At 62.6% G+C, this 56,093-nt stretch carries 55 protein-coding genes and 1 tRNA gene (1 of these 56 running past the window's edge); 26 read left to right on the forward strand and 30 right to left on the reverse strand.

Annotated features, from left to right (window positions below; all coding sequences use genetic code 11):
* Window positions 1-355: 355 nt before the first annotated feature.
* The 3 genes from PGB28_RS10405 to PGB28_RS10415 all read right to left on the reverse strand — a co-directional run bounded on the left by PGB28_RS10405 (window position 356) and on the right by PGB28_RS10415 (window position 5,544).
* Complete coding sequence (locus PGB28_RS10405) at window positions 356-2,155, reverse strand: NAD(P)/FAD-dependent oxidoreductase (RefSeq protein ID WP_271421455.1); 1,800 nt, start codon at window positions 2,153-2,155, stop codon at window positions 356-358.
* A 479-nt stretch (window positions 2,156-2,634) separates the two neighbouring features.
* Window positions 2,635-4,377 (reverse strand): sigma-54-dependent Fis family transcriptional regulator, encoded by a 1,743-nt coding sequence (locus tag PGB28_RS10410; protein ID WP_271421456.1) that lies wholly within the window; start codon window positions 4,375-4,377, stop codon window positions 2,635-2,637.
* Window positions 4,378-4,542: 165 nt separating this feature from the next.
* Entirely contained in the window at window positions 4,543-5,544 is a 1,002-nt protein-coding gene (locus PGB28_RS10415; RefSeq protein WP_271421457.1) for a GlxA family transcriptional regulator, read from the reverse strand.
* 181 nt (window positions 5,545-5,725) lie between these two features.
* Between PGB28_RS10415 and PGB28_RS10420 the strand changes: the two genes are divergently transcribed.
* Together PGB28_RS10420 and PGB28_RS10425 are read left to right on the forward strand one after the other, a co-directional pair.
* The gene (locus PGB28_RS10420) at window positions 5,726-7,096 is read left to right on the forward strand and encodes a class II 3-deoxy-7-phosphoheptulonate synthase (RefSeq protein WP_271421458.1); all 1,371 of its coding nucleotides are present in this window, start codon (window positions 5,726-5,728) and stop codon (window positions 7,094-7,096) included.
* Window positions 7,097-7,552: 456 nt separating this feature from the next.
* Window positions 7,553-8,611, forward strand: coding sequence for an alpha/beta hydrolase family protein (locus PGB28_RS10425; protein ID WP_271421459.1), 1,059 nt, complete (start codon window positions 7,553-7,555; stop codon window positions 8,609-8,611).
* 72 nt (window positions 8,612-8,683) lie between these two features.
* On the opposite strand, the gene PGB28_RS10430 is transcribed toward PGB28_RS10425, so the two are convergent.
* The 4 genes from PGB28_RS10430 to bcp form a co-directional block, all read right to left on the reverse strand.
* Window positions 8,684-9,193, reverse strand: coding sequence for a bactofilin family protein (locus tag PGB28_RS10430; protein WP_271421460.1), 510 nt, complete (start codon window positions 9,191-9,193; stop codon window positions 8,684-8,686).
* On the reverse strand, window positions 9,183-10,496 hold the full coding sequence (locus PGB28_RS10435) for a M23 family metallopeptidase (RefSeq protein WP_271421461.1): 1,314 nt from the start codon (window positions 10,494-10,496) through the stop codon (window positions 9,183-9,185). Before PGB28_RS10435 ends, PGB28_RS10430 begins: the two co-directional genes overlap by 11 nt.
* Window positions 10,497-10,712: 216 nt before the next feature.
* Window positions 10,713-11,528: a ferritin-like domain-containing protein gene (locus PGB28_RS10440; protein ID WP_271421462.1), complete on the reverse strand. Its 816-nt coding sequence runs from the start codon at window positions 11,526-11,528 to the stop codon at window positions 10,713-10,715.
* Between the two features lie 44 nt (window positions 11,529-11,572).
* On the reverse strand, window positions 11,573-12,046 hold the full coding sequence (bcp, locus tag PGB28_RS10445) for a thioredoxin-dependent thiol peroxidase (protein ID WP_271421463.1): 474 nt from the start codon (window positions 12,044-12,046) through the stop codon (window positions 11,573-11,575).
* 86 nt (window positions 12,047-12,132) lie between these two features.
* On the opposite strand from bcp, the gene PGB28_RS10450 reads away from it, so the two are divergent.
* The 5 genes from PGB28_RS10450 (at window position 12,133) to lpdA (ending at window position 19,980) form a co-directional block, all read left to right on the forward strand.
* Window positions 12,133-15,438, forward strand: a complete 3,306-nt coding sequence (locus tag PGB28_RS10450) for a YhdP family protein (RefSeq protein WP_271421464.1) — start codon at window positions 12,133-12,135, stop codon at window positions 15,436-15,438.
* A 3-nt stretch (window positions 15,439-15,441) separates the two neighbouring features.
* Window positions 15,442-16,491 (forward strand): tRNA preQ1(34) S-adenosylmethionine ribosyltransferase-isomerase QueA, encoded by a 1,050-nt coding sequence (gene queA / locus PGB28_RS10455; protein ID WP_271421465.1) that lies wholly within the window; start codon window positions 15,442-15,444, stop codon window positions 16,489-16,491.
* 104 nt (window positions 16,492-16,595) lie between these two features.
* Window positions 16,596-17,864: an MFS transporter gene (locus PGB28_RS10460; RefSeq protein ID WP_271421466.1), complete on the forward strand. Its 1,269-nt coding sequence runs from the start codon at window positions 16,596-16,598 to the stop codon at window positions 17,862-17,864.
* 87 nt (window positions 17,865-17,951) lie between these two features.
* On the forward strand, window positions 17,952-18,527 hold the full coding sequence (locus PGB28_RS10465) for a DUF924 family protein (RefSeq protein WP_271421467.1): 576 nt from the start codon (window positions 17,952-17,954) through the stop codon (window positions 18,525-18,527).
* Window positions 18,528-18,585: 58 nt separating this feature from the next.
* A complete protein-coding gene (gene lpdA / locus PGB28_RS10470; RefSeq protein WP_271421468.1) occupies window positions 18,586-19,980 on the forward strand; it encodes a dihydrolipoyl dehydrogenase in 1,395 nt (464 codons plus the stop codon).
* A 141-nt stretch (window positions 19,981-20,121) separates the two neighbouring features.
* Here lpdA and PGB28_RS10475 read toward each other — a convergent pair whose 3' ends face one another.
* The 13 genes from PGB28_RS10475 to PGB28_RS10535 all read right to left on the reverse strand — a co-directional run bounded on the left by PGB28_RS10475 (window position 20,122) and on the right by PGB28_RS10535 (window position 29,897).
* Window positions 20,122-20,853, reverse strand: a complete 732-nt coding sequence (locus PGB28_RS10475) for an amino acid ABC transporter ATP-binding protein (protein WP_271421469.1) — start codon at window positions 20,851-20,853, stop codon at window positions 20,122-20,124.
* The gene (locus tag PGB28_RS10480) at window positions 20,850-21,707 is read right to left on the reverse strand and encodes an amino acid ABC transporter permease (RefSeq protein ID WP_271421470.1); all 858 of its coding nucleotides are present in this window, start codon (window positions 21,705-21,707) and stop codon (window positions 20,850-20,852) included. The genes PGB28_RS10475 and PGB28_RS10480 overlap by 4 nt, the downstream gene beginning before the upstream one ends.
* Window positions 21,708-22,532, reverse strand: coding sequence for an ABC transporter substrate-binding protein (locus PGB28_RS10485; protein WP_271421471.1), 825 nt, complete (start codon window positions 22,530-22,532; stop codon window positions 21,708-21,710).
* A gap of 76 nt (window positions 22,533-22,608) precedes the next feature.
* A complete protein-coding gene (locus PGB28_RS10490) occupies window positions 22,609-23,292 on the reverse strand; it encodes a M48 family metalloprotease (RefSeq protein WP_271421472.1) in 684 nt (227 codons plus the stop codon).
* 47 nt (window positions 23,293-23,339) lie between these two features.
* Window positions 23,340-24,425, reverse strand: a complete 1,086-nt coding sequence (locus PGB28_RS10495; RefSeq protein WP_271421473.1) for a hypothetical protein — start codon at window positions 24,423-24,425, stop codon at window positions 23,340-23,342.
* Between the two features lie 74 nt (window positions 24,426-24,499).
* Window positions 24,500-24,865, reverse strand: coding sequence for a DedA family protein (locus tag PGB28_RS10500; RefSeq protein ID WP_271421474.1), 366 nt, complete (start codon window positions 24,863-24,865; stop codon window positions 24,500-24,502).
* Window positions 24,841-24,937, reverse strand: a tRNA-Asn gene (locus tag PGB28_RS10505). Before PGB28_RS10505 ends, PGB28_RS10500 begins: the two co-directional genes overlap by 25 nt.
* A 173-nt stretch (window positions 24,938-25,110) precedes the next feature.
* A complete protein-coding gene (locus PGB28_RS10510; protein WP_271421475.1) occupies window positions 25,111-25,470 on the reverse strand; it encodes a hypothetical protein in 360 nt (119 codons plus the stop codon).
* A complete protein-coding gene (locus PGB28_RS10515; protein WP_271421476.1) occupies window positions 25,467-26,651 on the reverse strand; it encodes a vWA domain-containing protein in 1,185 nt (394 codons plus the stop codon). The genes PGB28_RS10510 and PGB28_RS10515 overlap by 4 nt, the downstream gene beginning before the upstream one ends.
* A gap of 11 nt (window positions 26,652-26,662) precedes the next feature.
* The gene (locus tag PGB28_RS10520; RefSeq protein ID WP_271421477.1) at window positions 26,663-26,830 is read right to left on the reverse strand and encodes an apolipoprotein acyltransferase; all 168 of its coding nucleotides are present in this window, start codon (window positions 26,828-26,830) and stop codon (window positions 26,663-26,665) included.
* Between the two features lie 45 nt (window positions 26,831-26,875).
* Window positions 26,876-28,255: a DUF2927 domain-containing protein gene (locus tag PGB28_RS10525; RefSeq protein WP_271421478.1), complete on the reverse strand. Its 1,380-nt coding sequence runs from the start codon at window positions 28,253-28,255 to the stop codon at window positions 26,876-26,878.
* 3 nt (window positions 28,256-28,258) lie between these two features.
* Window positions 28,259-28,723: a GNAT family N-acetyltransferase gene (locus PGB28_RS10530; RefSeq protein ID WP_271421479.1), complete on the reverse strand. Its 465-nt coding sequence runs from the start codon at window positions 28,721-28,723 to the stop codon at window positions 28,259-28,261.
* Window positions 28,724-29,057: 334 nt separating this feature from the next.
* Complete coding sequence (locus PGB28_RS10535; RefSeq protein WP_271421480.1) at window positions 29,058-29,897, reverse strand: AAA family ATPase; 840 nt, start codon at window positions 29,895-29,897, stop codon at window positions 29,058-29,060.
* A gap of 179 nt (window positions 29,898-30,076) precedes the next feature.
* On the opposite strand from PGB28_RS10535, the gene dksA reads away from it, so the two are divergent.
* Together dksA and PGB28_RS10545 are read left to right on the forward strand one after the other, a co-directional pair.
* Complete coding sequence (gene dksA, locus PGB28_RS10540; RefSeq protein ID WP_271421481.1) at window positions 30,077-30,499, forward strand: RNA polymerase-binding protein DksA; 423 nt, start codon at window positions 30,077-30,079, stop codon at window positions 30,497-30,499.
* A gap of 88 nt (window positions 30,500-30,587) precedes the next feature.
* Window positions 30,588-31,763: an FAD-dependent oxidoreductase gene (locus tag PGB28_RS10545; protein WP_271421482.1), complete on the forward strand. Its 1,176-nt coding sequence runs from the start codon at window positions 30,588-30,590 to the stop codon at window positions 31,761-31,763.
* Here PGB28_RS10545 and PGB28_RS10550 read toward each other — a convergent pair.
* The gene (locus tag PGB28_RS10550; protein WP_271421483.1) at window positions 31,760-33,265 is read right to left on the reverse strand and encodes a class I adenylate-forming enzyme family protein; all 1,506 of its coding nucleotides are present in this window, start codon (window positions 33,263-33,265) and stop codon (window positions 31,760-31,762) included. The genes PGB28_RS10545 and PGB28_RS10550 overlap by 4 nt on opposite strands.
* A 91-nt stretch (window positions 33,266-33,356) precedes the next feature.
* Between PGB28_RS10550 and PGB28_RS10555 the strand changes: the two genes are divergently transcribed.
* Window positions 33,357-33,983 (forward strand): helix-turn-helix domain-containing protein, encoded by a 627-nt coding sequence (locus PGB28_RS10555; protein WP_271421484.1) that lies wholly within the window; start codon window positions 33,357-33,359, stop codon window positions 33,981-33,983.
* A 120-nt stretch (window positions 33,984-34,103) separates the two neighbouring features.
* Here the strand turns inward: PGB28_RS10555 and PGB28_RS10560 are convergent, their stop codons facing one another.
* From PGB28_RS10560 to PGB28_RS10570, 3 genes are all read right to left on the reverse strand, one after another.
* Entirely contained in the window at window positions 34,104-34,337 is a 234-nt protein-coding gene (locus PGB28_RS10560; RefSeq protein ID WP_271421485.1) for a hypothetical protein, read from the reverse strand.
* Window positions 34,338-34,631: 294 nt separating this feature from the next.
* Window positions 34,632-34,751 carry an entericidin EcnA/B family protein gene (locus tag PGB28_RS10565; RefSeq protein ID WP_271421486.1) on the reverse strand — a complete coding sequence of 40 codons (120 nt, stop codon included), beginning with the start codon at window positions 34,749-34,751 and terminating at the stop codon, window positions 34,632-34,634.
* Window positions 34,748-36,571 carry an extracellular solute-binding protein gene (locus PGB28_RS10570; RefSeq protein ID WP_271421487.1) on the reverse strand — a complete coding sequence of 608 codons (1,824 nt, stop codon included), beginning with the start codon at window positions 36,569-36,571 and terminating at the stop codon, window positions 34,748-34,750. The genes PGB28_RS10565 and PGB28_RS10570 overlap by 4 nt, the downstream gene beginning before the upstream one ends.
* A gap of 285 nt (window positions 36,572-36,856) precedes the next feature.
* On the opposite strand from PGB28_RS10570, the gene PGB28_RS10575 reads away from it, so the two are divergent.
* The gene (locus PGB28_RS10575) at window positions 36,857-37,630 is read left to right on the forward strand and encodes a 3-hydroxybutyrate dehydrogenase (protein ID WP_271421488.1); all 774 of its coding nucleotides are present in this window, start codon (window positions 36,857-36,859) and stop codon (window positions 37,628-37,630) included.
* A gap of 83 nt (window positions 37,631-37,713) precedes the next feature.
* Window positions 37,714-38,739: a patatin-like phospholipase family protein gene (locus tag PGB28_RS10580; protein WP_271421489.1), complete on the forward strand. Its 1,026-nt coding sequence runs from the start codon at window positions 37,714-37,716 to the stop codon at window positions 38,737-38,739.
* 83 nt (window positions 38,740-38,822) lie between these two features.
* Here the strand turns inward: PGB28_RS10580 and PGB28_RS10585 are convergent, their stop codons facing one another.
* The 3 genes from PGB28_RS10585 to PGB28_RS10595 all read right to left on the reverse strand — a co-directional run bounded on the left by PGB28_RS10585 (window position 38,823) and on the right by PGB28_RS10595 (window position 41,462).
* On the reverse strand, window positions 38,823-39,560 hold the full coding sequence (locus PGB28_RS10585) for a DUF502 domain-containing protein (RefSeq protein WP_271421490.1): 738 nt from the start codon (window positions 39,558-39,560) through the stop codon (window positions 38,823-38,825).
* An 86-nt stretch (window positions 39,561-39,646) separates the two neighbouring features.
* Window positions 39,647-40,561 (reverse strand): pseudouridine-5'-phosphate glycosidase, encoded by a 915-nt coding sequence (locus PGB28_RS10590; RefSeq protein ID WP_271421528.1) that lies wholly within the window; start codon window positions 40,559-40,561, stop codon window positions 39,647-39,649.
* A 1-nt stretch (window position 40,562) separates the two neighbouring features.
* Window positions 40,563-41,462 (reverse strand): PfkB family carbohydrate kinase, encoded by a 900-nt coding sequence (locus PGB28_RS10595; RefSeq protein ID WP_271421491.1) that lies wholly within the window; start codon window positions 41,460-41,462, stop codon window positions 40,563-40,565.
* Between the two features lie 104 nt (window positions 41,463-41,566).
* Here PGB28_RS10595 and PGB28_RS10600 point away from each other — a divergent pair, with 104 nt between their 5' ends.
* Window positions 41,567-42,673 carry a HupE/UreJ family protein gene (locus PGB28_RS10600; RefSeq protein ID WP_271421492.1) on the forward strand — a complete coding sequence of 369 codons (1,107 nt, stop codon included), beginning with the start codon at window positions 41,567-41,569 and terminating at the stop codon, window positions 42,671-42,673.
* 5 nt (window positions 42,674-42,678) lie between these two features.
* Here the strand turns inward: PGB28_RS10600 and xth are convergent, their stop codons facing one another.
* On the reverse strand, window positions 42,679-43,461 hold the full coding sequence (gene xth / locus PGB28_RS10605) for an exodeoxyribonuclease III (RefSeq protein WP_271421493.1): 783 nt from the start codon (window positions 43,459-43,461) through the stop codon (window positions 42,679-42,681).
* 314 nt (window positions 43,462-43,775) lie between these two features.
* Here xth and PGB28_RS10610 point away from each other — a divergent pair, with 314 nt between their 5' ends.
* From PGB28_RS10610 to PGB28_RS10620, 3 genes are read left to right on the forward strand one after another with little or no spacing between them, the layout of a single operon-like run.
* Window positions 43,776-43,949: a hypothetical protein gene (locus tag PGB28_RS10610; RefSeq protein WP_271421494.1), complete on the forward strand. Its 174-nt coding sequence runs from the start codon at window positions 43,776-43,778 to the stop codon at window positions 43,947-43,949.
* 60 nt (window positions 43,950-44,009) lie between these two features.
* Complete coding sequence (locus PGB28_RS10615; RefSeq protein ID WP_271421495.1) at window positions 44,010-45,116, forward strand: DUF6902 family protein; 1,107 nt, start codon at window positions 44,010-44,012, stop codon at window positions 45,114-45,116.
* Window position 45,117: 1 nt separating this feature from the next.
* Window positions 45,118-46,086 (forward strand): DMT family transporter, encoded by a 969-nt coding sequence (locus PGB28_RS10620; protein ID WP_271421496.1) that lies wholly within the window; start codon window positions 45,118-45,120, stop codon window positions 46,084-46,086.
* A 108-nt stretch (window positions 46,087-46,194) separates the two neighbouring features.
* Here PGB28_RS10620 and PGB28_RS10625 read toward each other — a convergent pair whose 3' ends face one another.
* On the reverse strand, window positions 46,195-46,518 hold the full coding sequence (locus tag PGB28_RS10625; RefSeq protein WP_271421529.1) for a HesB/IscA family protein: 324 nt from the start codon (window positions 46,516-46,518) through the stop codon (window positions 46,195-46,197).
* A gap of 104 nt (window positions 46,519-46,622) precedes the next feature.
* Between PGB28_RS10625 and PGB28_RS10630 the strand changes: the two genes are divergently transcribed.
* The 9 genes from PGB28_RS10630 (at window position 46,623) to PGB28_RS10670 (ending at window position 55,603) form a co-directional block, all read left to right on the forward strand.
* Entirely contained in the window at window positions 46,623-47,795 is a 1,173-nt protein-coding gene (locus PGB28_RS10630) for a deoxyguanosinetriphosphate triphosphohydrolase (RefSeq protein ID WP_271421497.1), read from the forward strand.
* An 84-nt stretch (window positions 47,796-47,879) separates the two neighbouring features.
* The gene (locus tag PGB28_RS10635; protein WP_271421498.1) at window positions 47,880-48,497 is read left to right on the forward strand and encodes an SDR family NAD(P)-dependent oxidoreductase; all 618 of its coding nucleotides are present in this window, start codon (window positions 47,880-47,882) and stop codon (window positions 48,495-48,497) included.
* Window positions 48,498-48,566: 69 nt separating this feature from the next.
* A complete protein-coding gene (gene argS / locus PGB28_RS10640; RefSeq protein WP_271421499.1) occupies window positions 48,567-50,312 on the forward strand; it encodes an arginine--tRNA ligase in 1,746 nt (581 codons plus the stop codon).
* Between the two features lie 79 nt (window positions 50,313-50,391).
* Entirely contained in the window at window positions 50,392-51,480 is a 1,089-nt protein-coding gene (locus tag PGB28_RS10645; protein ID WP_271421500.1) for an SPOR domain-containing protein, read from the forward strand.
* A complete protein-coding gene (locus tag PGB28_RS10650) occupies window positions 51,477-52,481 on the forward strand; it encodes a glycoside hydrolase family 3 N-terminal domain-containing protein (RefSeq protein ID WP_271421501.1) in 1,005 nt (334 codons plus the stop codon). The genes PGB28_RS10645 and PGB28_RS10650 overlap by 4 nt, the downstream gene beginning before the upstream one ends.
* On the forward strand, window positions 52,478-53,290 hold the full coding sequence (locus PGB28_RS10655; protein ID WP_271421502.1) for a segregation and condensation protein A: 813 nt from the start codon (window positions 52,478-52,480) through the stop codon (window positions 53,288-53,290). The genes PGB28_RS10650 and PGB28_RS10655 overlap by 4 nt, the downstream gene beginning before the upstream one ends.
* Window positions 53,287-53,952, forward strand: a complete 666-nt coding sequence (gene scpB / locus PGB28_RS10660; RefSeq protein WP_271421503.1) for an SMC-Scp complex subunit ScpB — start codon at window positions 53,287-53,289, stop codon at window positions 53,950-53,952. Before PGB28_RS10655 ends, scpB begins: the two co-directional genes overlap by 4 nt.
* A gap of 157 nt (window positions 53,953-54,109) precedes the next feature.
* On the forward strand, window positions 54,110-54,310 hold the full coding sequence (locus PGB28_RS10665; protein ID WP_271421504.1) for a hypothetical protein: 201 nt from the start codon (window positions 54,110-54,112) through the stop codon (window positions 54,308-54,310).
* 99 nt (window positions 54,311-54,409) lie between these two features.
* On the forward strand, window positions 54,410-55,603 hold the full coding sequence (locus PGB28_RS10670) for a hypothetical protein (RefSeq protein WP_271421505.1): 1,194 nt from the start codon (window positions 54,410-54,412) through the stop codon (window positions 55,601-55,603).
* A 7-nt stretch (window positions 55,604-55,610) separates the two neighbouring features.
* Here the strand turns inward: PGB28_RS10670 and PGB28_RS10675 are convergent, their stop codons facing one another.
* On the reverse strand, window positions 55,611-55,826 hold the full coding sequence (locus PGB28_RS10675; protein WP_271421506.1) for a hypothetical protein: 216 nt from the start codon (window positions 55,824-55,826) through the stop codon (window positions 55,611-55,613).
* Window positions 55,827-55,913: 87 nt separating this feature from the next.
* Here PGB28_RS10675 and PGB28_RS10680 point away from each other — a divergent pair, with 87 nt between their 5' ends.
* A protein-coding gene (locus PGB28_RS10680; RefSeq protein ID WP_271421507.1) for a LysR family transcriptional regulator crosses the window boundary here: on the forward strand, window positions 55,914-56,093 show its start. 690 nt of this gene lie beyond the right edge of the window; 180 of the gene's 870 nt are visible here — the first part of the coding sequence; it begins with the start codon at window positions 55,914-55,916; the stop codon falls past the right edge of the window.

Genomic DNA, 56,093 nt, shown 5'->3' on the forward strand with positions numbered 1-56,093 from the left:
TGTATTGCAGCTCTGACGGCGTACGTGGTCGTGGCGCTCCCGTGACGAACTTGTCCCATAATGCTTCCTTCAATTCCTGAGAAAAAATCACACCATCAAACCGTGGGATCAAACACCTAAAGACCAGTACAGGCGTGCAGTGTGATCGAGGCGCGCGGAGGCCTTGGATTGAGCCGGTTTTATGGGGTCTTCGGCCCTTGGCCTTTTGCTCGATCCGCGCAAAGTTGCGACCGCAATCCGCGCAGTGGCCATTCGAAGAGAACGGCAAAATGCGCATAGGACTGAAAACCCGCTCCGCGCAATACATTGTAATCTCATGTGCGTCCGCAACGGGCGCGGACGCACCAACCTGGTCTCAGGACAGGTGATGCACCTCCTGCAACCCGTAGACCGGTGTGTCGATGCCATGCATCCGCGCGGCGATCTGCAGGCTCAGGAACTGTGAATAATGCCGTGATTGGTGCAGGTTGCCGCCATGCATCCAGAGATTCGGCACCTGCGTGGGCTTCCACATGTTGCGCTGTTCGCCTTCCCAGGGGCCAGGGTCCTTGGTGGTGTCCGAGCCAAGCCCCCAGCACTTGCCTAGCTGGTCGGCCTTGTCCTGTCCCATCAGGTCCGCGACCCAACCGTTCATGGAATTGTACCCCGTGGCATAGACGATCACATCGGCGTCCAGATGGGTGCCGTCATCGAGGATCACGCCGGTTTCATCCACTTCGACCACCTGTCCGCGCTTGAGCTTGATCTCGCCGTCGATGATCAGCTGGCTGGCACCGATGTCGATGTAATATCCCGATCCGCGGCGCAGGTATTTCATGAACAGACCGCTCTCGTCGTCACCCCAGTCGAGCCAGAAGCCCGCCTTTTCGAGGCCCTCGTAAAACTCTGCATCACGTTTCTTCATCTCGGCATAGGCCGGGATCTGGAACTCGTGCAGGATCGCATAGGGCAGTGAGGCAAAGATCAGGTCGGCCTTTTCCGTCGTGACGCCGTTTGCCACGGCCTCTTCGGAATAAAGCGCCCCAAGCCCCACCTCCATCAGCGTGTCGGAGCGCACGATATGCGTCGAGGAGCGCTGCACCATGGTTACGTCCACGTCATTTTCCCAAAGCGCGGCACAGATGTCATGGGCCGAGTTGTTGGACCCAACCACCACCGCTTTCTTGCCCTTGTAGGCGTCCGGGCCGGGATGCTGGCTGGAATGATGCTGATCGCCCTTGAACTTCTCCATACCGGGGAAATCGGGCATCCGCGCTTTGCCGGACATGCCGGTGGCCATGACCAGTTGTTTGGGGCGCAGCACCACCTCTTCGCCGTCGCGATCCACAACCACCGTCCATTCGCCCGTCGTTTCGTCGAAGCTGGCGGATTTGGCCTCGGTCCGGGTCCAGTAGTTCAGCTCCATCACCTTGGTATACATCTCAAGCCAATCGCCGATCTTGTCCTTGGGGCTGAAGACCGGCCAGTTCTCCGGAAACTTGATGTAAGGCAGATGATCGTACCAGACCGGGTCATGCAGGCAGAGCGACTTGTAGCGCTTGCGCCAGCTGTCGCCGGGACGGTCGTTTTTCTCGACAATGATCGTCGGCACGCCCAGTTGCCGCAGCCGCGCCCCGAGCGCGATGCCGCCCTGTCCCCCGCCGATGATCACGCAATAGGGCTGGGTCGTGTAGCCCAGCTCCGCCTCTTCTTTCGCGCGCTCTTCGGCCCATGTGGTCCGGTTTTTGCCCGCGCCGTGTTTGGCACCGAGCGGGCGATTGAAGCCCTTGGGCTCTTCATGGCCCTTGAATTCGACCATGGTGGTCAGCAGGGTCCAGATCTTGCCCTCCTTCAACCGGATCAGGCCGTAGCCCCGCGCCACCTCGGTTTCAAAGCTGATCCAGGCCGTGGTCACCCCGTCCTCTTCGGTGGGCAATTCGCCCTCCGCCAGCGCCCAGCCGGTCGGTTTGGTTGTCGCAAGCTGGTGTTTGAGCATGTCCGCGACCTGGTCCTTGCCCTCCACCGTCTTGATGTTCCATGTGAAGGTCACGAGATCGCGCCAATAGCAATCGTCGTGGAACATTTCGGTCGCGGCGTCGATATCGCCGCGCTCCAGCGCCGCGCCGAATGTATCCAGAAACGCCTGGGTCTGGTCTGTCAAACTTGTGTCGAGCATTTGGTCCTCCCTTTGATCATTCTTCGGATCACTTGCGGAGCATGCGGGGCCAGCGTCCGTCCGCCTACAGGAAATCGCCTTTCCAGGGCAAAGGGAGGCAGATTTCACCCTCACTTGTTGCGCGCGCAACAAGGCGCAACACGGGGTTTGCGGGACCGGGACGACGTTTCGGGGATGGGGTGGAAAGGTGGACAAGGTCTGCAAAGAGCCCTTGCGAGACACTCAATTCTGTTTTGCCCGGGGGAACCCCGGGCAGCGCCCGACCCTCCCCCCGGGAGGGCGCATTGGCGATGTTTCGCAGCGAACCAATGGCATGAGTGCCGCGCCGGTGTGTATCCCACAAATCTTGCATGCGCCCAACCAGGGTCGGGCGCGGCCCCTAGCTCTTTGCAGTGAACGGCAGCTTCGTACCCCATAACCGACACTGGCAATATCATTCGAACGACACCCGCATTGCGTAAAAACACGGTAAACAGGCGTCAGCTCGGTGTGGTCAAACCGGCTTTGCGCACCCGCCGCAGCACGGTCGAGCGATTGACCCCAAGCCGCCGGGCCACCTGCGACATGTTCCACTCACAAGCTGCAAGCAGCGCTTCGAGATCGGGTTCCGCCCCCGCTTCGGCAGCGCAGGCCGACAGGCGCGGCGGAAGGTCCGTCAGGTCGATCACGCCGCCTTCGGCCAGCGCGACTGCAGCATCGAGCGCATGGGCCAGCTCGCGGATATTGCCGGGCCAGTCCCGCCCGGCCAGTTCGATCCGGGCGGCCGGGGTCAGGCGCATGTCCTCCGGCGCGCGCCGCCGGAATAACCGCTCCAGCAGCCAGTCGAAATCACGGCGCAGGCGCAGGGCAGGGACCGTCAGGACCGCTCCGGACAGTCGAAAGAACAGGTCGCTGCGGATCGGACTGCTGGCGGCATCAAATTGCGGACCGGCTGCGGCGATCACCCGCAAATCGTCCCGCGCGTCCAGCAGCCCAAGCAACGCGCCCTGCGCCTCGGCACTCAGGTCTTCGACGCCGCGCAGGAACAGGGTTCCGGGCACCGCCTCGGCCAGCGCCCGGACCGCATCGGCGGTGAGGCCGGCGCAGCGCAGGGCATGAAAGCTGCGCCCCGAAGCCCCGGACACGTGAATGGCCCGCGCCAGGTATTCCTTTCCGGTTCCGGTTTCGCCAAGGATCGTGACAGGCACCATTGTCCGCGCCAGACGACTGGCGCGCTCGGCCAGTTGCGCCATCGCCGGATCAGGCCCCGCAATACCAGACAGCGCCCCCAGCCCCGCCCGGGCCCGGTCGCGCGACGGCACCGGCGCGGATTGCGGCGCAATCGCGTGACCGAACAGGGCGCGCCCGTCCTTGAGCCGCAGCACGCGCTCTTCCGTGGGCCTGCCGCGCATCAGGTCGGGCAGGTCATCGACAGACACTTCGATCAGGTCTTCGATATGCCGCCCAATCAGGCTGCCGGAGTGATCCGGGGCAAGCTGTTCGGCACCCTTTGTCATGCCGATGATCCGCCCGGATCCATCCAGCGCCACAGCCGCTTCAGGATCGACATCCAGGAATTCCGGCGATGTCGAAAACCGCAGCACCCAGTCGCGGCGGCTGGACGCCATGAGATTTGCCATTTCGACCCGGCGCGCAGAGGCGGTGACCAGCGACAGGGCGAGGTTTTGGCTGGATTTCGGGCTGGGCGAGCGCAAGAGCGAAATGTCGAGCACCGCTGTCAACTGCCCACCCGTGTCATAGATCGGCGCGGCCGTGCAGGACAGCGGCGTATGGGCCAGCCCGAAATGATCGCTCTGGTGGATGGTGATCGCCTCGCCGGTCACGAGACAGGAGCCGACCCCGCATGTGCCCGCGAGGTCTTCGGACCAGTCCGAGCCCAGATAAAGCCCCGCCTGCCGCAACTCATCTTCGAACCTTGGGTCGCCGAAAAAGTCAACGCAGACCCCTTTGGCATCGGCGAGCAGCAACACATAGTTCTGCCCCGCCACCTGCCGGAACAGGGTCTGAAGCCCGGATCGGGCAATTGCAATCAGCCGTTCGGATTGTTCGCGGTGCTCCCGTAACCGGGTCTCGGAGACGATATAGGCCGGGTCGGGCCGGGTCGGGTCCATGCCGTAGCGCTCGACGCAACGCCGCCAGCTGTCGTTGACCAGCCGGTCGCGCCCGGTCTCCTCCCCGTTCAGGACGCGGTCGATCTCGGTGATATGATCCCTGTCCAGCATGCGGCCTCTCCTCCGCGCAACACGCTATACCAGCTCCGTTCAAACACCAAATCGCTCAGGCCGATTGCGCCACCCCCCGCAGTGCTGCGCGATCCCGCCTATGACCTGCATTCCCCGTGTCGGGACAGCATAACACGTAAAAACCGACCCGAGCTTATCCCATCCTCAGATCGACAGTCGTGCCGCCTGTGTTCCGCGTTCGCGATAGGGGGTCGTGTCGTAATGCGACCGGTAGCATTTGGAGAAATGCGACGGCGAGGCAAAGCCACAGGCCAGTGCCACGTTGATCACGCTCATATCGGTCTGCATCAGCAGGTTACGCGCCTTTTGCAGGCGCAGCTCCATGTAATAGCGCTTGGGCGAGCGGTTGAGGTAGCGCCGGAAAAGCCGTTCAAGCTGCCGCGTGGACATGCCCACCTCCTTGGCGAGGATCGACGGGCTGATCGGTTCCTCGATATTGCTTTCCATCATCTGGATCACCAGGCTCAGCTTGGGGTGTCGCACGCCGATGCGGGTGGGGACCGAGAGCCGCTGCGTGTCCTGATCGGTGCGGATCGAGGAATAGATCTGCTGGTCGGCCACCGCATTGGCCAGCTCTTCGCCATGGGCGTTGGCGATCACCTTGAGCATCAGGTCGATCGAGCTGGTGCCGCCGGCGGTGGTCATGCGGTTGCCGTCAATGACAAAGACCGATTTGGTCAGCGTGACCTCGTCGAACTCTTCGGAAAAGCTGTCATGGTTTTCCCAGTGGATCGTCGCCTTTTTCCCGTCCAGCAATCCGGCGCGCGCCAGCGTGTAAGACGCGGTGCACAGCCCCGCCATTTTCACGCCCTTGCGGGCCTCGCGGCGCAGCCAGTTGAGCAGCTTCTTGGTGGTGGCATGCTGGATATCGATCCCGCCGCACAGAATGACGATGTCATCGCGCATCAGCTCGCACAGATCGCTTTCCAGCCGGAACACCGTGCCCGCCGAGCAGGAGCATTCCTCGCCGCCTTCGCCGATGATCATCCATTCATAAAGTGTCTTGCCGGACATGCGATTGGCGATCCGCAGGCAGTCAATCGCCGCCGCGAAAGACAGCAGCGTGAATTTGTCCTGAAGCACGAAAATCGCCCGTTGCGGCTTGGCCGGGGCATCCACTTCGACTTGGGTGGTTTGGGGAAGCATAGTTCGGGCGAACCTTTCAGAAGGTCTCTTATCGACTCGTTGTGTCGTTTGCGACGTATTGGCACAGTTGGCCCGAGCCATCCGGCAAGGTCAAGCAATCTGGTGAAATTCGCGTATGGCCCCCCGGCTTTTCCGCTTGTATAAGCGCTAACACCAAAATCCAAACCACCGGAGTAGAGAGATGAGCGAGTGGCAAAAATCTGACTGGCGCAACAAGCCCCGGGTTCAGATGCCCGATTATACCGACGCGGAGGCCCTGAATGCCGTTGAGGCGCAGCTGGCCAAATATCCGCCGCTCGTCTTTGCGGGCGAGGCGCGCACGCTCAAATCCAAGCTTGCCGCCGCATCGCGGGGCGAGGCGTTCCTGTTGCAGGGCGGCGATTGCGCCGAAAGCTTCGAACAGTTCAGCGCTGATGGCATCCGCGACACGTTCAAGGTGATGCTGCAGATGGCGATGGTCCTGACCTTTGGCGCCAAGGTGCCGGTGGTCAAGGTGGGCCGCATGGCGGGGCAGTTCGCCAAGCCGCGCAGCGCGCCGACCGAGGTCAAGGATGGCGTGGAGCTGCCCAGCTACCGTGGCGACATCATCAATGAGCTGGACTTCACGCCCGAGGCGCGCATCCCCGACCCGCGCAAGATGCTGCAGGCCTACACCCAGGCGGCGGCAACGCTGAACCTGCTGCGGGCGTTCTCAACGGGCGGCTATGCGGATGTGCATCAGGTCCATCAATGGACGCTGGGCTTTACCGAAGGCGAAAAAGCCGCGCGTTACCGCGATATGGCCAACCGGATCAGCGACACGCTTGATTTCATGAAGGCCGCGGGTGTGGACAGCGACAACACCAATGCGCTCCAGACCGTGAGTTTCTACACCAGCCATGAATCGCTGCTGCTGGAATATGAAGAGGCGCTCTGCCGCAAGGATTCGACCTCGGGCAAGTGGCTGGCCGGGTCCGGGCACATGATCTGGATCGGTGACCGCACCCGCCAGCCCGATGGCGCGCATGTGGAATTTGCACGCGGCGTTCTGAACCCGGTGGGGCTGAAATGTGGTCCGACCACCACGGCCGAGGATCTCAAGGTTCTGATGGCAAAGCTGAACCCCGAGAATGAGGCCGGCAAGCTGACTCTGATCGCGCGGTTTGGGGCCGGATCGGTGGGCGAGCATCTGCCGCGTCTGATCAAGGCGGTGCAGGAAGAGGGTGCCAACGTGGTCTGGTGCTGTGACCCGATGCACGGCAACACGATCAAATCGGCCAGCGGTTACAAGACCCGGCCCTTTGACAGCGTGCTGCGCGAAGTGCGCGAGTTCTTCGGGGTGCACAAGGCCGAGGGCACGATCCCCGGCGGTGTGCATTTCGAGATGACCGGCCAGGACGTGACCGAATGCACCGGCGGCGTGCGCGCCGTGACAGACGAGGACCTGTCGGATCGCTACCACACCGCCTGCGACCCGCGTCTGAACGCCTCGCAATCGCTGGAACTGGCTTTCCTTGTGGCCGAGGAACTGACCGCCGCGCGCGAAGACGGCAAAGGCAGCGTTGCGGTCTGATCTTTCGCACAGCGTTGAAATGCAAAGCCCCCGCCGGTGACGGCGGGGGCTTTTCGTAGGGAATGGCCCCGAAGAATGTGATCGATGCTGAGAATGCCATGCGCGCGCGAATGTCGGAATCGAGCCCAGGATGCCAGCCCACCAATCGATGTGCCCACGCCCGCCAGCATCCATGAACCCGATTTCTTTAAAAGAAATCGGTCCGGAAACTTTAAAAGTTTCCGGCGCATTGGTCCGCTCCGTCCCGCCCAGCAGGCATGCGTTTCCAATCCGCCCATCACTCCAAACACGTGACGGCGCCAGCCAGTTATTTCACAGCCGTTCATCAGCTGCCGCGCCGTGATTTCGGGTTCTGATACCGGTTTCAGGTCCTCCCCGAACCGGTTTCAGGACGCGGCATCACGCGATCCCTTGCAAACCTGCCTTCGACGGACACGTCACGGAGGGAGAGTTTCCATGGCAAGCGCAAGACGGGTTGTGCAGGCGGGCATAGCCGCAATGGCAATCGGGCTGACGGGGTGGGGCGGCTTTGAGCTGTTCCGTCCTGCATATGAGGGCGGCGCGGGGATCGCTTATGGCGCGGCCCATGCGCCATTGCGCGGCACCGATGTAGAGTTCCACATCTGGTATCCGGCAGAGCCCGGCGGCAAGCGTGTGCGCGTGGGTGGCAATGGCGTGTTCCATGGCACACCCGCCGGGCGTCGCGCGCCGCATCGCGCGGGGCGGTTCCCGGCCATCGTGATCTCGCACGGGGCAGGGGGGAATGCCGGACAATTCGGCTGGATCGCTGAGAAACTGGCCGAGGCCGGGTTTGTCGTGCTGCTGCCCAACCATCCGGGCACGACCACCGGCAATGCCTCGGCCCAAGCTGCGGTGCGGGTCTGGGAGCGTCCCGGGGATGTGACTGCAGTCCTGGATGAGGTGACCGGCCATCCCGACCGGTATCCCTTTGTCGATCCCGACCGCATGGCCGCGCTTGGCTTTTCCGCAGGGGGGTATACCGCCATGGCGCTGTCGGGCGCGCGGGGGGACCCGGACCGGCTGCAACGCTTTTGCGATGCGGGCGATCACGGCATGTCGGATTGCGCCTTTCTCGCGCAATTCGGGATTGACCTGCACAAGATGGATCTGAGCCCCGCCGGGCAGGACCTGCGCGATCCCAGGTTCAGCACGGCGGTCATTGTCGATCCGGGTATCGTCAGCACGCTGACGCAGGACAGCCTGTCCGAAATTGCCGTCCCGATGATGGTGGCCAATCTGGGTGATGAGAACCTTGTCCCGCAGGGGGTCTATACGCGGCAGGCAGCTGAGCAGATTCCGGGGGCGGACTATGTGGTGATCCCGGATGCGACGCATTTCAGCTTTCTGGCGGAATGCACACCCAAGGGCGCGGCGATCCTGAAGGATGAAGGCGAGCCCGACCCGCTCTGCGACGATGCGGGCGGACGGTCCCGTGCGGCGATCCTCGCAGAACTGGCACAGCGGATCCTGGCCTTTTTCAACGATCACCTTTGACCGGGTGCACCGGCAAACGAAAAGCCCCGCTCCGATAGCGGAGCGGGGCTTTTGAAAGTCTCGCGGCGGGTGTTACTGCCCGGCGGGCTTGCCCTGAGCAGCAGGGGCGCCGGGTGCTTTCTTGGCGCCCGAGTTCAGCGGGTCGTCCTGACGCTGTACGGAGCCTTCGAAATGCGCACCGGATTCGATGGCGATGGTCTTGTGGATGATGTCACCCTCGACCCGAGCGGTCGCGGTCAGGCGGACCTTGAGCCCACGCACACGGCCCACGATACGGCCATTGACCACCACGTCATCGGCCACAACTTCACCCTTGATGGTTGCAGTCTCGCCAATGGTGAGCAGGTGGGCGCGGATGTCCCCCTCGACCGTGCCTTCGACCTGAATGTCGCCGGTGGTCTTCATGTTGCCAACCACGTGCAGGTCCGCCGACAGCACCGATGCGGGCGGCTTGGCCTTGGGGGCGGAGGCCTTGAATTCGTTCGGCGACGGGGTGGGTCTGGCTTCGGGCGCGGGGGCTGCGGGTTTTGCAGCGTCATCGGCGCGCGGGCCGGGCTCGTTTATCTTGCTCTTAGAAAACATCGTTTGCAGCCTTGATATATATCATTGGATTGACGGCTTTGCCGCCGACACGGACTTCGTAGTGCAGATGTGTGCCGGTGGAGCGTCCTGTGTTCCCCATATCACCGATGCGTTCCCCGCGCGAGACCCTTTGGCCCTTCTTCACGCGGATTTTCGACATATGGGCATAGCGGGTTTCGATGCCGAACTCATGCTGGATCTTGACCAGCTTGCCATAGCCGGACAGCCAAGCGGCATGCACCACCACACCATCAGCGGTTGAATAAATCGGCGTGCCATGAGGCGCGGCAAAATCGGTGCCCTTGTGCATCCGGCCCCAGCGGTAGCCAAAGCCCGAGGTAAAGCGGAAGCTGTCCTTGAGCGGCACGGCAAAGGGCGCTTTCTGCGCGGCGATGCGATACATGTTCAACCGGTCCATCTGGTTCAGGATGCGGTTGGCGCGTTGGGCCTCTTCGGTCAGCTCGCCACCCTTGGTGGAAAAGCTGAGCGGCGTCAGCGGGCCGCCCTGACCGGAATAGCCTTGCTGCACTTTCTTGAGCAGCGTGTCGGGGTTCATGCCAGCTGCCTGAAACATCTTGTCGAGCGGCTTGACCGAAATGGTCATCGCCTCTTCGAGCTGGCGGAAAATGGCGTCATTCTTTTCTTCCATCAGGCGCAGCTCGGTCGACATGGCGTCGGCGGCGATCAGCGCCTCCTGCGCGTCGGCAACGACCTGATCGCGTTCCTTGGCGGTGCGTTCCAGCGCGGCGGCCAGAAGATCGACGGTCTCGCTGTCGGCACCGGATGTCTGGCCGGGCAGGGTGCCGCCCTCTTCGATGGCGCTGCGCAGCTCGGCCAATTGCGTCGCGTTCGATTTCTTCTCGCGCATCACGTCGCGCAGCGTGGCCTGTATCACCTCGATCCCGGTTTCCAGCTCGCGGCGCCGGGTTTCCGAGGTCAGCAGTTCAGACTGCATGACCGAAATGCTTGCCAGCGCCGAATTGAACCGTTCCTGCGCGGCCAGCGCTTCCGAGGCGCGCGCGTCGCGTTCCCGGCTCAGCTCATTGAGCCGTTCCATATAGGTTTGCTGTTCGCGTTTGGCCTGTTCGCGGAAATTGCCCGCGCTGATGCTGTCCATGAGCAGGATCGCAGTGGCGATGATGGTCCACGCAACGATCGCAGCGCTGCCGGTAAAGGCAATAAGCTGTGTGCCCGGCTTGAGCCGGATGAACCGCGTATCGGTATCAGATCTCAGAAAGAGTCGCCGTTCAGGAAAATGACGTTCCAACAGCGCATGGAGTTTTATTGCCAGCCGTGTTCTCACCGCAGCCGTTCCTTTTCCCGTCCCAATCGTTGGTGCTTGGCTCCCCAACACCAGCCCCTCGGGTCAGTGCTTAACCAGAGCTTTACAAATGCGCAAGTTTAGATGGGTTCCGATTCGGCGCCGGATTGCCGGTTGTGGCAAACTGGCAAAAAACCGCCGATCTGGAAGGGGTTGCGCGGTGGCCCGCCCGTCGGTTCCGCGACCTCGCGCCGCAGGTCAGGTCGGGATCTGGTCGGCCAGGGGCCAGTAGAAATCCGGCGGAAGCCCGGCTTCGGCGCGTTTTTCCTCGTTGAAGGGCGGTTTGAGCGGGCCCTTGAAATATTTTGTGACCAGCTCGTGGAACACGTCCTTGGGGTCCAGATCATGCCGCCCGCACAGGAAATGGAACCATTTGGAGCCATAGGCCACATGGCCGACCTCTTCGGCATAGATCACGTCAAGCGCTTCAACCGCTTGGGTCGCCTTCGCGGCGCGGAAAATGTCGATCATGCCGGGGGTGACATCCAGCCCGCGCGCCTCCAGCACCATGGGCACCACGGCGAGGCGGCCAAGGATGTCCCCGGCCGTGTCTTCGGCGGCGCGCCACATACCGGCATGGGCGGGCAGCGCGCCGTAATGGCTGCCCAGCGCTTCAAGACAGTCGCATATCAGGTTGAAATGCTTGGATTCTTCATCCGCGGCTTTGACCCAGTCATCGTAGAAACCGGGCGGCATGGGGATGTCGGTAAAGCGCGCGATGATATCCCAGTGCAGATCAACCGCGTTCAGCTCGATATGCGCGACCGCGTGCAACAGCGCAATGCGCCCCGCCGGGCTGCCCGGTTTGCGCTTGGGCACGTCGCGCGGCGAAAGAAGCTCGGGGCGCTCCGGTCTGGACGGGCGCAGCGGCGGATTGGCCGATCCCACGGGGATGGGCTGGCCTGCCGCGCGGGCGTCGAACCAAGCCTTGGCATGAGCATGGCTGAGCGCGGTCTTGGCGCGCCCGTCTGCCGTGGTCAGCACTTCGGTTGCCATCTCTGCCAGAGTTTTCATTGATTGCGCTCCCGTGCTGCGTCCCGCCTTTGACCGGGGCGGTATCAGAGCGCCTTGACCGCGTCCAATACCTCTTCGGCGTGACCGGGCACTTTCACCTTGCGCCATTCGCGCGCAACGCGGCCTTCGCCGTCGATCAGAAAGGTCGACCGCTCGATCCCCATAAAGGTCTTGCCGTACATCTTCTTTTCCTTCCACACGCCAAAGGCGGCGGCGATCTGGCTGTCCTCATCCGACAGAAGCGGTACGGTCAGATCATGCTTGGCCACGAACTTGTCATGGCTGGCCACGCTGTCGGCAGAGATACCAAACACCTGCGCGCCCGCCGCCTCGAACTCGGACTTGAGCCCGGAAAATGCAATGGCCTCCTTGGTGCAGCCCGAGGTCAGGTCGCGCGGATAGAAAAACAACACCACTTTCGAGGGGTGCAGATCGGCCAGGTTAACGGTCTCGCCACCATCGCGCGGCAGGGCAAACTCCGGCGCGTTGTCGCCGGTTTGAATGAATGTGTCTGTCATGTGATGCGGTTTCCCTTGGTTGGAGGTTATAGACGTCATATTAGGACGGGGCAGGCAAGAGAAAAGCCGGGAGGCCACCCCCTCAGGTGACAACAGACGAAACAGAGCGCAAAGCGGAGCCGGATGCGCCGCGCCGCCGACGCCCGATGAGGCGCATCGGCCTTTGGGTCGTGCTCAGCTTTGCGCTTGTTGGGGCGGTGCTGACCTTTCTGGCATGGTCCTTTGTCGGACGGCCGGTTTCTGCGCCGGACTGGCTGCGCACAGAGATCTACGACCGGCTGGACCGGCAATTCCCCGGCATGGAAGTGCGGTTTTCAGACGTCAGCTTTTTCGTCGATACCGATCTGCGGCCCGACATAACCCTGTCCAACGTTGAGGTGACCGACCGGCAGAGCAACCGCGTGTTGTTCGAACTGGCCCGGGCCGAGCTCAAGATCGCGCGGCGCTCTTTGTTCGAAGGTCAGGTGCTGCCCCGGTCGCTGTCGGTGTCGGGGGTGTTCCTGCAATTGCGCCGTGCCCGCGACGGCAGTTTCGACTTTGCGCTTGGGGGCGGGCTGGACGGGGCTCAGATGGACATGGCCGGGGTCATTGCCGAACTGGACCGGATTGCATTGTCGCCTCGTCTGGCCGCGCTGGACCGGGTCGAGATCAACGCGGTCACACTGGACTATCAGGATGTGCGCTCGGGCGAGGCCTGGGTCGTGGATGGCGGGCGGCTGGACCTTGCGCGCGAGGCGCAATCGCTGCGGTTGCGCGGGGATTTCGCGCTGCTCAGCGGGCGCAGCTATGCGGCCACGCTTGAGGTCAACGCCCAAAGCCCCGTCGGGTCGCCTGAGCTGAATTTCGGGGTCAACGTGTCCGACGTGGCTTCGGGCGATATTGCCAGCCAATCCCCGGCGCTGGCCTGGCTGGGGGTGTTACGTGCGCCGATCTCGGGGGCTCTGCGCGCGTCCTTTGATGAAAACGGCGCGCTGGGACCGCTCAGCGCGACATTGGAAATCGGCACCGGCGTGGTGCAGCCGACCGATGCCTCGCGCCCGATCCCGTTCTCCTCGGCCAAGACCTACCTGACCTATGACCCCACGCGCACGACGCTGACGTTTGATGAGATCACCGTGGTCAGCGACTGGGTACGCGCCACGGGCGAGGGCAAGGCACGGTTGGAGGATCTTGAGGACGGATTGCCTAAGGCGCTTCTAGGGCAGCTCCGGCTGACCGGGATCAGCGCCAATCCCGACGGCATCTATGCCACGCCGCGCGCCATTGATCATGCGTCGGTTGATTTCCACCTCGGGCTCGAACCCTTTGTGCTGCGCATCGGGCAGTTGACCCTGCAGGATGACAGTGATCCGGTGCACCTGTCTGGACGGGTGACGGCGAACCGTGATGGTTGGGGCATCTCCTTCATGGCGCATATGGACGAGATCCTGCCTGCGCGGTTGTTGGGCTACTGGCCGGAAGAGTTGAAGCCGGGCACGCGGCGCTGGATCGAGGAGAACGTGTTTGACGGTGTCATGCACAATGTCTCGGTGGCGCTTACGGGCGCACCGGGGGAACGGCCCGCGTTTTACCTCGGCGCGGAACTGGACGGGGCCGAGGTGCGCTTCATGCGGACCATGCCCCATATCACCGGCGGCAAGGGCGTATTGCAGCTTGAAAACAACCGGCTGGTGGTGAGCATCGACGCCGGTACGGTCGCCACCGAGGGGCGCGGCAATGTGGATGTGGCGGGCAGCGTTTTTACCATCCCCGATGTGCGCGTGCGCGAAGGCCCGGCACGGATCGATTTGCAGGCCAGCGGGCCGATCCCGGCGGCACTCTGGTTGCTCAATCAAGACCCGCTCAATGCCATGGACAAGGCCGGGCGCAGCGTTGATCTGGCCGAGGGGCGGATGCGGGGCCGCGCGCAGATTGACCTGTTTCTCAAGAAAAAGCTGACCCCGGACGAGGTGCGCTATGCCACCAGCGGCACGCTGATCGACGTGACCAGCGACCAGCTTGTGCCGGACAAGCTGTTGCAGGCGGCGGAGCTGAGCTTTGCCGCCGATAATGACAGCCTCAAGGTCTTTGGCCCCGGTGCGCTGGAAGGAGTACCGTTTGACGGATCGTGGCAAACCGCGCTTGGTGAGGCCGCGCGCGAGGGGCGGGGCGGACGCGTCGAGGCGGATGTGCGTATTTCCAACGAATTCCTCGATGCCTTTGACATCACGCTGCCGCCCGGGTCGGTCAACGGGGCGGGCACGGGCAAGCTGGCGCTGGATCTGGTCAAGGGGCAGGCACCGACATTCACGCTGACCTCTGATCTTTCGGGGCTGGGCCTGCGGCTTGATGCGCTTGGCTGGTCCATGAGCCAGGGCGCCACCGGTCAGCTTGAGATCGACGGCACGCTGAGCACCCCGGCCAGCATCGAGCGGCTGTCGCTCAGGGCCCCGGGGCTGAGCCTTGCGGGCACGCTGTCCCTGCGTGACGGTGGCGGGCTGGACCAGTTGCGCATTGATCGCCTGATCGCCGGGGACTGGCTGGACGCGCCGGTCCTGCTCACCGGGCGCGGCGAAGGGGCGGCACCGGGGGTGGCGATCACCGGCGGCACGATCGACCTGCGCCGTGCGCCGTTCTCCACCACAGACAGCAGCGCCGCGCGGGACACCGGCGGCGGGCCGCTGTCGCTTGCGCCCGACCGGTTGCAGATTTCCGATGGCATCGCGCTCACCTCGTTTCGCGGCGATTTCAGCACCGGTGGCGGGCTGAACGGTGGGTTCACCGCGCGGCTCAACGGCGGCACGGAGCTGGACGGCAAGGTCGAGCCCACCCGGCGCGGCAGCCGCTTCGTGATCCGGTCCTCCAAGGCGGGTGGCATCCTGCGCGATGCGGGGCTGCTGCAGAATGTCTATGGGGGTCGCCTGACGCTGCGGCTCAATCCGACCGGTGCGCCGGGCACATTTGATGGCACGCTGGGCATCGACAAAACCTCGATCCGCAACGCGTCGGTCATGGCCGAATTGCTCAGCGCCATTTCGGTTGTCGGGCTGCTGGAACAGCTGTCGGGGCAAGGGATCGGCTTTTCCGAGGTCGAGGCCGAGTTCCGTCTGAGCCCGAAACAGGTGATCCTCAAACGCTCCAGCGCGGTCGGCCCGTCGCTGGGGATTTCCATGGATGGCTATTACGACATGGAGAGCGAAAGTCTGGATATGCAGGGCGTGGTGTCGCCCCTGTATATGGTGAATTTCGTGGGTCAGCTTGTGTCGCGCCGTGGCGAGGGGCTGGTCGGGTTCAATTTCACCATGCGCGGCAAGGTCGACAATCCGCGCATCGGGGTCAATCCGCTCTCGGCCTTGACACCGGGCATCTTCCGCGAGATTTTCCGCCGCCCGCCACCCAAGGTATCGCAGTAACTCATGCATCTCGACGATTTCGATTTCGATCTGCCGCAAGAGCGGATCGCCACCCGCCCTGCGCGTCCGCGCTCCTCTGCCCGGCTTTTGGTGGCCCAGGGCGACGCAATCCACGACGCGCATGTCTTCGATCTGCCGGGTTGGCTGCGCCCCGGCGACCGGCTTGTGCTCAATGACACCAAGGTGATCCCGGCGCGTCTGTCAGGATCGCGTCGGCGCGAGGGGGCGCAGGGCGTGAGCGAGGCGCGCATTTCGGTCACGCTTTTGGAGCCGCAGGCCGATGGCACATGGTCGGCGCTGGTCAAGCCACTGAAAAAGGTGACCGAAGGCGAGGTGATCACGTTCTCCGATGATCTTTCCGCCACGCTAGAGGCCAAGGCGGAGGGGCAGGGGCGGCTGCGATTCAATCTCACGGGTGATGATTTCGACGCCGCGCTGGCCGAGGCCGGGGCCATGCCCCTGCCACCCTATATCGAGGCGCTGCGCCCCGCCGACGAACAGGACCGCGAGGATTACCAGACGGTCTGGGCGAAAAACAAAGGCGCGGTCGCCGCGCCCACCGCGTCACTGCATTTCGATGAACCGCTATTGGAGGCGCTCAAAGCGCGCGGCGTGGGCTTTACCCATGTGACGCTGCATGTGGGCGCGGGGACCTTTTTGCCGGTCAAGGTGGACGACATCACCACCCACAAGATGCATGCCGAATGGGGAGAGGTCAGCGAAACCGGTGCCGCCGAGATCGCCGCCACCAAATCCGCGGGCGGGCGCGTCATCCCCGTGGGCACCACCGCCCTGCGCCTTATCGAGACGGCGGCGCGCGACAGTGGGGCCATTCGCCCGTGGGAAGGCGAGACCGATATTTTCATCTATCCCGGTTTCGACTTCCGTGTCGCGGACGCGCTGATGACCAATTTCCACCTGCCGAAATCGACCCTGATGATGCTGGTCTCGGCGCTGATGGGCCGGGACCGCATCCTGCGGATATATGAACACGCCGTCGCCCGCGAATACCGGTTCTTTTCCTATGGCGACGCTTCGCTGTTGATCCCGTGAGGCGGGTTGTGTCACGGCTGGGATAACCCGCCCTGAGTCGTTTTCAGGCCAGACCGGGCCGCTCCTGCTGTGGCAGGCAGAAAGAAACCGGAAGGAGCAGGGCGATGCTGCAAGTGATTTCAAGCGCATGGGCGCTGCTGCTGGGCATGATGCTGCTCATGGTGGGCAACGGTCTGCAAGGCACGCTGCTGGGTGTGCGCGGTGAGATCGAGGGGTTTTCCACCTTCGAGATGTCTCTGGTCATGTCGGCCTATTTCGTGGGCTTCCTCGGCGGTTCGCGGCTTGCGCCCGAGATGATCCGCCGGGTCGGCCATGTGCGGGTCTTTGCGGCGCTGGCGTCTTTCATTTCTGCCGTGCTGATCCTCTATCCCTTTGCCACCCATCCCGTGGCCTGGATCATTGGCCGCGTCATCATCGGGTTCAGCTTTTCCGGTGTGTATGTGACGGCGGAAAGCTGGCTCAACAACGCCGCCACGAATGAGACGCGCGGCCAGACCCTGTCGGCCTATATGATCGTGCAGATGGCCGGTGTGGTCGCGGCGCAGGCGCTTCTGCTGGTAGCCGATCCCTCCGGCTATGAGCTGTTTGTCATCATCTCGGTGCTGGTCTCGATTTCCTTTGCACCGATCCTTCTGTCCATTTCGCCCACACCGGCCTTTGACACGACCAAGCCGCTGAGCCTGCGGCAGCTCTATGGCATTTCACCGCTGGGCTGTGTCGGCATGTTCCTCCTGGGCGGCGTCTTCTCGGCCCAGTTCGGCATGGCGGCGGTCTATGGCGCAGAGGCGGGGCTGTCGCTGGGGCAGATTTCGCTCTTTGTCGCGTCCTTCTATATTGGCGCGCTGGTGCTGCAATATCCGCTGGGCTGGCTGTCGGACCGGATGGACAGGCGGCTTTTGATCCTCGTGGCCTCGGCGGTCTGTGGCGGTGGCGCGGTGATTGGCGCCGGGATGGGCGGGATCTTTGCGGCGCTTCTTGTCGCCGCCTTCCTCGTGGGCGGCATGTCGAACCCGCTGTATTCGTTGCTCATTGCACATACCAACGACTTCCTTGACCCCGATGATATGGCAGCTGCCTCCGGCGGGCTGATTTTCATCAACGGGCTGGGGGCCATTGCAGGCCCGCTGCTGACCGGTTGGGCGATGGGGTTTTTCGGGCCTCCGGGCTTCTTCCTCTATATCGGCGGGCTGATGTTCCTGATGGTCGCATATGCCGCCTATCGCTCTACGGTGCGTGCCTCGACACCGGTGGACGAGACCATGAGCTACGCGCCGGTCTCGCCGACGGCGTCACTCGTATCGGTTGAGTTTGCGCAGGAATATGCAGCTGCAGAGGCTGAAGCAGAGGCCGAAAACGCTGAAAATGCGGCGTAATATTACATATTTTGTCGTAAAACGTGACATTAACAAATGTGAATATTTGTTAAGCTGTTCGTACCGGGGGGCAAAAAGGAGAGCCTTATGAGTGCACCGGAAGAGATTTTGGCGTTTTGGCTGGACGAGGTTGGTCCCGCCGGTTGGTATGACAGTTCCGACGCTCTGGATGCGGAGATCACCTCCCGTTTCGAACCGGTCTGGCAAGGCGCGATGGAGGGGCGGCACGCGTTGTGGCTGACCTATCCCACCGGCGCGCTGGCCTATATCATCCTGATGGATCAGTTCCCCCGCAACATGTTCCGCGGCACGGCCAGGGCCTTTGCCTCGGACAAGGCGGGGCTTGCGGCAGCCAAGAGCGCGATTGCCAAAGGCTGGGACATGAAGATCGACCCGCCCGCGCGGCAGTTCTTCTATATGCCGCTGATGCATTCGGAGAACCTGTGTGATCAGGAACGCTGCGTGCGGCTGATGCATGAGCGCATGCCGACCGGCAATACCAATCTGCTGCATGCCCGCGTACATCGCGAGATCATCCGCAAGTTTGGTCGTTTCCCTTATCGCAACGAAGCGCTGGACCGCCGCGAGACCGGGCCGGAGGCGGAATTCATCGCCAATGGCGGCTATCGCGAAACGTTGCAGGAACTTCAGGCGGCAAGCTGATCACGATTGAAGCCGGGGCAGGGCTGGGCTAGCGTTCTTTCCAAAAGGGGAGGACCGCATGGCTGAACAAAGCTTTGACATGATCGTGATCGGTGCCGGGCCGGGCGGCTATGTCGCCGCGATCCGGGGGGCGCAGCTTGGGCTCAAGGTCGCGATTGTCGAACGCGAACATATGGGCGGGATTTGCCTGAACTGGGGCTGTATCCCGACCAAGGCGATACTGCGCTCGTCCGAAGTCTTTCACCTGATGAACCATGCCAAGGAGTATGGGCTGAAGGCCGAAGCCATCAGCTACGACCTAGACGCCGTGGTCAAACGCTCGCGCGGGGTGGCGAAACAGCTCAATTCCGGCATTGGCCATCTGATGAAGAAAAACAAGGTCACGACCTTCATGGGCGAGGCCACGCTGCCCGCCAAGGGCAAGGTCAGCGTCAAGACCGACACCGGGACCGAGACCCTCGCCGCGAAAAACATCGTGCTGGCCACCGGCGCGCGGGCCCGCGAATTGCCGGGGCTGGAAGCCGATGGCGATCTGGTCTGGACCTATAAACACGCGCTGGTGCCGGGGCGGATGCCGAAAAAGCTGTTGGTCATCGGCTCGGGCGCGATCGGTATCGAATTTGCCAGTTTCTACAACACTTTGGGGGCGGATACGACCGTGGTCGAGGTGATGGACCGCATCCTGCCCGTGGAAGATGCCGAGATCAGCAGCTTTGCCAAAAAGGCGTTCGAGAAACAGGGCATGACCATCCGCGAAAAGACCATGGTCAAGCAGTTGGACCGGGGCAAAGGCAAGGTCACCGCCCATATCGAACAGAACGGCAAGGTCACCAAGGAAGAGTTCGACACGGTGATCTCCGCCGTGGGCATTGTCGGCAATACCGAAGGGCTGGGGCTGCAGGAACTGGGCGTGAAGGTCGAGAAAACCCATGTGGTGGTGGACTCGCATTGCCGCACGGGGGTGGACGGGCTTTATGCGATTGGCGATTTGGCGGGAGCGCCCTGGCTGGCGCACAAAGCCTCGCATGAGGGCGTGATGGTGGCCGAACTGATTGCCGGTGGCCATCCGCACGCGGTCGATCCCGACGCCATTGCGGGCTGCACCTATTGTCATCCGCAGATTGCCAGCGTCGGCCTGACCGAGGCACAGGCGAAAGAGCAGGGCTATGACATCAAGGTGGGCCGCTTCCCGTTCATCGGCAATGGCAAGGCGATTGCGCTGGGGGAGCCCGAGGGGCTGGTGAAAACCATCTTTGACGCGAAAACCGGCGCGCTTCTGGGGGCGCATATGGTCGGTGCGGAAGTGACCGAGATGATCCAGGGCTATGTCATCAGCCGCACGCTGGAGACCACCGAGGCGGAGCTGATGAACACGGTGTTCCCGCATCCGACGCTGAGCGAGATGATGCATGAAAGCGTGCTGGATGCCTTTGACCGGGTGATCCATATGTGAGCGGCGTGTGGCGGGACCGGGAATTGCGCCGGCTGTGCCGTCGCCCGGGTTGGGGGGCTCTGCCCCCCGCGCTGCGCGCTCCCCCCGAGGTATTTTCAGACAGAAGAAGATGGGGCGGGTCGCCAGAGCCTTGACGCGGGATCAAAGCACGCGGGCGAGGAAGGCCTTGGTGCGCGGCTCGCGCGGGTTTGAGAACAGCGCCTCGGGCGGCGCTTGCTCCAGGATGCGGCCCGCGTCGAGGAAGCAGACCTTGTCGGCCAGTTCGCGGGCAAAGCCCATCTCGTGGGTGGCCAAGACCATGGTCATGCCTTCCGCGCGCAGGTCGCGCAGCACATCGAGCACCTCGCCCACAAGCTCGGGGTCCAGCGCGCTGGTGATCTCGTCAAACAGCATGATTTCGGGCTGCATCGCCAGCGCCCGGATGATCGCCACGCGCTGTTGCTGCCCACCCGACAGCTGGTCGGGGTAGTGCTCCATCCGGTCGCCCAGACCGAACCGGGTGAACAGCGCCTCGACCCTCGGGCGCAGCGCGTCGCGGGTCTGTCCCTTGACCCGGCGCGGGGCGAGCATGACGTTTTCCGCGGCGGTCATATGCGGAAAGAGATTGTAGCTTTGAAACACGATGCCGATTTTCTGGCGCACGGGCTGCCGGTTCAGACCCGGTTCGGAAATATCCACACCGTCGAGCCAGATCGACCCGTCATCAATCGGCTCGAGCAGGTTCATGCAGCGCAGGAGCGTGGACTTGCCCGATCCGGACGCGCCGATCAGGCAGACCATTTCGCCTTCCGCCACCTCAAGGTCGATGCCCTTGCAGACCTCGTGATCGCCAAAGCGTTTGCGCACCCCGCGCAAGGAGAGTTTCGCGCTCATCGCCGCGCCTTGTTCTGTTTGTTCATCAGGTAATCCGCATAGCGCGTGGCCGGGATGGTCAGCGCCAGAAAGATCAGCGCCGCCCCGACATAGGGCGTGAAATTGGCATAGAGCGATTTGTAGACGCCGGCCTGGCGGAACACCTCGACCGGGCCGATGAAGGACAACAGCGCCACGTCCTTTTGCAGCGCGATGAAGAGGTTCATATTCGCGGGCACCACATTGCGGATGGCCTGCGGCAGCACGACGTAGCGCATGGTATCGCGGTCGCTCAGCCCAAGCGAGGCGGCGGCGGAGCGCTGTGACTGGTGGATCGAGTCGATGCCGGAGCGGATCACCTCGGCCACGTAAGCCGAATAGACCAGCACCAGCGCCAGCGTGCCCCAGATATAGGGGCTGTTCCACGGGCGGGGCAGGCCCAGACCGGGCACGCCAAACCCGATGATATAGATCACCAGAACCACCGGCAGGCCGCGAAAGATGTCGGTATAGGCAATCCCGAAGAGCCGCAGCGGAAACAGCGCCGGCGCGCGCGCGTCGCGGCACAGCGCAATGGCAAGACCGGTGAGCGCGATGAGCGGCGCAGACCAGGCAAAGATCATCACGTTGAGCACAAAGGCGTCCAGCAGCCCGGGGAAGGTCGCTGCAAAGACCCGGCCGTTGAAAAACGATTTTTGCACCGCCTCCCAACCGGGGGCCAGCGGGACAAGCACGAAGATCGCGACAATGACGCTCAGCGTCGAGATCAGCGCGATGCGGTTCGCGCGGCGTCTTACCCCGGCCTCGTAAAGCGCGCGCCGGGTGGGCGCGGTGGAGGACGCCGCCGCGCGGTCTTGCGATGAGGCATCCGCCATTTATTTGATAACCGGAACGCCCGTGGCCTCGGCCAGCCAGGTGGCCTCGATCGCGGCCAGTTCTCCGCTCTCGGTCAGGTCCGTGATGGCCGCGTCCACACATTCCTTGAGCGGGTTGCCTTCTTCCATCAACAGGCCGAAATGGTCAGGGCTTTCGGACTGTTCAGCCGGGAACTGCCCAAGAAGCGCACCGCCCTCGACAACCACTGCTGACAGGTAGAGCGCAGTGGGCAGGTCATAGAGCGCGGCGTCGATCTGGCCTGCCATGATGGCGGCGTTCACATCGGCATTGTCATTATAGAGCAGCGGGTCGCTCTCTGGCTGGATCACGCCTGTCAGCATGGAGTAGGACGTGTGGGAGCCGACAACGCCCCATTGCAGGCTTTTCAGGCTGTCGAGCGTGGCATTGGCCCCCGCATCCATCACCGCCTGCGTGGTCAGAACCGCCATGGCCGAGGTGTAATAGGGCATGCTGAAATCGACCATTTCATCGCGCTCGGGCGTGATCGAATATTGCTGGATGTTGAAATCGAAATTCTTGGCACCGGGTTGGATGGCTTCGTCAAAGCTGGTGCGCACCCAAGTCACTGCATCGGCGTCAAACCCCATCTTGTCGGCAATGGCATAGGCCACGGCGGCCTCGAACCCTTCGCCGCTTTCGGGCGCGTCATTCATCACCCATGGGTAATAGGCCGGGTTGCCGGTGGCGATGGTCAGCGTGCCGTCGGTCAGCGTCTTGCCTGCCGCGCAGGCCGCGTGCCCGGCAGCAAGCGCAGTGGTGCCCGACACGGCCAGGGCCAGTGCAGTACTCGCAAGCAGTTTCATCCAAACGTCTCCCTGTGTTTTTGATTGCGTAAAGGTTCTTACGCGCAGGAGCGTTTGTCCAGTGCAGAGACGCGCCTCAGCCCTGCCAGCGGCTGTCCAGCTTTTCCAACTCGGCAATGCGTTCCGCCGTCTTGGGGTGGCTCATGAGCCAGGCAGGCACTGCGCCCGCGCGTTTTTCGGTCAGCGCGTCAAGCTTGTGAAACAGGCTGATCTGCGGGGCCACACCGATGCCCGCCTTGGTCAGGAGTGCGGCGGCATAGGCGTCGGCCTCGTATTCATCGCCGCGTGACAGCCGCGCCGCCAACAGCGATGTCAGCGTATTGGCGATCCACACGCCCACACCGGGCAGGAAGCGGCTCAGCACCATGGCCAGCGCCGTGCGCAGCGCGTTCTGTCCGGAAAAGTCGATCATCCGCCGCCGCGAATGGCCCAGCGCCACGTGCCCCAGCTCATGCGCAATCACGCTGGCCAGTTCTTCGCCCGTGACTTCGCCATTCTGGAACTTGCGGTAAAAGCCGCGGGTGATGAAGATCCGCCCATCGGGTGCGGCCAGCCCGTTTACCGGGTCGATCTCGTAGATATGCACGCGAATGCGCGGCAGATCGAGCGCGGACGCCATGCGGTCGGTCAGCGCCTTGAGCCGTGGATCGGCCAGTTCGGTCGAACGTGCATCCAGCTCGCGCGAGGTGCGCCACACCGAGAAGCGGTACATGACGAGCGCGTAGAGGATGGCCAGAAGGATGGGCGTGAATTTGATCATGTCTCAGATATGGGCGGTGCGCGGCCGGGGACAAGCGTAAAGCAGGTTCAAAACGGCGGAATCGCCGCTGGTCCCGAGATATTGTGACAGGTGCCGGGAATGATCCCGGTGCGACGGCATTCGTCGATCAGCCAATCCTCGGTGCGTTTGCATTCGCCATACCAGGCGCGCTCAAGAATACCGCCGCCCACATTGGCGCAATCGCAATTGATCGCCTTGCAATGCTGCGGCTCCCAAAGTGGCGCAAGCGTGTCGAAGATATCCTTGCAGAAGGTGCCCAGCGGTCCGATCTTCTTGCACAGTGCCACCAGCGCGTCGCCATAGGTGCCCCTGTCCCACGGACCGCGTCGGAAATCGCGCATCATCTCGTCGCGGATCTTTTCATAGGCGGCGGTGTCGAACTCGCCGGTTTCCATCGCCTCGGTCACAAGGTCGATGGCCGCCGAGGAGCGGTCGAACTGCCGCCCGGTCCAGCGGATCTGGTCGCGGGCAAAAGGCAGGGCGGGGCTGAATGGGGCGATGCTGTCGGGCAGCATCGACAGGAAACGGTCCTGCGCCTTGCGGGTGGCGGCGTCGGTCATGCGGTCGCCCGCTTCGCGGTCCTTGGCGAACTGGGCGGCGGCAAGGATCCCGTTGAGGATCAGCCCCACCGTGCCCTCGCCGGTATTGGCCAGCTTGGCGGCCATGTCCTGAAACGTGGGCAGCCCAAAGGCCTTGGCGCGTTCATCGTGTTTCTTGATCGCGTCGCCCAGTTTGATCAGCGCGTTCACATCGGTGAGCGTGGGCCGCATGGTGCGGGTCATCGCGCGCAACAGCGGGGTCATCGCCTCGCCGTAAGCTTCCGGGTCGGAAAAAGTGTTTCGGTCGGCCACGCGGCTCAGAAAGGTCTGGAACGCGTCGTCATTGGCCAGCGCCAGCGATTGCTGTGACAGCAGTTCCACCGCCAGCGCGGCTCCCTCGGCCCGCGACCGGCTGGCCGCTTTGGCCATGTCTGCCATCGCCTTGGCGCGCGCCTCATCCGTCGTGGCCATACTCAGCCGAAGCCCCGCCGCGCGATACTCGTGGTTAAAGGCCTGCGCGGATAGCGGCAGGAAGAACAGGGCAGCCAGACTGAGGATGATGAGGCGGGGCATGGGCAGTCTCCGGATGGGCGCAGTGTAACGCGGATCGCGGTTTTCGCAAAACAAGGCTGTGACCCGTGACGCGGTCACCCGGCCTTGCGCTGCTGTTGGCGGATCTTGCGCACCCGCGACCAGAGCAGCGCGCCCAACCCCAGCGCCACCGCCCCGGCGGCCAGAAAGCCCGAGGCGCTGGACGCGATGTCGGCCACGGCGGAGAGCTGGTTGGCAAAGGCGTAGCCCAGCCCGATATAAGCGAGCACCCATATCGCCTCGCCCGCCGCATCCCACAGCGTGAACTGGCCCCAACCCAGCCCTGTCGCTCCGGCGATGAAGTTGACATAAGGCCCCAGAGGTGCAAGCAGCCATGTGCTGAAAAAAACGCCAATCGCCCCGCGCCGCGCCACCAGCGCCCGCGCCCTGGCCAGCGTGGCGGCGCGGCTTGGATTCCCCAAGGCAAACCGGTCCAACAGCCCGGCGCTCTGCCGCCCGATGTGATAACCCGTCTGATCGCCCAGGACCGCGCCCAGCCACGCCCCGGCCAGTACATTGCCCAGCTCAAGATCGCCCGAGGCAACAAAGGCCCCGCCTGCCAGCATCAGAAGCGAGGTCGGGATGGGCACCAGCAGGCAGGACAGGAAACAGGATACGGCCAGAAGCCAGACGCCGTAATCGGCAACAAGCTGAAACAGTGCGTCGCTCATGGGTGGGCGTCGCGATGGGCGCGGATCGCCTCCATGATTTCGTCGATCACCACCTCGACCGGCACGTCGCGGTCGCGTGCGATCTCTTCGACGGTGATGCGCCCCGCGCCCGGTTCCAGCCCCAGCGCAGAGCCCACCAGTTCCGGCGGCACCTGCCAGGAATGCGCGATGTAGCGCGGCGTCATCCAACCCTGGATCGGTTGGTTGCGATGCTCCGGATCGGACCAGTACACCCAGAAAACGGTCATACGCACGGCAAAGAATATGGTGATCGCAAGCGCCAGAAAAAAGGCTGAGAGCAGCAAGCGATGCTCGCGCCACAGCAGTTTCAGCGTGGCAATCACAGAGGAGATCACCGGGCCAGGTCCTTCATGCCCCGTTCCAGCCCCTCCAGCGTCATGGGCACCATGCGATGTTCGAAAATCTCGGAAATCATCGAGATGGATTGGGTATAGCCCCAATGCCGCTCGGGCACGGGATTGATCCAGAGATTGTCGGGCCATTGCTCGCGCGCGCGCTCCAGCCAGACCTGTCCCGCGTCTTCGTTCCAATGCTCATTGGCACCGCCCGCAAAGGCGATTTCATAGGGCGACATGGAGGCATCTCCGACGAAAATGCATTTGTAATCCGAGCCATAGGTGCGCAGCACTTCCCATGTCGGGGTCACTTCGGACCAGCGGCGGGCATTGTCGCGCCAGACGCCTTCATACAGGCAATTGTGGAAGTAGTAATATTCCAGATGCTTGAATTCGGTGCGGGCGGCAGAGAACAGCTCTTCAACCACGCGGATATGGCCGTCCATTGAGCCGCCCACATCGAGGAACAACAGCACCTTGACCGCGTTGTGCCGTTCGGGCCGGGTCTGCACATCCAGATAGCCGTGTTCCGCCGTGGCGCGGATCGTGCCGTCGAGGTCAAGCTCTTCATTCGCCCCGGTGCGCGCCCAGTTGCGCAGGCGTTTCAACGCGACCTTGATATTGCGGGTGCCCAGTTCGACCTGATCGTCGAGATTGCGGAACTCGCGTTTGTCCCAGACCTTGACCGCGCGCTGGTGGCGGCTTTCCTTCTGGCCGATGCGCACGCCCTCGGGATTGTAGCCATAGGCCCCAAAGGGCGAGGTTCCGGCGGTGCCGATCCATTTCGATCCGCCCTGATGACGGCCCTTTTGCTCCTCAAGCCGCTTTTTCAGCGTCTCCATCAGCTTGTCGAACCCGCCCATGGCCTCGATCTCGGCCATTTCCTCGGGGCTGAGGTGTTTCTCGGCCTGTTTGCGCAGCCAGTCCTCGGGCAGGTCCATGGCATTGAGCACATCGCTGGCGCTGATCTCTTCCAGGCCTTTGAAACAATGAGCAAAGGCGCGGTCGAACTTGTCGATATAGCGTTCGTCCTTCACCATCGAGGCGCGGGCGAGGTAATAAAACGCCTCCACGTCATAGGTGGCCAGCCCCGCCGACATCCCGTCGAGGAAGGTGAGATATTCGCGCAAAGAGACCGGCACACCGGCGCGGCGCAACGTCTCGAAGAAAGGGACGAACACCGGCGCGCGCCCTAAAAGATGAAGCGGTCCAGCGCCAGCGTGGCAATCAGGCCCAAAAGGCCGAAGGCCAGCGCATAGATGCCGGTATATTGAATGATATCAAGAAGTTGTCCGCCGCGTTTCTTGGCGAGCGTGCCGCCGATGATGGCGCCGATCAGGGCAGCAATAATGACGATCATGGGCGAAACCCTTCCTCTGCCTGCGTTGCGGCAGAGGCCGAAAGCCTAGCCGCGAAATCCTTTGAGTGGGCTGAGCGCCGCGATTTCGCGCAGCTTGGCGCGCACCGCCCAGTCCGGGCCAAATCCGTAGCGCGCCCAACCCAGAGAGTCCATGCGCACCTCGCGTGCTTCCAACACGCGCCCCATGAGATCCAGCGCTTCGGCCTTGATCATCATCAGCGTGGCCAGAAGCGCGGCGTTTTCATGCTGCGCAGCGGTGTCGATATGCGGGTTCACAAGGCTCAACGCCAGCTCGGGACGGTCCTGTGTCAGTTCATAAGCCGCCAGCTGCGAGGCGACATAGGCCAGGTGCAGATTGGAGTTGCGCGTATTGCTGTAATAGACCCGCGCGGCGGCAAACTCGGCCTTGGCTCGCTGGGGATTGGACAACAGAATCAACCGGCCCATGGCGTAATGGGAAAAGGCGCGGCGATGATCCTGCCATCCCATGGCCGAGGCCACCTGAAGCGCCTCTGTCGCGGCCTTGCGGCGCGCGGCGGGTTTCGTGCCCGGGCCAAGCGCGGTTTCAATGGCGTCGATCCAGACACGCGGCGTGCGGGCAGCGCGGTTCGGGGCAAGCGTGTCGCCGCGCGGATTGATCCGCGACAGGATACCGGGCAGGCGGGCGGCCACCTCGGCCCGGGTCATGCCGGACCGCAGCGCCGGGTCATAGGTGGCGCGCAGCACCAGCATGTCGAACCCGGTCAGAACCGTATGCACATTGTCATCGTTGAACACGGAATCGCTCAGCCGGTACAGGTCATTGAGCGGCCCCAGCGACTGTGCCAGCTCTTCATGCAGGCAATCGCGCATTTCCTGTGGGCTGGAATCGTTGGGGATAAAGATCGAGATGGTTTCACGTTCGGTGATCCGCGCCCAGTTCAGCGCCTGTGTCCGGCGCAGGCGTTTGTAGTCCGACAGCGAGGTCACATTGGGCACAACAAAGCATGCCGCTTGGGGCAGGGCCTTGTGAATGGCTTTGCGGCTGACTGCATGGATCAGGATATTCGCGGATTTGCCGCCCTCGGCCTGTGCGATCGGGATCTGCGCCTCGGTCCGGAACCGATGCAACAATCGGCGCAAATCGCTGTCCAGCGCGGCGGGCGCGTCGCCGGTCACCCGAACGGTGATCGGACCCTCGAAACGCGAGAAGGACGGCAGGGCGCGGCCGCTTTCGAGCTTGAAGCTCAGGTCCAGGAAATCGCGCGCGATGTCCGAATTGGACCGCAGCGCGGGCGCAGGGCGCGGCACCGCAAAGGTTTTCATCGCGGGCAGGTCGCTGGCGCTGAAACTGGCTGCGCGGGTGGGCGTATCGGCCGGGGTGACCGGCATACAGGCGCTCAGCATCAAGTAAAACGGCAAGAGAAATCGTCTGTATTTACGCATGGCTCAGGCTCTCTGGTACTTGATGAAAGGGGTCAGCACCGCCACCCGGTCATAGAGATCCCGGGCCGTATGGTTGAACTCCTGAGTGAGCCAGTAGACAGAAGGCGCGCCATGATCATCAGCGGCCTTGTAGACCGCTTCGATCAGCTTGCGTCCGACGCCACGCCCGCGCATGTCGGGGGCGGCGTAGAGGTCCTGCAGGTAACAGACCTCTTCCTCTTTCCACCCGTGACGGTGGAACAGGTAATGCGTCAGGCCGACAAGGCGGCCATCGACCTCGGCGACAAGGGCGTTGAAATCCCGGGGATCATCGCCCAACAGGCGGGAAAACAGCACGTCGTAGATGCGGTCCGGAACGGATGTCTCGTAGAAGGCGAGGTAATCGCGCCAGAGGGAAGCCCACTGGTCACGGTCGCTTGCGCGCAAAGTCCGGATGGTAACGGGCAATCCCGCAGCCGCGTTCGACATGTTGTTTTTCTTCTGCCTGCTCTCTCAGATGCCTTAAGACATCCTTTAAGGCTTTGTCGCCTTTTGGGAGAGTATAGGGCATTGTTGTGTTTTCCTAACCGGGAAATTGCCCGATTTCCGAGCCGCGGCAAAACCGTTGCAATTCAGCCAAATCAAAGGGTTGGCTTGTGGGTAAATGAAGCGTGTCACACCAGATATGGGGTGCGCACATGCCGTATTTCATGAGGTGATTTCGCGTAACGTCAAGTGCTGCAATCGCAGATTGAGGCAAGATGCATCGTTTCACAGAAGCAGTACCAAGTATCCGTGCCGGTTCGACGCCCCGAAACCGCGCCTAACGCCCCCGCCGCGCCATAAAGGCCAGGCGTTCGAACAGATGCACGTCCTGTTCGTTCTTCAGGAGTGCTCCGTGTAGCTTGGGCAGCGCATTGGCCCCGTCTCGGCGCAGGTCCTCGGGGTCCATGTCCTCGGCCAGCAAGAGCTTGAGCCAGTCCAGCACTTCCGAGGTGGAGGGTTTCTTCTTCAACCCCGATTGCTCGCGGATCTCGTAGAACTGGGTCAGCGCCACGGTGAGCAGCTCGCCCTTGATGCCGGGATGATGCACTTCGACAATCTTGCGCATGGTGTCGGTGTCCGGGAAGCGGATGTAATGAAAGAAACAGCGGCGCAGGAATGCGTCGGGCAGTTCCTTTTCATTGTTCGATGTGATGATCACGATGGGGCGGTGGCGCGCCTTGATCGTTTCGCCGGTCTCGTAGACATGGAATTCCATCTTGTCCAACTCCTGCAACAGGTCGTTGGGGAATTCGATATCGGCCTTGTCGATCTCGTCGATCAACAACACCACCTTTTCATCCGCATCAAAGGCCTGCCACAGCTTGCCCTTGCGAATGTAGTTCCTGACGTCATGCACACGCTCTTCGCCCAGCTGGCTGTCGCGCAACCGGCTCACCGCGTCATATTCATAGAGACCCTGCTGCGCCTTGGTGGTGGATTTGATGTTCCATTCGATCATCGGCACGCCCAGCGCCTCGGCCACCTGCCGCGCGAGCTCGGTCTTACCGGTGCCCGGCTCGCCCTTGACCAGAAGCGGGCGCTCCAGCGTCACGGCGGCATTCACCGCCATGGTCAGGTCATCGGTGGCGACATAGGTTTCGGTGCCCTGGAACTTCATCTCTGCCTCTTGATCTGCCTCATGGCGCGGACCCTATCTGTCTGATTTATTCACCACAATCCAGCGCTTTGTGTAGTGACATTCCCATGCGTTGGGTTTATGCGGTGCGCGAGGGGTCGCAGGGCAGAAGGAGTTCAAAATTGATTTCATCTGAGCCCGGCAAGGAAAAGGGAGCGGAGATGAAACAGGAAGTGTTTCTACCGGAAGATTATCGTCCCGCCGAGGACGAACCATTCATGAATGACCGCCAGCTTGAGTATTTCAGACGCAAGCTCATCGCGTGGAAGGCGGATTTGCTCGACGATACGCGCGACACGCTTGAAGGGCTGCAGGAAAGCACCCGCAACATCCCCGATGTGGCCGACCGAGCCAGCGAAGAGACCGACCGCGCATTGGAGCTGCGCACCCGGGATCGTCAACGGAAACTGGTGGCCAAGATCAATTCGGCCCTGCGCCGCATCGACGAGGGCGAGTATGGGTATTGCGAAGTGACCGGTGAGCCGATTTCGCTCAAGCGTCTGGATGCGCGTCCCATCGCCACCATGAGCCTTGAGGCTCAGGAACGCCACGAGCGCCGCGAGAAAGTGCATCGCGACGACTGAGGTCCCATGACGGGTGCGGCCACGCGCCGCGAGAGATTGGAGACGCCGGGGCTTTTGCTCCGGCGTTTTTTGTTGAAGGTGACGCGCGATGAGTCTTCTTGGTTTGGATATCTGCGTCATTGGCGGTGGCATTGGCGGTCTGGCGGCAGCGCTGACCCTGTCGGCGCGCGGCGCGCAGGTCACCGTGCTGGAGCAGGCCGAGGCGATCCGCGAAGTCGGTGCCGGTCTTCAGATCAGCCCCAACGGCCTGCGCGTGATCGAGGCGTTGGGCCTGCGCGAGGATCTGGCCGCGCGTTCGGTCCGGGGACGGACGGTTTCGCTGCGCAATCACCGCAACGGGGCCGAGGTGGCGCGGCTGGATCTGTACCGGTTGCCGCCGGATCAAGGCTATTTCTTTGTCCATCGTGCCGACCTGATCGACATACTTTACACCGCCGCGCAGGCGCAGGGCGTCAAGATCCGCCTGCTGCAAAGGGTCGATCACGTGATGCCCGGGCCGCGCCCCTCCGTCGTGTTGCAAAACGGTGATCACCGCGGGGCCGCGCTGGTCATTGGTGCCGATGGTCTGCATTCGAAACTGCGCACCGCGTTGAACGGTGTGGCCGCGCCCGGCTTTACCGGTCAGGTCGCCTGGCGTGCCGTCATTCCCAATGTCACGGGGCAGGGGGCGGAGGCGCAGGTGCATATGGGGCCGGGGCGGCATCTGGTCTGTTACCCGATGCGGGACGGCTCCATCATGAACCTCGTCGCGGCGCAGGAACGTCATGCCTGGGTTGATGAGGGCTGGCATCACGAGGATGATCCCGCCAACCTGCGCGCGGCTTTCGCCGGTTTCGGCCCGCAGGTGCGGCAGATGCTGAACGCCGTTGAGACCGTGAATCTCTGGGGGCTCTTTCGCCATCCGGTTGCCGCGCGCTGGCAGGACGGGACCTGCGCCCTCTTGGGCGATGCGGCGCATCCGACGCTGCCCTTCATGGCGCAGGGCGCGAATATGGCGCTGGAGGATGCCTGGGCGCTGGCCGACTGTCTGGCCAGCCATGACGATCCGGCGGCGGGGCTTGCCGCCTATGAGGCCGCGCGCCGTCCCCGCTGTCAAAAGGTGGTCGCAACGGCGACGGGCAATGCGTGGAAATACCATCTGCGGCCCGGCCCGTTTCGTTTTGCCGCGCATGCCGCCCTCCGGCTTGGGGCGCGCATTGCCCCGGACCGGCTGCTGGGACAGTTCGACTGGCTTTACGGCTATGACGTGACGCGCGCGCTTTAGGCGCGGAACCCGTCCCGCAACGCGCGGCGCGACAGTTTGCCATTCGGCCCGGTGGGCAGGGTTTGCAGACGCCGGTAGAGCCGGGGTTGCTTGTAGCGCGCGAGCCTGGCCTCGGCCTGCCCGGCCAAGGCCGCGTCAAGATCCTGATCGGCGGTGTAGAAGGCCGCGATCACGCGCGTATCTGCCTTGATCTCTACATCCGTCACGGCAATCCCGGTCAGGCCCGCCACATCATGCAGCGCATGCTCTACCTCTTGCGGCCACACGCGGAAACCGCCCGCATTCATCATGTCATCGGCCCGGCCCAGATAGGCGATCTGCCCGTCCCCCTCCATGCGGCCCAGATCACCGGTGTGGAACCAGCCATCGTAGCGCTTTGCGGCGGTGGCCTCGGGGGCGTGCAGATATTCCAGCATCAGGCCCGGATCGCTGTCGGCGATGCAAATCTCGCCCTCCTGTCCAATCTCCACGATGCCATCTTCGTCCCGAATGGCGATCTTGCGGCCCTGTTGCGGCCGCCCCAGCATGCCGGGGCGCGCGGGGATGCCGGGGCTGGCCGAGATGAAGGTCGAGCATTCCGACATGCCATAGGCCTCGTAAATCTCGGTGCCGGTGGCGTCGCGCCAGGCGTCGCGCAAACGTTCGGGCAGCTTTTCTCCGGCGGCCAGCGCGTGGCGCAGTTTCGGCAGGGACAATGCGGGAGCCGTCAGAAGCTTGCGAAACACGCCCGGCGCGGCGGCAAAGAGCGTGGCGTCATGGCGTTTGAGCAAGAGCGGCAGCATCATCGGATCGGTGCCCGGCGCGGGGATCAGCGCGGTGGCCCCCGCCGCCCATGGGTCCATCAGCCCGGTGCCCAGCGTGAAGGTCCAGTTGAACGCGCCCGCATGCAGCACCCTGTCGCTTGCGCGCAGCTCATACCAGCCCTCGACCATCATCTGCCGCGCCCATATCGCGCGATGGGCATGCACCACGGCGCGGGGCGTGCCCGAGGTGCCGGAGGTAAAGATGATATAGGCCGGGCGATCCGGGTCCCCCATGGCGTAGTCCGCGGGGGGCAGCGTGGCCATGTCATGCAGCTCCTGTGCGGGCAGCATCGGCACATCCGTCTCGGCGCAGGACACCTCCGGATCGCGCAGGATCAAAGCGGGGTCGAGGATGTCGATCTGTTTCGCTGTCTCGGGCGCGGAGAGCTGGGCCGAGGTGGGCACCGGGACCAGCCCGGCGGCGATTGAGCCAAGGTAAGCCAGCGGGAAATCGACAGTGTTGCCCAGCCGCATGAGCACCCGGTCACCGGGGGCCAGCCCCCGCGCCAGAAGCCCGGTGGCGATGCCGCGCACGGCTGATTCCAGGCGCGCGAAACTCCAGCGTTCGGCGCGCGCCGGTCCCAGCACGGCCAGCGCCACCTTGTCCGGCATATCCTGCGCATGGCGCAATACATGCGCGGCAAGATTGAAGGTCGCGGGGCAGGGGGGTGGCGGGCCTTGGTCGAAGAGCGCGTGCATGGATATCCGGGTCACTGATCGTGGGGCTGCCCCGGGATAGGAGCGCGCGCGCAGAGTTGCAAGCCCGACGCCCGCTGCCTATAGCAGTGCCATGACCCAGAAAGACCCCAGACACTTGATCCGGATCGCCCGCGACGGCGGCGATGAGCCCGGCGCGGCCGAACCGCTCGACCTTGGCGCGCGCGTGCGCGAGTTGCGCAAGGAAAAGGGTTGGACGCTGGAACAGGCGGCCAAACAGGCGGGGTTGGCGCGCTCCACTCTGTCCAAGATCGAAAACGGCCAGATGTCACCCACCTATGAGGCGCTCAAGAAACTGGCGGTCGGGCTGGCGATTTCGGTGCCGCAGCTCTTTACCGCGCCGCAGCGTGAAAAGATCAATGGCCGGCTTGCCGTGACCCGCTCGGGCGAGGGCGCGGCCCATGCCACGGTGACGTATGAGCATGAATTGCTGGGCGATGCGCTGACCAAGAAACAGATGCTGCCCTACCGTGCGCGGGTGCGCGCCCGGTCGATGGAAGAGTTTGACGGCTGGGTGCGCCATGACGGCGAAGAGTTTCTCTATGTGCTGACCGGGATCGTCAAACTCTACACCGAGTTCTACGAACCGATCGAGCTGCGCAGGGGTGACAGCGCCTATTACGACGCGACGATGGGTCATAACGTGATTTCGGTCAGCGAGGATGACGCCACGATCCTGTGGGTCACCTCGCTGACCTGACGCCTTCCGGCTATCTGCAACACCCATTCACGCGCCCCGCGGCCAGGGTGCGAGCCGCGTGGGTTGGAGAAGTTGAGTGTAAAGGGAGGAGACCGCCGGAAGGTCGTGTCTGGGGACGGTTCAGCCCGCCTGAAGCTCGCTGGCCTGACGTGCCAGGCCCTGAATGAATGCCCAGTCACGCAATTCCTCTTCCGCTTCCATCGGGGTCAGGTCATGCTGACGCGCCAGATGCGCGGCGACAATGTCGGGAGATGGCGGAGTATCGCCGATCACCGATTTGTCGATCAGGGGAAAACGGGATTTCAGCTGATGAAAGCTGTCACTCCAGTTGGCGGTAATGTCGGTCCAGTTCATTTTTGGCGTCCCTGTTGAAGAGCGCCCCTCGCTCACAAATTCTAGCATCAACCAGCTTTGTCACGAAAACGTTAAAACGTCGCGGGACCAAAGTCGCATGTTTTCGCTCACGCCTGCGATGCCGGGCCAAGAGGGGCATGGCGCGCATTGCGGCATGCCCCCGTTCCAGATCGTGGTGCTAAAGCGCTGTTTTCACGACAACCTTGGTGGCCTTGACCGGCACCTTGACCGCCGTTTTGGCCACTCCGCAGGCGCTCAGGCCCGCCAGGAGCACGAGAAGGGGGAACACGCGCTTCACAGCCAGTTGCGCACGGTGCGCGAGCCGTCCTGAATATCGCGTCCGATTCCCTCGACCGTGCCGCAGGCGCCAAGAAGCGCAAGAAGCACCAACATTGCTGCAAGCCGGATCTTCATTCTGCCTCCTGCCACCAGACATCGGTCTGCCAATTGATCCAATCGCCGTAAATCGGAAGGGTTTCGGGGTATTTCAGCGTGTCGGCATGGGCGATGCGGCTGACATTATACTGGTAGATCGGCACCACGTAGCGCCCCGTGGTCAGTACCCGGTCCAGCGCGCGCACGGCGGCAAGGAAGCCATCGCGGCTCTCCGAGGTCAGCATGGCAGTGATCATCGCCTCGGCGGCGGGGGATTTCATGCCCATCCAGTTGCGCGAGCCTTCGGTTGTGGCGGCCGCAGTCCCCCAATAGGCCATCTGCTCGTTGCCCGGCGACAGAGACACGCCGCGGCGATACCAAGTCATGTCGAAATCAAAGGCGTTGGTGCGCTCCTTGTATTGCGCGCTGTCGGCCACCTCGACCGTGACCTGCATGCCCAGCCGTTCGAGCCCCTGAATATAGAGATCGGCGATCGATTGTTCCTCGGACGAGCCCTGGCCCAGCAGGATGGTAAAGCGGAACGGCTCACCACCTGCGTTTTTCAGCACGCCATCCTGAACACTCCAGCCGGCCTCTTCCAGCAGGGCCGAAGCGGTGCGGATATTGGACCGGTTGCGCAGCGACCCGTCGCCCTGCGGGAGCGCATAGCCCTCCAGCGCGCCGGGCAGCAATTCATCCGCAAAAGGTTCCAGCAGGTCCCGCACTTCGCCCTCCGCCGGGCCATCCCGCATCGCAAGCGGCGAATTCGAGAAATACGAGGTGATGCGCGGCTGCCGCCCGCCTGTCATCGTCTCATTGATATATTCGAAATTGAACGCGTGCAGCATGGCATCGCGCACGCGCCAATCCGCAAACAGATCGCGGCGCGTGTTCATCACGAAGCCCGTGATGCCCGAAGGGCGTTGATGCGGTAGCACGGATTTCACCACTTCGCCGCGCTCGACAGCCGGAAAATCATACTGGGTTTCCCATTTCTCGGCGTTGAATTCGCGGTTGGTGTTGAGGATGCCGGATTTGAACGCCTCGAAGGCCGCCGTGCCATCGCCGAAATACTCGATACGGATCTCGTCGAAATTGGCCTGACCGCGCATGAAGTTTACATCAGCACCCCAATAGTCCGGGTTGCGGACAAGCGAGATAAACCGGCCCATTTCCAGATCGCCCACTTTATAGGGCGCGCTGGTGATTGGCTGCTCATCGGTGACCTCGGCGAAATCGGGGCCCTCATATTGGGCCTTTTTCAGGATCGGGCGCATGCCCACCAGAAGCGCGAGTTCGCGGTCCTCGGTGTTGAAGGTAAAGCGGACCGCATCGTCGCCGGTTTGTTCCATGCTCTCGATCTTGTCCCAGAGCGAATGGTAACGCGGGTGTCCTTGGGTGCCCAAAACCTCATAGGACCACATCACGTCCTCGACCGTGACGGGCGATCCGTCCGAGAATCGGGCCTCGTCGCGCAGCGTGAATTCCACGCTCATCCGGTCGTCAGAGACGCGAATCGATTCGCAGAGCAGGCAATAAAGCGTGAACGGCTCGTCCCAGGACCGGCCCATAAGGCTTTCAAAACCAATGGTTCCGGGAAAGCGCAATTGCCATGGCGCGCGGCCCTTGGCGGCGAAGGGATTGAGGCTGTCAAATCCGCCACGCTCGCCAATGACGATGCGGCCGCCCTTGGGCGCGTCGGGATTGGCATAGGGAAGATGCACAAAATCCGGTGGCAGGACGGGGTCGCCATACATAGCTATGCCATGCTCGGCCTCTGCAGCGGCGAATCCCCCGGTTGCAATCAGCCCTACAGCAGCCCCGATGGTTGCGAGCCGGCGGAAATAATCTGGACGCATTTTGGCAACAATCTCCCTTGAGCCTTTATTTATTGAGCCCGGAGCGTAACGGGGGATTCACGCCTTTTCAAACTTTTAGCTTGGATGCGAGCGCCAGATTGCTTATAAAGGGGTCACTGCTCGATAGGTTTCTTGCCTGTATGAAACCTGCCTCAATGACTTAACCCCGGCTTCGCGCCGGGGTTTTTTTTGTCTGTCGTCCAAGCCCGGCTTCGCTTGGCCTTTTGCAGTTGCAGCGATTAGGCTGCAGCGCAGAATCATTTGTCATTGCATGAGGGGTAGACCATGACGCTTGCAGGAAAGACGGCCATCATCACCGGATCGAACTCTGGTATCGGGCTTGGGGTCGCGTGGGAACTGGCCCGCGCGGGCGCGGATGTGGTGCTGAACTCGTTCACCGACTCTGAAGAAGATCATGCGCTCGCCGCAGAGATCGCCAAAGAGACCGGCGTGACCGCGCGATACATCAAGGCCGACATGTCCAAGGGGGATGAATGCCGCGCGCTGGTGGAACAGGCCGGGGTCTGCGACATCCTCGTGAACAATGCAGGTATCCAGCATGTGGCCCCGATCGACGAGTTTCCGGTGGAGAAATGGGACGCTATCATCGCGATCAACATGAACTCGGCCTTTCACACCACCGCCGCAGCACTACCGATGATGCGCAAGGCCGGGTGGGGCCGGGTGGTCAATGTGGCCTCGGCCCATGGGTTGACGGCCTCGCCCTATAAATCCGCCTATATCGCGGCCAAACATGGCGTGGTGGGCATGACCAAGACCGTGGCGCTGGAAACCGCGCGCGAGCCGATCACCGCCAATGCGATCTGCCCGGGCTATGTGCTGACGCCGTTGGTTGAGGCGCAGATCCCCGACACGATGAAGCAGTACAACATGACCCGCGAGGAAGCGGTGGAGAATGTCATGCTAACGCGGCAGCCCTCGAAAGAGTTCGCCACGGTGGAACAGATCGGCGGCACGGCGGTGTTCTTGTGTTCCGACGCGGCGGCGCAGATCACCGGCACCACGATCAGCGTGGATGGCGGCTGGACGGCGCTGTGATCTGATCGGGGCAGGGGGCTTTGCCCCCTCGGCCTGCGGCCTCACCCCCCAAGGTATTTTCAAACAGAAGAAGAGCTGGATTGGTGCAAGAAACAACCCGGATCAACCTTGCCTTGCAGGGCGGTGGCGCGCATGGCGCCTTTACCTGGGGCGTGCTGGATCGGCTCTTGCAGGAAGAGTGGCTTGAGATTGCCGCGATCTCCGGCACCTCCGCCGGGGCGCTGAACGGGGCGGCGCTGAAATCCGGCTGGGTGGCTGATGGGCGGGCGGGCGCGCGCGCCGCGCTGGCCGAACTCTGGGGGCAGGTCAGCGGGCTGGGCGATATGCGCATCCCGGTCTGGATGGATGGGCTGATCCCCGAGCCTTATTTTGCCGCGCGGGCGCTGGAGGTGTCGCCGTTTTTCGCTCTGGCCGACATGATGGGGCGGGTCGTGTCGCCCTATGCCTATGGGCCGTTTTACCAGAACCCGTTGCAACGGATCGTGGAGGATTTCGATTTCGGTCGGGTCTGCGACGTGGCGCACGGGCCAGAGCTGCATATCTGCGCCACCAATGTGCGCGACGGCAAGGTGCGGGTCTTTGCGGGCGAGGAGATCGACAGCAATGTGATCCTCGCCTCGGCCTGTCTGCCGACGTTGTTTCAGGCGGTCGAGATTGGCGACGAGGCCTATTGGGACGGTGGCTATACCGGCAACCCGGCACTGTTCCCGCTTTTTGCGCCGCGCTTGCCGGATGACATCGTGATCATCAATATCAACCCGCTGCACCGTGATCACGTGCCGCGCAGCGCGCAGGACATCCAGAATCGCATCAACGAGATCAGCTTCAATTCCTCACTGCTGCGGGAATTGCGGGCGATTGATTTCGTGCAGCGCCTGCTGAGCGATGGCGCGGTGGCCGAGGGCGCAATGAAGAAGGTGCGCGTGCATATGGTGGCAGATGATGTGCTGATGAACGATCTCAGCGTCGCAACCAAGCTTGTGCCGCTGCCCTCGGTGATTTCACAGCTGCATGATGCGGGCGTCGAGGCGGCAGAGGTGTTCCTGGCCGCACATGCGGATGATCTGGGGGTGCGGCAGAGCGCAAATCTGCGGGATATGTTCGAATAACCGTTTCCGGTTCGCGGTTAATCCACAGTTTTTTCGGTAATAATGTTCCAATACGGAAACAATACAGCCCGCGTGACGTGGGCTTAGAGTGCGGGTTTCGGCGGTTTTGTCGGGTCTTCGCCGTTCGGATGGACGAGACCAGCCGAGATCACCAGCTTGGCGGCCTGCTCGACCGACATGTCCAGCTCGATCACGTCTTCTTCCGGGAAGAACAACAGAAAGCCCGATGTCGGGTTCGGGGTCGTCGGCACAAAGACCGACATCAGCCGCCCGGCGGTTTCGGCCCGGCGCGAAATCTCGCCCTTGGCGGTGGTCGAGACAAACCCGATGGCCCAGATCCCCTTGCGCGGATACTGGACAAGACAGGCCTTCTCGAAGGACCGGTCCTCCTGATTGAACACCGTCTCGGCGATCTGCTTCACGCCCGAATAGATCGACCGCACCACCGGGACACGCTCGACAAGGCTTTCGGCAAAGCGCACCAGCGACCGCCCGATCAGCCCCTTGGCAATCCAGCCCACCAAGAGCGTGAAGAGCAGGAACACGATGACGCCGACGCCGCGCACATTGACGTTGATCCAGTCTTCTGTGCCGGGGGCGGTGTTGCCGAGCAAACGGTTCAGCAGTTGTTCGGGATGATAGGCCTGTGGAACAAAGGGCCAGACAAAGCCATCGACCCAGCCGATCACCGTCCAGATCAGCCAGACGGTCAAGCCCACGGGCGCGATGACCACGATGCCGGTTAGGAAAGAGGCGCGCAGGGACGCTATCAACCGCGGGCGGCTGCGCGTGGTGGCATCCTCGTCAAAAGGTGTGGTCATGGTGCTGGGCGGTCCCGCGTCTATATCGCCGCCAAGCTAGGGTTTTGGGCGGGCAAGCTCAATGGGCGGCGAAGCCGCGGCAGGGATTATTTCCCATCCTCGCCCATCGCACAGGCAATCGCCGCCCCGAGCCGGGCATTGTTCAGCACAAGCGCGATATTGGCGGTGAGCGAGCGGCCCTCGGTCAGTTCGTAAATCCGTTGCAGCAGATAGGGCGTCACATCCTTGCCGGTGATCTTGTGGGTCTCGGCGTCTTTGAGCGCGCGGGCGATCATCGGGTCGATCTCGGACCGGGCAATCTCGGCGTCGCGGGGGATGGGGTTGGCCACAAGTTGCCCGCCGGGGATGTCCAAGGCGCGGCGCATCCGGTGGGCGCGGGCGATGGTGGCGGGATCATCCATGCGCAGGGGCGCGCGAAAGGCGGAGCTGGCCGACCAGAAGGCCGGGAAATCGTCCTGGCCATAGGCGATGACCGGCACGCCCAGCGTTTCCAGCACTTCCAGCGTTTTCGACAGGTCCAGAATGGCCTTGGCCCCGGCGGCCACAACGGTGACCGGGGTGCGCGCCAGTTCCTGTAGATCGGCCGAAATGTCAAAGCTCTGCTCCGCGCCACGATGCACGCCGCCAATGCCACCGGTGGCAAACACCTCGATCCCGGCGAGCGCCGCGCCGATCATGGTGGCGGCCACGGTGGTGGCCCCGGTGCCACCCATGGCCAGACAGGCGGCCATATCGGCGCGCGACAGCTTGGCGGCGCCTCGTGTCTGCGCCAGCGCTTCAAGCTGCGCATCCTCAAGCCCCACGCAAAGCGCGCCGTCGATCACCGCGATGGTGGCGGGGGTCGCGCCGTTTTCCCGCACCGTGGCCTCGACCCGCCGGGCCATTTCAAGGTTCTGCGGCCACGGCATGCCATGGGTGATGATCGTGCTTTCCAGCGCCACAAGCGGGCGTTTCTCGGCGCGGGCCTTGGCCACTTCGGCCGAGTAGCGAATGTCGATCATCTCAGTCATGGGGCGTTTCTCCGGAAACATAGCGCGCGGCGGCGGTGAGGGCGGATTTCAGGGCGGCGGCGCGGTCTTGCCCGGCCAGTTCGGCGGCCATATGGGCGGCCATGAAGGTATCGCCCGCGCCGGTGACGCGGGTGACAAGCACTTCGGGCGGGCGCTCCGAGACGACGCCCGCGCCATCCGCATCGGCACAAAGCGCGCCGCCATCGGTGACCAGCGCGCGCAATGCGCCGCGAGCGACCAGTGCCTGAGCCGCGGTTTCCGCGTCCGCGAATTCGGTCTGGCACAGGATGCCCGCCTCTTCGCAATTGACGTATAGCACAGCGCCGGTGCTGTCGAAGCTGCGAGAGAGAAAGGGCAACAGCCGTTCCGCCTTACCCGGGGAGGCCGGGGCCACCCGCAGATCGGCGGCGGAAAATGCAGGGTCACGCGCAATCTGCGCCAGCAAATGTTCGGTCAGGTTGCCATCCAGCGCGATCAGCCCCTCAAACGGTGCCGCCTTGCTGCCCAACCGCCCGTCCTGCAGCGGGCGCAGTATCTTGTCGCCCGCCGCTTCCAGCGAATGCGCGTCGGCAATGGCGGCGATCAGCCCGTTGGCCCCCTCCACCGCCATGTATCGATCCGTGGGCAGGTCTTCGGAGCGGTAGAGGAAACCCGTCTCAAGCCCCATGTCACGGCATTCCGAGACCAGCACATCGCCCAGCACATCGCGCCCCACAGCGCTCAGCAGGGCAGGGCGCAGGCCAAAACGCACCAGCGTCATGGCGATATTGAGCGCCACCCCACCGGGGATCTGGGTGATGCGCCCGGGCACGTCCGAGCCCTGCCGCATGACGGATGCCGACCGCCCGATGACGTCCCAAAGGACGGAGCCAATGCAAAGAACTGCTGTCATGAAAACCTTGTGGCGTGAAACTTTTTCCGCCGCAAGCCGTAGCTTTGGGTTGAAACCGGGGGATGTGGCGTCATTCTCTGGCGTCATAACAAGGGAGTAGTGCGATGCGTTGGCTTGTTTCAATCATGGCGATGGTCTGGGGGCTGGCGGCAACGGCACATGAGGTCATGCCGACGATTGGCGATCTGACCGTGACGGACGGGCAGGCAGAGCTGGTCCTGCGGCTCAATGCCGAGGCCTTTGCAGCCGGGATCGACCTTGATGGCTTGGAGGACACCAATGCCACGGATCAGTCCAGCGCCTATGACGCGCTGCGCGCATTGCCGCCCGAGGAGTTGCAGGCGCGCATGGCCCCGGTGGCCGCGCAGATGGCCGACAGCATTGGCCTGACCTCTGGCGGGACAGCGGTCCCGCTGAACGTGGCACGGATCGAGATCGGGCCGCTGGGCAATATCGACCTTGCCCGCGAAAGCGAGATCGCCTTTTCCGCCGCGCTTCAGGATGCCACGGCGCCACTTGTGCTGAGCTGGCCCGATGGCTACGGCACGCTGGTTCTGCGGCAACAAGGTGTGGAGACGCCCTATACCGGCTATCTTGACGGCGGTCAGAGCAGCGATCCGATCCTGCCCGGAGGGGCCGAACCCAAGAGCGGTTGGCAGGTCTTCGCAGAATATATCCCCGTCGGCTTTGACCATATCGTGCCCAAGGGGCTGGATCATATCCTGTTTGTACTTGGGCTGTTCTTCCTGAGCACGAAACTCGGGCCGCTGCTATGGCAGGTGACGGCCTTTACCGCCGCGCATACGGTGACCCTTGCGTTGGGGGCGCTGGGGGTCGTCAATATTCCCGGCTCCATCGTCGAGCCGATCATCGCCGCCTCGATTGTCTATGTGGCGGTGGAAAACATCCTGTCCCCGAAAATGCATGCCTGGCGGCCGGTTGTCGTGTTCTGTTTCGGGCTGTTGCACGGGCTGGGTTTTGCCAGTGTGTTGGGCGAGTTCGGCCTGCCAGCTGGTCAGTTCATCCCGGCGCTACTGGGATTCAATGTCGGGGTTGAAGTGGGGCAGCTTACTGTAATTGCTGTGGCTTTCCTGGCCGTGGGGCTATGGTTTGGCCGCAAGAGCTTTTACCGGCCCTATATCGCGGTGCCGGCCTCGGTGGTGATCGCGCTGGTTGGCGCGTATTGGTTCGTGGAACGGGTCTTTCTCTGACCCGCTCAGGCGTCCAGTGTGATCCAGACCGGCACGTGATCCGACGGCTTGTCGCCACCGCGTGTGGCGGCATCGATCTGGCAATCGGTCATCATGTCGGCGCAGGCGGGGGAGAGCAGGAAATGGTCGATCCTGATGCCGTTGTTTTTCTGCCAGGCCCCGGCCTGATAATCCCAGAAGGAATAATGCCCCGGTCCCTGATGGCGGGCGCGGAACGCTTCAGTAAAGCCGAAATTCACGATCCGTCGAAAGGCCGCGCGGCTTTCCGGGCGAAATAGCGCGTCACCTTCCCATTCCTTGGGAGTGGCTGCATCCTCTGATTGAGGAATGATGTTGTAATCACCCGCCATGAGTGCAGGCATTTCATCATCGAGCAAAACGCGCGCCCTTGCTTCGAGCCGTTTCATCCAATCCAGCTTATAGTCATATTTCGGCCCTGGAGCGGGATTGCCATTCGGCAGATAGAGCCCACAGACACGAATGGCGTCTTTATCGCCAATCACCGTCGCCTCGATCCAGCGGGCCTGTTCGTCGCTGTCATCACCGGGCAATCCACGGCTCACATCCTCAAGCGGCAGGCGTGACAGGATGGCGACCCCGTTGAAGGATTTTTGACCATGGGTTTCAACGCGGTACCCGAGGTCCTCGAAATGTTCGCGGGGGAAGTTTTCGTCGACCGACTTGATCTCCTGCAACAGCGCCACATCGGGCCTGGCTTCCTGAAGCCATTCGCTCAGCGCGGAAATGCGGGCCTTGATTCCATTGATATTGAACGTCGCGATTTTCATGCCTGACTCCCCTGATCATGAGGTTATCGGCATGGAAATCGGCCAAGGCAAGCCGAAACCTTAAGACTTTCTGTCAGGCGATTCCTTGCCGATTCGTGCAATATCGTGCCGTGTTTCAGTGATTTTGGGCTATGGGTTAGGTGTGCGTATTATTTGTGCGACTTTAAAATTGTGACGAAATTATGGACCGGTAGCCACCATATCTTGTGTGGATAAGTCACTTATCCACAATGTATGGTTGAAATTACTATTGCGAATGCCCGGTAAAGTCGAAAATCATAGAGCCAGTGCAACCCAAACCAGTGGAGGAAACCATGCTGGCACTTGTTCAAGAAACTCTTAACGAAACCAAAATCGAAGAAGCCGTCATCGAGACGTCGGAAATCGCAATGGGCGACCACGTCGATCAGATGATGTGCTGCTCGGTCGAAGACGGCACTGACATGTTCGACGGTGACCAGGTTCAGGCGATGATGTGCTGCTCGTAAGCACCACAGCCTGACGACGCCCAGGGCGGGCGCATTTCATAAACATCGGAGGACGAAGTGATGTCGAACGTTGTCTATTTGAATGTGCCCGGCCCTCAGGAGCGGCGGGCATCGGGGATCGGTGCCCTCATCCGCTCTTTTTCCAAGCTCCGCCGAGGGCCAGAGGATGTCTTCTGGCTCAAGGAAAACGCCGAGCTGCTGAGCATCCTGGAATGCACCGGGCAGGACGTGCCCGCGTCATTCCTCGATGACTATGCCGAATTCTACGAGCGGGCCGGCGAAACGCTTGCCTTTTTCCCGCAATATTACCGTTTCATCCTGTCCATGGCGCTGGATCTCGAAACGCTGGGGATGCCCGGCGACACCGCCGAATCGCTGTGCCACTGGGCGCATAAACAGGATCTGGCCGGTGGCGAGACATCGGATATGCAGCGGGTCGAAGCGCACCGGCTGATGATGCGGCGCAATGTCGAGCCGCTCGCCGATTCCGCTGATGCCAAGGCGCGTCTGCGTGACTTTATTGCGCGTCCGGATCGCTTTGCTTTGCCCAACAAAAAGGCTGCCTTCGAGCTGACCCATATCGTATTCTACTTGTCGGAATACGGAAGAAAGGACCCCGGTCTTGGCCAATCCGCCCTGCGTTCTCTGGAAAACGCAGGCACTTTGGCTTTTTTGGACGGGAACCTCGATCTTCTTGCTGAGATTTGTATTGCGTTGCGTTATGCAGGTTACAACCCATCGGAGATGTGGGAAAGTTGGGTCGCGCAAAAGATGAAGGATATTGAGGTTCGCGTGCAGACATCGACAACAGATCAACCGGCGCCAGTGTCGGATCAGTATCACGAGTATCTGACCTCGTCATGGCTGGCCGGGACATGTGGTGTGCCTGCCTTTACAGGTGTGCCATGCGGGCCGCGCGGCGCGGTTGCCGAGGGTCGGCTGAGCTTTCACCGTGCGGCGGCCAAGGGCGGCGCTTTGCGTGAGATGACCATGCAGCTTTTCCGCATGGGCAAGGACCGCGGCGCGGATTGGGCATTGATGCGGGCCCGTCTGGATCCGGAACTGTCGGATCTGGCGCGCATCCGTCTGCAACAGGCGGAACAGGCCAATCCGCATTTCGGCGCTTTCTTCGAAGATTTCGCGCGCGCGCAACGGGTTGGGAGCTGACATGCTGAGCGACAAGCTGAAATTGTCGCTTTACGGTGCGCTGCTCATGGTGGCGTATACGCTTCTGATCACCTGTTCTGATGCGATCACCAAATACCTGGCGCAGTTTTATCAGGCCCCGCAGCTTTTGTGCATCGTGGCCCTGCTGATTGCACTGATGTCATTGGGTAGCGGGCGTCTGCGCGGCGTGCAGGGCAGTTTGCGCACCCGATGCCCCAAGGTCATGTTGCTGCGCTCGGCGCTGACCGTGCTGGCGACGGTGATGTTCTTTCACGCGCTGGCCAGCCTGCAACTGGCACAGGTCTTCCTGTTCATCGCGCTTATTCCGCTTCTGTCGGCGCTGATGTCCGGCCCGATTCTTGGCGAACATGTGCGCAGCTCGGCCTGGGTGGCGCTGGCGTTCGGCTTTGTCGGGGTGATCAGCATGTTCGAGGTGGACTTGGGCACCGTGACTGCGGGTCATGTCTGTGCCTTTATCGGGTCAATCTCGGGCACGTTGTCCATCGTGCTGGCGCGCTATATCGGCCGGGTCGAGGACAATGCCCTGGCGCAGGTGTTTTATCCGCAATCGGCGGTCTTCGTGACCATGGTCTTCATGGCCCCCTTCGGTTGGCAACCGATGCCACTTATGGACGTGGCGCTTGCGGTGGGCTGCGCATTGGTGCTGTTCTCGGCGCGGCTTCTGCTGGTGATCGCGCTGCGGCATCTGACGGCCTATGCGGTGACGCCGCTGATGAACCTGCAATTCGTCTGGATGGTGCTGATCGGCATGGCGTTTTTCGATGAGACGCCCGAAACCGGCACGCTGCTGGGCGTTCTGATCGTGATGGGATCGGGGATCTACCTGGTCTTTGATCAGGCGCAGGCGGGCAAAACGCGTGCCTTGCGCATCCCTGTCGATCCGCGCGCGCCCATCGGTTTCAACCTCGCCCCGCGTGACAAGCTCTTGGCCAGCCGTCTGGCGTTCTGATCCACACGGGCACGCCGAAATCTTCAAAAGATTTCGGATCGTTCAGCTGGAAAACTGTCCCCCGGACAGTTTTCTCTGCCTCACTCTTTTGAAGACATCGGCGTAACGCTACATCGAAAACGACGTGCCGCAGCCGCAGCTGCTCGATGCGTTCGGGTTGTTGATCACGAAACGTGCGCCGATGATTTCTTCGGAAAAGTCGATCACCGCATCGGCCAGAAACGGCAGCGACATCGAATCCACGACAACCCTTTCGCCCTGACCTTCCAGCACAAGGTCATCCTCGGACGGGTCATCCAGACGGATATCATATTGAAAGCCGGAGCAACCGCCGCCTTCGACGGCGACGCGCAGCGCCTTGCCGGACCCGGCGGCACCAATTTCGGCCAGTCGTTCGAATGCCCTGTCTGTCACCTTTGGCGGCAATTGCATCTTGGTCTCCACTGAAAGGGCCGTCCCATGCCGGGCAGCGGCGGTTTCATCCATGTTTCACCTGCAATATAGAAGCCCGCAAGGCAGGCAACAAGGAGGGTGTGATGCCCGCATCCTATGCATCCGACCCGGCGGCGTCGCGTGGACGGCTGGTGAGCGAAGAAGAAAGCCATTTCCGGTCCTGTTTTCAACGGGACCGAGACCGGATCATCCATGCATCGGCCTTTCGCAGGCTCAAGCACAAGACACAGGTTTTTGTGGAACATGAGGGCGATTATTATCGCACGCGTCTGACCCATTCGATCGAGGTGGCACAGGTGGCGCGTACCATTTCCGGCGCGTTGGGGCTCAACACCGAACTGACCGAGGCCGTGGCGCTGGCCCATGATCTGGGCCACACGCCATTTGGCCATACCGGCGAGGATGCGCTGGACGAGTTGATGGCTCCTTATGGCGGGTTTGACCATAACGCGCAGGCGCTGCGCATCGTGACCACTCTGGAACAGCATTACGCCGAGTTTGACGGGCTGAACCTGACCTGGGACACGCTGGAAGGCATTGCCAAGCATAACGGTCCGGTGACCGGCGATCTGCCCTGGGCGTTGGCGGAATATAATGAACGCCACGATCTGGAACTGCACACCCATGCCAGCGCCGAGGCGCAGGTGGCCGCAATGTCAGACGATATCGCCTATAACAATCACGACCTGCATGACGGGCTGCGCGCAGGCCTGTTTACCGAGGATGACATCTGCGCCCTGCCGCTGGTCGGCCCGGCCTTTGCCGAGGTGGACGCGAAATACCCCGGTCTGGGCGAGAACCGGCGGCGGCACGAAGGGCTGCGCCGTGTATTTGGCGTCATGGTTGCCGATGTGATCGACCAGTCCCGCGCCCGGCTGGAGGAGAGTGGTGCGCAATCCGCCGATGAAATCCGCCATTTCGGCGCGCCGGCGATCCTCTTCTCCGACACGCTGTGGCGCGATCTGTCCGAGATTCGCCGCTTCCTGTTCCGCCGCATGTACCGCGCGCCCGGCGTGATGCAGATGCGCGAAGAGGTGGCGCGCGCGGTGCGCGAGTTGTTTGCTATCTATATGGAGCAACCCGACCTGCTGCCCCGGGCCTGGCAATCGGCTCTGGCCCGCGCGCCGGGGGACGAGGTGCTGCGCGCCCGCGCGGTAGGGGATTACATTGCCGGCATGACCGACCGTTTCGCGCTGCAATCCCATGGACGGCTCACCGGGCAGAACCTGTCACTACCCAGCCGCGCGCTACAGTAACCGGGTTCATTCCAGCGCTTTTTCTTGAAACACGGCGGCCCGACAGCGTAGAAGTTAACGAGTGTTAATATGTCTGGGTGACAAGTGGCTGACTCCGTTCTTTTTGCCGGTAAAAACAGTCTGGTGTTCGGTGCGGCGGGGCCAGTGGGCCGCGCCATCTGTCTGCGACTGGCCGCACGGGGCAGTTTTGTCGTTGCGGTGGACAGCGATGAAGACGCGCTTTTCCAATTGGCCCGCTCCAATCCCGACCGGATTGCGCCCATGTCTCTGGATATCGCCGACGAGACGGCTGTTGATCGGCTCCTGTCGAATTGGGGGCCGGAGCCGCTTCATGCCTTGATCTTTGTTCAGGACAGGGCAGGGGGCAGCAGTTCGGCCGCGTTCCTGGGCCTGGTGGACAGCGCAACCCGTCACCTTGCCCCGGTGCTTGAGGCCGCCAATGGTGCGGCGCTTGTCATGCATCGCGTAGCCGGGGAGGGGGCAACCGCGCGGCAGAAATCCGACGCAGAGGCGCTGGCCATCCTGACACGCGAACTGGCCAGCGACGGGGCGCGGATCAATGCCATGGCGCTGCACCCTGCCGCGCTGGACCGGCGCGCGCACGCGCAGCTTTGTGCCACGGCGATGATGATGCTTTTGCCCATGAGCGCGGCCATCGGCGGGGCGGTCCTGCCCATTGGTCAGCATGCCATGCCGGCCTGAGCCGGGCAGCGCGTGATTGACGTGGGCGCGCGGCATGATAAACCGCCGCCAAGCATGAAGGACTGACCGATGAACCTCTTTACCGACCTGCGCGGCGCGGTGCTCGATGCGCTGAACAGCCTGCAATCCGAAGGCACGCTGCCCGAAGGGCTCGATTTCGCCAATGTCGCGGTGGAGCCGCCCCGTGATCCGCTCCATGGCGACATGGCCACCAATGCTGCCATGGTGCTGGCCAAACCGGCGGGCAAAAAGCCCCGTGATATTGCCGAGTCGCTGGCGGAAAAGCTGCGCGCCGATGCCCGTATCACCGAGGCCGATGTGGCCGGTCCCGGTTTTCTCAACCTGCGCCTCGCGCCCGGTGTCTGGCAGGGCGTGATCGGTGCCGTTCTGGCCGGAGGTACCGGCTTTGGCCGCTCGTCCGTGGGGCAGGGCAAGCGGATCAACGTCGAATATGTCAGCGCCAACCCCACCGGCCCGTTGCATGTGGGCCACACCCGTGGCGCGGTCTTTGGCGACGCGCTGGCCAGCCTGCTGGATTTCGCGGGCTATGACGTGACCCGCGAATATTACATCAATGACGGCGGCGCACAGGTCGATGTGCTCGCCCGGTCTGTCTATCTGCGCTATCTGGAGGCCCATGGTCAGGAAGTGGCGTTCGAGGACGGCACCTATCCCGGCGACTACCTGATCCCGGTGGGCGAGGCGCTCAAGGACAAGGTGGGCGACGCCTTTGTCGGCAAGGGTGAACGGCTCTGGCTGGAAGACGTGCGTGAGTTCGCGACCGAGAAGATGATGGAGCTGATCCGCGAAGATCTGGCCCAGCTTGGCGTGAAAATGGATGTGTTCTTTTCCGAAAAATCACTCTACGGCACCGGGCTTATCGAGGCGGCGCTCAAGTCGCTGGATGACAAGGGCCTGATCTATGAGGGTGTGCTGGAGCCGCCCAAGGGCAAGAAGCCCGAGGATTGGGAACCGCGCGAACAAACCCTGTTCCGCTCCACCGATCACGGCGATGATGTGGACCGCCCGGTCAAGAAATCCGATGGCTCCTGGACCTATTTCGCGCCCGACATCGCCTATCATTTTGATAAGGTTTCCAGAGGCTTCGATGCGCTTATTGACGTATTCGGCGCGGATCACGGTGGCTATGTCAAGCGGATGAAGGCGGCTGTGTCCGCGCTGTCCGAGGGGCAGGTGCCGCTGGATATCAAGCTCACGCAGCTGGTGAAGCTGTATAAAAATGGCGAGCCGTTCAAGATGTCCAAGCGGGCCGGGACATTCGTGACCCTGCGCGATGTGGTCGATCAGGTCGGCCCGGATGTGACCCGTTTCGTCATGCTCACCCGGAAAAACGACGCGCCGCTGGACTTTGATTTCGACAAGGTTCTGGAGCAGTCCAAGGACAACCCGGTCTTCTACGTGCAATATGCCAATGCCCGAGTGAACTCGGTCCTGCGCAAGGCCGCTGAGGCGGGGATCGACGCCTCTGACGCGGCGCTGAATGCGGCGGACCTCTCGCTGATCTCGCATCAGGCCGAGCTGGCAGTCGCCAGGAAACTGTCGGAATGGCCGCGTCTGGTCGAGATTGCCGCCCGCACCCATGAGCCGCATCGCGTGGCGTTTTACCTCTACGAACTGGCCAGCGATTTCCACGCGCTGTGGAACCGGGGCAATGACCTGCCGGAACTGCGCTTCCTGCAAGAGGGTAACATCCCGGCGTCTCAGGCAAAAATTGCCCTGGCAAAGTCCGTCTCGGTTGTTATTTCCGCCGGTCTTGGTATTCTTGGCATCACACCGGTAGAGGAAATGCGCTAAGACATCCCTCTCTGCCGGTTGATAAGAGCAGTCAAAAGCACCTCGCGCGGCACGTATCGCCGGGGGCAAAGAGGCGATGATGGCAGATATCCAGATGTCCGGCTCCTCCATGGGGTATGGTGGTGCACAAAATGGCAACGGCGCGCAGGCGGGCGTGGCGTCTCAGTTGAAATCCGGCGTTTCGGTGGGAACCTTGGCCAATGTGGCGGGGGCCGTGGTGTCGCTGGCGCTGGTGATCGGCGTCGGCATATGGGGCTATGAGTTGCTGATGCGCGATGTGACCGGCATCCCGGTGGTCCGCGCCGCCGAGGGCCCGATGCGCGTGGCGCCCGAAGATCCCGGCGGACGGCAGGCCGATCATCAGGGGCTTGCCGTGAACGAGGTGGCGGGCCTGGGAACTGCCGCTGGTCCGGCGGATCAGGTGGCGCTGGCCCCGCGCCCGGTGGGGCTTGAGGACGAAGACCAGCCCATCGCGGGCATGACGCCCCCCGAAACCAGCCCCGTGGCAAAGGCCGAACCCGCCGAAACCGTGATGACCGCCTCTGTCCCGCCAAGCGATGCGGAAACGCGTGCCCCGGTGCGCCGTATCATGACCAATCGGGTTGGCGGCGAACAATCGGCGGCACAGGCCGGGACAGCCAGCGATCCCATCCAGAACGCCACCATTCAGGCGCTGGCCGATCAGATCGCCGCAGACAGTGCACGGCTGAGCGACCCGGCCCCCGTCACTGCATCCGAGCCGGAACAACAGACCCAGACCGCCAGCCTCTCGCCGGTGATCGATGCGCCGGGCGTCAAAGTGTCCCTGCGCCCCAAGCGCCGCCCGGCCACATTGCAGACCGCCGCCGCAACCGCCCCGACGCTTGCCCCCACGACGACACCGGCCGCGCAGGAGATCGACCCCACCGCATTGCCCGCAGGAACACGTCTGGTGCAGCTTGGGGCCTATGAAAGTGCCGAGATTGCGCAGCAGGAATGGACCCGTATCTCGGGCCGGTTCGACACGTTCTTTGACGACAAGCAACGGGTGATCCAGCGCGCTCAAAGCGGCGGGCGGACCTTCTACCGGCTTCGGGCGCATGGCTTTGACGATCTGGCCGATGCGCGTCGTTTCTGCGCCGCGCTGGTGGCCGAACGTGCCGATTGCATCCCGGTCGTGGTCAAGTGAGCCACAGCGCGGTCATCGTCGCGCCCGCAGGCACGACGCTGAGCCCCGAGGAACGCGCCTTTTTTGCCGAGGCCGCGCCCTGGGGCTTTATCCTGTTCACCCGGAACCTCACCTCGCATGACCAGATCCGCGCGCTCTGCAACGATTTGCGCGACGCGGTCGGCTATGACGCGCCGATCCTGATTGATCAGGAGGGCGGCCGCGTCCAGCGCCTGCGGCCGCCACTGGCGCGCGACTGGAACCCACCGCTCAAGGATGTGGCCCGATTGGGCAAACACGCGGCCAAGGGGATGTATCTGCGCGCCCGTATCATCGCCTGGGAATTGCTGGATCTGGGTATCGACGTGAATTGCATCCCGACGCTGGACGTGGCGGGAAGCGACACGCATCCGTTCCTGCGCAACCGCTGCTATGGCGAAACGCTCGAAGACGTGGTGTCGGTGGGCCATGCGGTGGCGGGCGGGCTGCTGGACGGTGGCGTTCTGCCGGTGATCAAACATATGCCGGGCCATGGCCGGGGCCGCGTGGACAGCCATGTGGAGCTGCCGCACACCAAGGCACTGGTCGAAGAGCTGCGCGCCAGCGATTTCGCGGCCTTTGCCGCGCTCTCGGACATGCCGCTGGGGATGAGCGCGCATATGATCTTTGAGGATGTGGACCCGTATTTCCCCGCGACCCAATCGGAACGCATGATCCACCTGATCCGTGCCGAACTGGGCTTTGACGGGCTTTTGATGACCGACGACATTTCCATGGAAGCGCTCAGCGGCACGGTGGCCGAACGCGGGCTGGCGGCGATCCGCGCGGGTTGTGACGTGGTGCTGCATTCGAACGGGCGCATGGACGAAATGTCCGCGCTGGTCGAGGCGGTGGGCACCATGAGCGAAGACGCCGCCCTGCGTGGCAAGGCGGCACTGGCCTATCGCCAGACACCGGCCCCCGTTGACATATCCGAGCTGGCCGCGCAGTTTGAAGCGCTGCTGGCCGGGTCCGGGGAATGAGCGACACTGATTTTTTCGATGATGGAACTGCCCCGGAGGATGCCGGGCAGAGCGTCGCGGAGCGTCTTGCCGCCGAGGCGCTGATCGTCGATGTGGAGGGGTTCGAGGGGCCTTTGGACCTTCTTCTGACCCTGTCGCGCACGCAGAAAGTGGACCTGCGCAAAATTTCGGTGCTGCATCTGGCGCAGCAATATCTGGCCTTTGTCGAGAAAGCCAAGGCGCTGCGTATTGAACTGGCCGCCGACTATCTGGTTATGGCCGCATGGCTCGCCTTCCTGAAATCCCGGCTGCTTCTGCCGCCCGATCCCACCGAAGAGGGCCCGTCGGGCGAGGAACTTGCCGCGCATCTGGCGTTCCAGCTTGAGCGGCTGCAAGCCATGCGACAGGCGGCGGCACAGTTGATGGCGCGCGACCGGCTGGGGCGGGATGTGTTTGCGCGCGGTGTTCCCGAAGTCGTGGAACGGGTCAAGAAAGTCACCTACACCGCAACGCTTCTGGACCTGATGCAGGGCTATGCGCGGGTGCGCACCAAGGATGAGTTTCGCCCCTTCGTGATGGACCGCGAAAAGGTCTTTACCATGGAACAGGCGCTGGACCGGATGCGCGGCATGATCGGCTTTGCCGGGTCATGGACCGATATCTCGGTCTATCTTCCCGATGGATGGGACGCCGACCCGGTGCGCTGGCGTTCGGCCACGGCGGCGACATTCGCGGCCTCGCTGGAACTGGTCAAGGAAGGCAAGGCAGAGCTGCGCCAATCAGGAATGTTCGAAGCGATCAAGCTTCGCAGACGCTCGGAAGATACATGAACGACGACGTGCAAGACACAGAAGAAAAAGAAGAAAGCCTGTTCGAGGCCCCGCCCATGGGCGAACAGGAGCGCATGGTCGAGGCGGTGCTCTTTGCCAGTGCGGAACCGGTCACGGTCAAGGACCTTGAGGCGCGCATGCCGCATGGTTGCGACGCCGCCGAGGCGCTGGTGCATCTGCGCAAACGCTATGAGGGGCGCGGCGTGCGGCTGGTCAAGGTGGGCGACGCATGGGCGATGCGCACCGCGCCGGACCTGTCTTTCCTGATGCAGAAGGAAACGGTCGAGACCCGCAAGCTGAGCCGCGCGGCGGTCGAGACGCTGGCGATCATCGCCTATCATCAGCCGGTGACGCGGGCCGAGATCGAAGAGATTCGCGGCGTGAGCGTGTCGCGCGGCACGGTGGATCAGCTTCTTGAGATGGAATGGATCCGCTTTGGCCGCCGCAAGATGACCCCGGGCCGCCCGGTGACTTTCGTGGTGACGCAGGATTTCCTTGATCACTTCGGGTTAGAGAGCGCGCGTGACCTGCCCGGGCTCAAGGAATTGCGGCAGGCCGGGCTCTTGGAAAACCGTCCTGCGCCGGGCGGTACGCCGCAATTCGGAGAGGGCGAAGACGAGCCCGAGACCGAGGAAGGGCAAAGCGAATTGTTCGAGGATTGAGCATCTGCTGTGACGGGGTGTCCCGTGGCAGGCGTTGGAACTTGCGTATTTGTCAAAGAGAAGAAGACAGGGGCGCGCGATCAAATCTGTGCCTCTGCCCTGAAATTTGCACGATTCCCTGTTATATTCCGCGTGAGCAGGCAAAGGAGCGTCCCCGATGAACGCCAATCAACTGATCAATATGGTCATCCGGCTTTTCGTCCGCAAAGCCGTGAACAAGGGTATTGATGCCGGGATCAACCGCGTGGCCAAAGGCCGTGGCGGACAGGCCTCCCCGCAGCAGCAACAGCAAACCAAACAGCAAGTCCGCCAGGCTCGTCAGGCCGCACGCATGGCCCGCCGCGCCGGTCGGATGTAAGGCACTGGCGCGTGTCCCTCATACGCGTCTCTCGCTAAAATTGTGAAATTCTCGGTTTGATGCTATTCTGGGCCTTATTTGACCCAGAAAGTTTTTTCCATGACCGAGCCAACCGACAGTGAAAAACCGTCCAGACCGTCGAACCGCCGCGCCTATGGCACCGGGTTTGCGGTCTTTCTTTTATATGTCTTCTTCGTCGCTGCCGTCTTCGCAGGTTTTGCCAGCTACCTGACGCGCACCCATCTTGAGGCCGATTTCCACAAGGTTACTGAGAACACCCGCGGTCTTGATGACCTGATCTACCTGTTGAAACGAGAAGCGGTGCTGCAAAGACAAATCGACGCCACGCTGGATCTGGTCCGTGAAGCAGATGCACGCATTGATGCGGCCAAGGCCACGATCTCTGGGATCGAGGCCAACCATCAACGCGCCCAATCGCAGCGTAATACGCTGGCGATCCGGACTCTGGTACATGTCCGGCGCGGGCAGGGGCTTTGGGAGGCGGATTCCGCGGCTCAGATCAGCAAGGCGCTGGAAGACCCGGAATTACCCGATGATCTGGCCCGGATGCGGGCCATTCTGACGCTTGTCCCCGCGCTGGCCTATGACGCAGAGGCGGAGGCCGACGCCGTGTCGGCGCTGCGTGGTCACCTGAGCGCGGCGCAGACCGAGCTGGACACATTGGACGCGCGGCTGCGCGAGATCGGGCAAGAGCTTCTGACCCGGCAAAGCGACCTGGACCGCGCGTTGGAGGCACGATCCTGGCCCAACAAGCAACGCGATCAGTTCGAACGCGAGCTTAACGCGCTGCGCGCCCGCGAACCGGCGGATTCGAGCAATCGCGCGCGGGTCTCTGCGCTGGCGCAGCTTTATGGCGGGCAGTTTTTTCTGGAACTGGTGAGCATGCCGACGATCTTCCTGACGCTGATCGTGACCATGGCGGCGGGTGGTCTGGGGACGGTGGTGTCCTATACCCGGTCGCTGCAAAGCCCCGAACGCGAGGCCGCGCGCAAGGATGGCGAGACATTGTTTGTCGATGACCTGTCGCGGCTTTTCGTGGGGGTGGGCGAGGGGATCGCTGCGGCGCTGGCGATTTTCCTCTTGGCCGGGGCGGGGATGCTGGTGCTGACCAATGGCTCCGGCTCGCCCCGCAATGCCGAGATCAGCCCCTATACTGTTGCTTTTATTGCCTTTCTGTCCGGTTTTATGGCCGAACATGCCTTTGTCCGTATCCAGAAGACCGGCAAGGAGCTGTTCGCCAATGCCAAGGGAAAGAAACAGGACGGCGCGTAATCCGGCCTCAGAAATCGCGCGGATAAAGACCCATCAACCCCTGTGCGCCGAATTCCCCCGCGCAGCAATCCGAAGCAATCAGACGGGACAGGTATTCGCGGCGCAGATCGTCGCTGTCCGACAAGGTTTCGCGCACCTCGCCGACGCTTTGCATGTCTTTTCGGGGGCGCCACGCGGTCAGCCAGGACAGGATGGGCAGGCGGGTCATTGTCATCGTGGTCATGGAATTTCTCCTTTGCGCTGTTGAAACCAGATTACGCCGGGTCAGTTTGTTCTGGTATCTACCGCGCCGCCGTGCTGTTCTGCAAATATGCAGAACCGGTTTCGGGATTGGGGAGATGTGCGGATCTTCCTCGCGGTGCTTCGCGAGGGATCGACGCTGGCCGCCGCGCGCGTGCTGGGGATCAACCAGACCACGGTGGCGCGTCGGATCGACGTTATGGAACATGTGCTTGGGCTGGCGCTGTTCACGAAATCCACGCGCGGGGCC

Origin of the sequence: Primorskyibacter aestuariivivens, from assembly GCF_028023675.1 — a bacterium.
Lineage (GTDB): Bacteria > Pseudomonadota > Alphaproteobacteria > Rhodobacterales > Rhodobacteraceae > Marinovum > Marinovum aestuariivivens.

Bases quoted from the DNA above. Each gene is read 5' to 3' on its own strand.
- PGB28_RS10405 (WP_271421455.1), bottom strand. From the start codon at position 2,155: ATGCTCGACACAAGTTTGACAGACCAGACCCAGGCGTTTCTGGATACA.
- PGB28_RS10410 (WP_271421456.1), bottom strand. From the start codon at position 4,377: ATGCTGGACAGGGATCATATCACCGAGATCGACCGCGTCCTGAACGGG.
- PGB28_RS10415 (WP_271421457.1), bottom strand. From the start codon at position 5,544: ATGCTTCCCCAAACCACCCAAGTCGAAGTGGATGCCCCGGCCAAGCCG.
- PGB28_RS10420 (WP_271421458.1), top strand. From the start codon at position 5,726: ATGAGCGAGTGGCAAAAATCTGACTGGCGCAACAAGCCCCGGGTTCAG.
- PGB28_RS10425 (WP_271421459.1), top strand. From the start codon at position 7,553: ATGGCAAGCGCAAGACGGGTTGTGCAGGCGGGCATAGCCGCAATGGCA.
- PGB28_RS10430 (WP_271421460.1), bottom strand. From the start codon at position 9,193: ATGTTTTCTAAGAGCAAGATAAACGAGCCCGGCCCGCGCGCCGATGAC.
- PGB28_RS10440 (WP_271421462.1), bottom strand. From the start codon at position 11,528: ATGAAAACTCTGGCAGAGATGGCAACCGAAGTGCTGACCACGGCAGAC.
- bcp (WP_271421463.1), bottom strand. From the start codon at position 12,046: ATGACAGACACATTCATTCAAACCGGCGACAACGCGCCGGAGTTTGCC.
- queA (WP_271421465.1), top strand. From the start codon at position 15,442: ATGCATCTCGACGATTTCGATTTCGATCTGCCGCAAGAGCGGATCGCC.
- PGB28_RS10460 (WP_271421466.1), top strand. From the start codon at position 16,596: ATGCTGCAAGTGATTTCAAGCGCATGGGCGCTGCTGCTGGGCATGATG.
- PGB28_RS10465 (WP_271421467.1), top strand. From the start codon at position 17,952: ATGAGTGCACCGGAAGAGATTTTGGCGTTTTGGCTGGACGAGGTTGGT.
- lpdA (WP_271421468.1), top strand. From the start codon at position 18,586: ATGGCTGAACAAAGCTTTGACATGATCGTGATCGGTGCCGGGCCGGGC.
- PGB28_RS10475 (WP_271421469.1), bottom strand. From the start codon at position 20,853: ATGAGCGCGAAACTCTCCTTGCGCGGGGTGCGCAAACGCTTTGGCGAT.
- PGB28_RS10480 (WP_271421470.1), bottom strand. From the start codon at position 21,707: ATGGCGGATGCCTCATCGCAAGACCGCGCGGCGGCGTCCTCCACCGCG.
- PGB28_RS10485 (WP_271421471.1), bottom strand. From the start codon at position 22,532: ATGAAACTGCTTGCGAGTACTGCACTGGCCCTGGCCGTGTCGGGCACC.
- PGB28_RS10490 (WP_271421472.1), bottom strand. From the start codon at position 23,292: ATGATCAAATTCACGCCCATCCTTCTGGCCATCCTCTACGCGCTCGTC.
- PGB28_RS10495 (WP_271421473.1), bottom strand. From the start codon at position 24,425: ATGCCCCGCCTCATCATCCTCAGTCTGGCTGCCCTGTTCTTCCTGCCG.
- PGB28_RS10520 (WP_271421477.1), bottom strand. From the start codon at position 26,830: ATGATCGTCATTATTGCTGCCCTGATCGGCGCCATCATCGGCGGCACG.
- PGB28_RS10525 (WP_271421478.1), bottom strand. From the start codon at position 28,255: ATGCGTAAATACAGACGATTTCTCTTGCCGTTTTACTTGATGCTGAGC.
- PGB28_RS10530 (WP_271421479.1), bottom strand. From the start codon at position 28,723: ATGTCGAACGCGGCTGCGGGATTGCCCGTTACCATCCGGACTTTGCGC.
- PGB28_RS10535 (WP_271421480.1), bottom strand. From the start codon at position 29,897: ATGAAGTTCCAGGGCACCGAAACCTATGTCGCCACCGATGACCTGACC.
- dksA (WP_271421481.1), top strand. From the start codon at position 30,077: ATGAAACAGGAAGTGTTTCTACCGGAAGATTATCGTCCCGCCGAGGAC.
- PGB28_RS10545 (WP_271421482.1), top strand. From the start codon at position 30,588: ATGAGTCTTCTTGGTTTGGATATCTGCGTCATTGGCGGTGGCATTGGC.
- PGB28_RS10550 (WP_271421483.1), bottom strand. From the start codon at position 33,265: ATGCACGCGCTCTTCGACCAAGGCCCGCCACCCCCCTGCCCCGCGACC.
- PGB28_RS10555 (WP_271421484.1), top strand. From the start codon at position 33,357: ATGACCCAGAAAGACCCCAGACACTTGATCCGGATCGCCCGCGACGGC.
- PGB28_RS10560 (WP_271421485.1), bottom strand. From the start codon at position 34,337: ATGAACTGGACCGACATTACCGCCAACTGGAGTGACAGCTTTCATCAG.
- PGB28_RS10565 (WP_271421486.1), bottom strand. From the start codon at position 34,751: ATGAAGATCCGGCTTGCAGCAATGTTGGTGCTTCTTGCGCTTCTTGGC.
- PGB28_RS10570 (WP_271421487.1), bottom strand. From the start codon at position 36,571: ATGCGTCCAGATTATTTCCGCCGGCTCGCAACCATCGGGGCTGCTGTA.
- PGB28_RS10575 (WP_271421488.1), top strand. From the start codon at position 36,857: ATGACGCTTGCAGGAAAGACGGCCATCATCACCGGATCGAACTCTGGT.
- PGB28_RS10585 (WP_271421490.1), bottom strand. From the start codon at position 39,560: ATGACCACACCTTTTGACGAGGATGCCACCACGCGCAGCCGCCCGCGG.
- PGB28_RS10590 (WP_271421528.1), bottom strand. From the start codon at position 40,561: ATGATCGACATTCGCTACTCGGCCGAAGTGGCCAAGGCCCGCGCCGAG.
- PGB28_RS10595 (WP_271421491.1), bottom strand. From the start codon at position 41,462: ATGACAGCAGTTCTTTGCATTGGCTCCGTCCTTTGGGACGTCATCGGG.
- PGB28_RS10600 (WP_271421492.1), top strand. From the start codon at position 41,567: ATGCGTTGGCTTGTTTCAATCATGGCGATGGTCTGGGGGCTGGCGGCA.
- xth (WP_271421493.1), bottom strand. From the start codon at position 43,461: ATGAAAATCGCGACGTTCAATATCAATGGAATCAAGGCCCGCATTTCC.
- PGB28_RS10610 (WP_271421494.1), top strand. From the start codon at position 43,776: ATGCTGGCACTTGTTCAAGAAACTCTTAACGAAACCAAAATCGAAGAA.
- PGB28_RS10615 (WP_271421495.1), top strand. From the start codon at position 44,010: ATGTCGAACGTTGTCTATTTGAATGTGCCCGGCCCTCAGGAGCGGCGG.
- PGB28_RS10620 (WP_271421496.1), top strand. From the start codon at position 45,118: ATGCTGAGCGACAAGCTGAAATTGTCGCTTTACGGTGCGCTGCTCATG.
- PGB28_RS10625 (WP_271421529.1), bottom strand. From the start codon at position 46,518: ATGCAATTGCCGCCAAAGGTGACAGACAGGGCATTCGAACGACTGGCC.
- PGB28_RS10630 (WP_271421497.1), top strand. From the start codon at position 46,623: ATGCCCGCATCCTATGCATCCGACCCGGCGGCGTCGCGTGGACGGCTG.
- argS (WP_271421499.1), top strand. From the start codon at position 48,567: ATGAACCTCTTTACCGACCTGCGCGGCGCGGTGCTCGATGCGCTGAAC.
- PGB28_RS10645 (WP_271421500.1), top strand. From the start codon at position 50,392: ATGGCAGATATCCAGATGTCCGGCTCCTCCATGGGGTATGGTGGTGCA.
- PGB28_RS10655 (WP_271421502.1), top strand. From the start codon at position 52,478: ATGAGCGACACTGATTTTTTCGATGATGGAACTGCCCCGGAGGATGCC.
- scpB (WP_271421503.1), top strand. From the start codon at position 53,287: ATGAACGACGACGTGCAAGACACAGAAGAAAAAGAAGAAAGCCTGTTC.
- PGB28_RS10665 (WP_271421504.1), top strand. From the start codon at position 54,110: ATGAACGCCAATCAACTGATCAATATGGTCATCCGGCTTTTCGTCCGC.
- PGB28_RS10670 (WP_271421505.1), top strand. From the start codon at position 54,410: ATGACCGAGCCAACCGACAGTGAAAAACCGTCCAGACCGTCGAACCGC.
- PGB28_RS10675 (WP_271421506.1), bottom strand. From the start codon at position 55,826: ATGACCACGATGACAATGACCCGCCTGCCCATCCTGTCCTGGCTGACC.